A 57671-nucleotide genomic window follows, 5' to 3' on the forward strand; every position below is an offset into this window, starting at 1 on the left:
CCTCCTGTTCCAGACCTGAATTTACTTTGACAAACTAGAACTTACCTTGACAAGTGACCAAAATTTAATTTTTCAAATTTTTCAACTGATTTAAAGTCCACTTAATATTAACGGACAATGGCTGTTTATTCACTTACTTTTATACCTCATAGTATAATCATCTGTATTCGATTTACTCAACCAAGTTAAATAGTCATAATAAAAGAAGCAAAATTTAAGAGTTTTTTCGTCTGGTTACTATTAATAATGAATAACGAAAGAATCGATGTAATACTTATTACACCAATTCTTTCGTTTGCTCAGACTTAGTAACGTGATGTTCCCAAAGCAGAATTGATTTCATTTGCCTTGACATAATAACGTGTTGTACCACTAGCAGCTTTATGAATGCCTAATGTTAATCTTGTATTTGTTGAAGATATATATGAGTAAACTATACCACCACTATCGCCAGGAGCACTTGTGTAATCAGCACTAGTAAGATTTGTAAAGGTTACTCCGCCAACTGTCAGCGAAGCATTTATAGAAAGTACTTTCCCTGAAGTTTGTCCAGTAGAAGCTCCTATCTTATTAATTACCGTGCCAACACCCGGTTCACTTATCGTAGTGGATAGAGTGTTACTGGTTCCATCAAGTGTATTTGTTGGAGTGTAACTAGAATCTGTAATCTCGGCGAATGATGCATCAACTGTACCAGATTCTTGATAGGCCGTAACTGTTGCAAAAACAGTGCCACTTTTTTCTATGTCATCATTTAAAGAAGCAAGATGACCAGCAGTAACAATTCCAGCTACACCTCCCAGCTTAGCCCTATATCCCATGGATCCCCCACTGCTACCCGAGGTTATACTAGAACCAGGATTAACATTAATTTCGTCTTGGATTTCACCAGCTGACTTTCTAAATTCTATCGCAGAAGAATCTAGAACCTGCTTTTTAAACATATCTATTTGTTCTTGACTATATTCGTCAAGATATACAACTACACTGTTTTGATCATCAAGTAAAGCATAGGAATTAAAATTCGCAGAAATTGGACTGTCTGCTTCCTTAAGCTTATAAGTATTTAAAGTATCCATAATGCTAGTTAACTTGCTATACGAATGCTTGCAGGGTTTAAGAAGAAACTCATCAGTTCCAATTCTTTTTTTTAAGTTTTGACTGATACTGGCAGTATTACTTGTTACATTGATAACCAATTTCCCCTCATCGTTAATGTAAGCCCCACCATAATATTCAGGAAAGTTAGTTGCTTTAAGTATTCCAGTTGCATTGAATGACTGGACGAGCTTCTGATAATATTCGCTTGCTCTGCTTTGATTTATTAAGAAAGCCGTATCAAACTGCTCCATACCTTTTAGTTCTTCAATAGTATATCCTGTTTCATTATCGATATCTATAGCTTGTCCTTGTGTCGAAATGCCAGCTTGATTTGTTGCTATGCCACTCGACTCAGCAGCAAAGCCTACAGATGTCGATGAAAGTATCATTATAATGCTAAGTAATAATGGAATTAATTTTCTTGCCTTCATAATCTTCCTCCCAACTATTTTTTCGATTTGTTAATAATTCGAGTTAAATACTTTATCAATATTCTCGGTCGTTAATGAACCTCTTGTTTAATTAGAAAAGCAGTTTTTACACTCTAAGACTCACAACAATTAAATCACCAATGGAATTACCTCCTCTTTTCTAATTTTTATTGTAGTCCCCTAAGAACTATCAATATTTATGTTATAAATTAATGACATTGTATTTTATTACAATATCATTAAACCATAATTTTCACAATATGTCAACAAATATTTACATTAATGTAAATATTTGTTGACATAGTTTAAATACTTTTATAATATTTCTTATAAAATGATAAGATGGTCAGCATCCCCATAGAGGGCGGTGTGTCCAGAAGAATGTATTTCAGAAATGACGCCGTATTACCTCCCGTCTGACGATAGATTCCCTTTTCAGGGTTAAAAAATAGGACTATACCGGCGAAACCCTTTGTTTTCGGGCTTCCTTGGTATAGTCCTATTATATCGTCATCATAATAACGCAGCATCCGTATACTAATCCTTGATAGTTTTGAAAAATCACCTATTTTCAGCATTTTTATATCCTCACATATATGTGTTTTTTGAGCTCATATTTATTTTAGAGTATACCATAATGTGAGAGTCAATAGGTAATTTAATTGAATTAGATTTGGGACGATTTTACTTTAACAATCCGATAATTGACTTAAAACGCGGTTCCTCCCTTAAGAAATCCACTTCTTCATCACTCTCCAGCCCTCTTTTTATCATCTTTTTTACTTCACCCATGTTAGATGATACCTTCATTTTCATATGCTTATACAAATCTGATCTTGCAGCTTTCTCAATGGAATCTATTTCCCACACCAACTTTTCCATTGCCTCCAAACTTCGCTCTTTATCTTGCATAGATATGCCATTCTCCCACTTATTTACCGCAGGCGCTGTTACTCCAAGATAATTAGCCACTTGTTCCTGAGTAAGATTTGCTGCTTTCCTATATTTACGGATTACTTCATTTATTCTCATGTTTCGCATCTCCAATCTGCTAAAATAGCTAAGGTCCTTGCTAAATATAGAATAGCAAAGACCTTCATTTTCAACAAGTGAACTATTATCATGTTTTATTCATAATAATTAACCAATGGTTATATTTTGTTTAAATCCACCGGATTTATAACAATTTCATTCTGACATCTTCCTTAAACGGTTTCCTGGAGGGATTACCTTCCACTCTCCATATTTGTTTGCGTTTTAAGTCATAAACAACAGACCATACCGTATCTGCATTCTTCTTACGATCATACTGACATATAAAACCATACTTTCCGGACAATATTGATTTTGCATATTCAACAGAATATAATTCTTGTTTTCCCTTTAATGCATTATAAACTGTTTTATATCGGTCATGAGAACGCCAATCGTCAATGGTGGTATTTCTATACTGCTGCATCTGCTCCGAATTGAAATTATTCGTGGCTGCCACAAACCTCTCACCGGCCTCCGGTTTGATAACTACTATATCTTCTGGATTGCATTCAACAACTGCAAGTTCTCCGTATTTATCTGCAATGGTTATGGTTTGGGCTGAAGCAATGGGTAATTGGTACAGCTTCGCAATTGCTTCGTCTGTTGTCCTGCACTTTTCCAAAAGATATCTTACCAACATGCCTGAATTAAACCCCGGCTTTCTTATCTTGGGGTATATAAAAGTAAGCCCCACGGCCAGTCCATGTTCGTTCACACCATCTTCCATCTGTACAAATGCAGTAGTATTCCCATTAAAAGAATAACTGTCTTTCAGGTTATAAATACAGTTCATATATAGTTTCTCTAAATCAACTAAAAAGTCACTGTTTCTGGCAAATAAGATCTCCTTATCCGTCTTAAATGCAAAGCATGTACATTTATTGTCAAACTCAAAACAGTACATGCTGAATAGCAATGCTTGAAGCGTCTCCACAGGCACTTCATTTCCATCCGCAATCCCTTGAATTTCTTCCAGTAATTCCGGAAAATATTTTTTATATTCCTTTTCACATTCCTTTGCAAAGAAATATCTATCTTCTGTTAATTCGAAGGTAGGACAATTATCAAGTTTTTTCCCAAACTTTAATAATGTGTTTCCCCACTTATATCCTGCTTCATAATGTGTCCCTTTAAATTTTCTGTGATACATAAAATCACCCTCCTAAATCATATTAAGAGGTAGCGCTATCTCTATAAACTATGGTAATTGAATAAAAATTTTAAGTCAAGAACTATATTATTCTTACCAAATTTTCTAATAAAGAAGGCTAAAGTTGTCCTAAACATTGTCCTTTTGATTTATTTGAGTTTTCCAATAGCGGGAGCCATCTGCCTCCCGGCATAGCAAACCGTTGTCCACTAATTCCCGCCGTAAAACAAAGTAGTCCCCAAAGGTATGCCATTCATTACAGATGTTATTAACCTCTTTTTCCGTATAGGTGCAATTTGTCTCAAATTTCTCTGATAAATACTCCAGTACAGCAAAGCGTGTCTTATTATTTTTGGGTAATTGAATTATTCTATTTGAATCATCAAGAAATCTCTTTATATTAATTTTATGTTCCATTTTAGTATCCCCATCTTATATATTACTGTTTTGGTTTTCTATCCACATTTCCAACAAAGCATCAATGTCATCTGAAAACTCCCGCTCTGTTTGTGTTTCTCCCTTTTTTAATTCTTCCAGCACAGCAAAAGAAAATGTTTTTGAGCCATACTGATTCCATTCTGGATTCATACTCATTTCCGGACACATATTTGTTTCAATCATAAATTCAAAACGCCTTTTAGCGCTTTCCATATCCTTAGTTGATTTGATCCACGTACGACCAGTTGCATCACATTTAATACTATATACTCCGCCAATTACTACTCTATTTTTATACTGTTCTTTTAATTCTTTTCTCGAAAGCTTTTCCATAAATACTTACCTTCTTTCTAACAATACATATGCTTTGATTATATTGAGCAAATAAGCAAAAAAGCAATCACTTATAAAGCTTTTATTTATAAAACCCAAAGCCCATGTTTATTACAATAAAAGTACAAATTACCGCCGTACTTTTGTTTAAGCCTGCTCCCATTTATTTTGGGGAATCGCACTGCCGCTGTTTGTTCTGGATAGAGTTTAGTAAGCAAAATGCAGTCGCTTGTAACGTATGCAATAAAGGAAATATAATGGACTTTATTCATTTCGTGGGTAAACGTGATGTAATATTCACCTTCCAGATCGTCAATCTTTACCATATGCTTATCATCAGCCAATTGGGGAACAAGGGGGAGTAATTTCCGCCCGCAGCAAGAAATAACAGCATTACCCATGCCTGTAATTACACTTTTGCAATTCGGGCATACATAAAACTTAATTCGCTTCATATTACCGGATTCCATACTATTTGGCTCCAAATCTCCAGCCAAAAGTCTTTCGATATTAACATCAAATATATTAGAAAGTTCTCCCAGCAGCGATATATCAGGGCACCCTAAACCTCGTTCCCATTTTGAAATTGTTTTATCACTTAAATTCATCATATCCGCAATCTGCTTTTGCGTCATTTGTTTTTCTTTACGAAGGCGGTATAACAATGCCCCGACTTTTTTATTATCCAATTGTCTTACCTCCTATATTGCATAATAATTGATAGTATTAGAATATACAATAAACGCTCCGTAGAGTCAAAAGAATCTTATCTCCATATACAAAAGATTATATCAGATGTAAGCAATTTAATTACTACATTATAATTCCACAATGGATAAATATGCTTTTGACGTATTTATACTATCATGGGACAATAATTTTATAGATAATATGGAAGGTGCGGTACATTCAACTGTATTAATTAATAATCCATTAGCAGAAAAAGTGACAGGCATGTTAACACAGTTATTAAGTGGCAGGTGATAATAGATGATATTGTGATCGTTTAGATCAATTCCGATTGTTATATTTTTCTTTATATTGCAAACATCCAATATATTAATGGTACAGAAAACTTGATAGTATTTATTTGGCATAAGAATAATTTCCCCACTGGTCGAATCACCATGTGAAATATTATTTCCCCTGCTAAAATCGCATATCCAAGGATATGCCCGATGCATCCTCCAGGTATAGTCACAGTCGGCTCCTATAAAAGAAGCTAATCCCTTATTAGAAGCAATGCCCGGTGGTCCCTGAGGTCCTTTATCTCCTTTGTCTCCTTTATCTCCTGTAGCCCCTTTCGGTCCTGTTGCTCCTGTTTCTCCTTTGTGCCCCATCGGTCCCCTTGCACCAACAGCCCCTGTGGCTCCCGTGGGTCCCGTCGCTCCTGTAGTTCCTTTTGGGCCCATCGGTCCCTTTGCTCCTGTAGCCCCTTTGGGCCCTGGCGGTCCTTTTGGCCCCGGCGGCCCCGTTGGTCCGGCAGGTCCGGTGGGTCCTAAATCTCGTTCCATAATTTCTAAAACACTTTCCATTTTTCCTTTTAGAAATATTTGATTTTGCATCAGCATATTAAGAAGAGATTCCACGCTTTTATTAATACTAAGAACATCTTCTACTGTAGCACCGTCCCCCGTATTGCACTTTAATTCATTTATTATATATTGTATCTTTTCACCTTCTGCATTCATAATATGGCTAAGGCCCAATTCTTCCATTGCAATAGAGGCTAATATCATATTTAATGCTTTTTCCCGTGTTATTTCAGGACTGATAGGCGGGAAGGTTGGCATTGACATAATTAATCCTCCTTCCTTAACTTATTTTTTTCTTCAAAATACTTTTTATTCAGTAATGCCTGCGCAGACTGAGGTTTTATTTCTAAGGCCTTATTATTATAATATTCTGCCTTTTCATAATCACCTAGTTTATCGTAACACACAGCACATTCAATAAAGGGAGTGTAATCCCAACAATCGTGCTGTACAAACCCCAATATATCATCACTTTTTTGTAAGGTTAAAATAAACTCAAACCAAAACAAAGATCGTTTGTAGTCCTCCATATCCTGATAATAATAACCGATCAGACAGCATGTTTCCGCCCTGGGTAAATCATAGATAAAGCTGCGAAATAAAGTTTCCAATGCCTTTATTCTATTTTCAACTTCAATATAGCATTTTGCCAGCTCCTGACAAGCTGCTATATTATCTTCTTTCCATCCCTTATTTCCTTCTAAAAATATCTCAAAATGAGTTATTGCATCCTCATATCTATCGAGTCCCTTTAATTCCCTGGCATAATAGTAATGTCCTCTTGTTGTTAAAGGGATGTTATTATGGATTTGTGCTTCATAAATCTTTATATTGCGTAAATTGTCTCTCTCTTTATGAATCTTCCCATGAGTTATAGAAATATCACAGTGCTTAATGTTACCGAATATCTCCAGATATTCATGTACTGGTTCTTTCCATGTATAATTATTCTTTCTTTTTGTTAATCTCTCTCTGTAAAAAGAAAAGGTTGAATTGCCTCTAATATCTAATCCTGTATTGTACTTCATCATTACTACATCCACATATGTATCTAGTGTATGCTTTAAATCCATGAATTTCTGAAGATCTTCTACTAAAATCACATCATCTGCATCCACCCACATAATATAATCCATAGTTGCAAAACTGTAAGCATAGTTACGGGCAGCAGAAAAGTCATCGATCCAATCAAAATCAAAAACTTTATTTGTATAATCCAAACAAATTTCCTTGGTTCGGTCTGTGGAGCCGGTATCTACAATAATAATCTCATCTACAATACTGGCAAATAAATTTAGGCACCGCCCAATTGTCTGTTCTTCATTTTTAACAATCATACATAAACTTATTGTTACCACTTGCAATCCCTCCAAAGTATTACAATACCTTTTACAGTTCAAAATTTTATTTGCTACATCATATGAAAATAAAAAAGAAAAGTGAACAAAATCTTTGATTTTTTGACAAAATTACATATTTTCTATCAATATAGTAACTTTGAATTTCTTCATACATAAAATAAAGTACAATGAATGAAAGGAAAGTCTGATTTATGAATAGTGTTAGCCTATGCATGATTGTTAAAAATGAAGAAAAAAACATAAAAAACTGCTTAGAAAGCATCTCACCCTATGTGGATGAAATTATTATTATAGACACCGGCTCTACGGATAATACAAAGAAGATCTGCGAAGCATTTCCCGTGCAATTATATGACTATCCATGGAGCGAAGATTTTAGCGATGCCCGTAATTTTAGCATCAGTAAAGCAGCTTGTGATTGGATATTTTGGATGGATGCGGATGAAATCCTGATTAATAAGCCAGAGAAAAGATTATCCGAAATGGTGGAAAGTGATGCAAAGCTATATTCAATAAAAATGGTTCATTACGATAATTCAATTGATTCTCCCGATTACAATTATCATACTTCATATAATTACAGGTTGTTCAAAAATGATAAGAGCTTCCGTTTCGTAGGGAAGATACATGAACAATTAATGCCTGATAATCTGGAAGTGTTGGAGGAGGTTCCGATTTTAGAGATTGTTGAGCTTCACCATATTGGTTATTTAATTGAATACACAGAAGAAAAGATAATACGGAACTTATCCATACTTGCTAAAGAAAAAGAGGCTTCTCCCACAGATCCTTGGATTCATTACCATATTGCAGTGGAATTATACCGGTTAAATAAAATTGATATGGCTTTGCAATTTATTGATTTATCTATCATTTACTTTTTGCAGTCACTTTTAAAACCACCTGCTTTAATTTATAAACTAAAATACAGTATATTATGCACATTTTGTCGAGAAAGCGCATATAAAGGTATAGAAAAAGCAATTGAACTATACCCTGACTATGTAGATTTACACTTTTACAGAGGTTTGTTGTTATATCAGGAAGAAAAATACGAAGATGCTGCCAAAGCATTTTCTTATTGTATTCTATTAGGTGAGTACAACCCTAAGTATTTAATAACCTCCGGAGCAGGAACTTACAATGCTTTCTATTACCTCGGAGAATGTTATACCAAAATGAACAATACCAAGCTTGCTAAAATTTCATTCAATCAAGCTCTACTTTACAATCCGAATTTCGAAAAGGCACTCACGAAACTAAAAGCATTATCGTAAAAATATTTATGAATGAAAGGGGATATTTATGTCTCAACCTAATTTTCCAAATATAAGCCCACCGCTAGATCGTGAATCTGTAATTAATCAGATCCTTGCTTCTATTGCAATGGAGGAGCTTGGATTAAGCCATATTATTAATGCGGAAGGTGAAAAATTACAATATATCCTCGGTACTTTACCTGGTCTTAGCGGGCCTCCTGCAACCATTGAAGACATTTTAAATGCAAATGAGAATGTACGTTCCATGTTAGAGACGATTTCTCATAATCAGCTTTTTTATAAAAATAAAATGCAGGCTGCATTAGCATCTTCTGAGATGCAGGGCCCCACAGGTGCTACTGGTCCTACCGGTGCTGCGGGCCCTGCCGGAGGTCCCACCGGTCCTGCCGGTGCTATCGGTCCTGCCGGTCCTACTGGTCCGACTGGTGCCACTGGCTCTACCGGCCCTGCTGGTGCTACTGGCCCTACGGGTGCTGACGGTCCTGCTGGTGCTGTGGGTCCTGCCGGCTCTACTGGTCCTACCGGTGCTACTGGTGCTACTGGCGCTACTGGTGCTACTGGCGCTACGGGTGCTACCGGTTCCGTCGGGCCTACCGGTGCTGCCGGAGCTGTAGGTGCTGTTGGTCCCACCGGTGCTACGGGTGCCACGGGTGCTACGGGTGCTACCGGCGCCACGGGTGCTACTGGTCCTACCGGCCCTACCGGCTTAAATGCAACGGATACCTCCGGCTTTGCTGCCAATACCCAGGGTACTACAATTGCCGTACTGCCTGGCGGAACTTTAGTATCTCTACCAGACAATCAGGTATTATCTCCTGACATCACAGTGGATGGCACAGATACAATATTTACTTTAGTAACTCCGGGCAGATATCGTATCTCTTATCAAGTTAACTTAACAGCCGGTTTGGCACTTGGCAGCAGAATTCTGCTAAATGGAACTCCATTAATACAATCAACTATTATACCACTTTTGACTCTTTCCAGCTTTTCTAACGAAATCATAGTGGACGTAACGGCAAATAGTACTGTTTCCTTACAATTATATGGTATTACTGGTGGTGCTGTACTACTAGGTAATGCCAGTGGTGCCAGCCTAATGTTAGTAAGATTAAGCTAAGGGAGGGATAAAATATGTCACTACCTAATTTTCCAGTTATCAGCCCTCCTATAACCAGAGGAGATGCTATTAACCAAATCCTGTCTTCTATCGCTTACGAAGAACTGGGAATGAGCCATGTTATAAACGCAGAAGGTGAAAAATTACAATTTGTATTAGGTACCATACCCGGCTTAACCGGCGGCAATGCCACCATTGAAGATGTACTGAATGCAAATACAAGTGTTGAAAATTTGTTAAACAGCAGCCTAGAAAATCAAATGATATTAAATGCTAAAATGGCTCAAGCTTTGAATGCTCCGGTAATTCTCGGTTCTACCGGTCCTACTGGTGCTACGGGCCCTACCGGTTCATTTACCGGTGCTACCGGTCCTACGGGCCCTACCGGTTCAATCGGCCCTGCCGGCCCTACCGGATCAGTTGGCTCTGCCGGTTTAGTCGGCCCTGCCGGTGCTATCGGTTCGGCTGGTCTTACCGGCTCTACCGGCGCTACTGGTGCTACTGGTTCTACCGGTCCTGCCGGTGCAATTGGTGCTGTGGGCGCTATAGGTGCCTTAGGTGCTACTGGTCCCACTGGTCCTACGGGCTCTTCCGGTACAACTGGCTCTACTGGCCCTGCTGGTGGTATCGGTCCTGCTGGTGCTGTGGGTGCCGTGGGCACTATCGGCCCTGCCGGTCCTACTGGTACATCCGGACCTAGTTTAACCCAGACTCATGCCTTTGCCGCCAATACCACTGGTTCTGCATTAACAATTGCAATTGGAGGTACTGCAATTCCTTTACCAAGTAACCAGGTATTTTCACCAGATATTACAGTAAATGCAGGAAATACTATTTTTACTGTTAATACTTTTGGCAGATACCGAATCTCCTATCAGATTAATACTACCCTTTCACTTCTTTTAGGATCAAGACTGATTATTAATGGTGCAACTTATACACCTTCCGTTATCACACCAATCATCAGTACTTCATACTTTAAGAATGAAATTGAAATTGACCTTGCTGTTGGCTCTACTATTACCCTCCAAATGTATCCTCCACTGCTTGCAGGCTTAGCCACCTTACTCTCCGGCGGTGCAGGAGCAACCTTAACAATCATAAGATTAAGCTAATATTATAGAATCCTTATTCAAAGAAGAATAGGCTGTTGCAGAATGGAATCAAGATATCAGATATAGAAATTGGGTTAATATTATACTCTATATCTGTAAGAAAATATTCTATTTTGCAGCAGCCTATTCTTCTGTCTCTGTAAAGATAGTTCTGAAACTCTCTTTGTCCTATTTCGGGGGTGGTAATGAATTTATATTAAATCCGTGAAAATTATCGCAATGCATGATATGATTGTCATAATTAAGAATAGTATTCAATTTCCAGAATGTATTATATTACATTCAAAATGAAAATAACGCATCATTTTAATTATCTTGTTTATCTAAGAGGTTGGAAGGAGAAATAATGATGATCTACCGTCGATATAAAGAATTAAATCTCGATACTGCAATACTTGGCTTAGGGTGCAGCGAAAACAATAGCAACTATTTCTGCACACCTAAAGATGCAAATATAATTGGCTGGACCGGCGTGGATGGCATCCACTTCTGCTTCATTCACAGCTTTGGTGAGATGGTGTTCACAGTCAGCCCTATGAGCACCTTTGGAAATTATGTGCATCCAGTGGCAAGAGATTTTACGGACTTCCTGCGGCTCCTGCTGGCTTGCGGTGATGTTAGTGCCCTGGAACAGGTACACCGTTGGAACGAGGCTCAGTTTGATACCTTTTTACAAGACAATCCACCTACCGCCGAACAGCGGGCTGTACTGGATGCCATTCAGGAGAAGTTGTCTCTTACGCCTATGGATCAACCTTTTGCTTATATCAAAGATCTGCAGGGCAAGTTTGACTATAGTGGCATTGAATACACGAAAGATTGCTCTGAGTGGATGCCTGCTAAGCCAAAGATACCGGAATGGAAGGTTTGGTTTGGAAGCTTTTGGGATTATCATGACCAGATAGAAGCCGGCAGGGAGATCTCTCTTAATAGGCAGTTTGTCTGGTACGATGAGGTCTGGTATATTCCGGCGATTTACATTTGTAGTGAAGGCTTGGTTGTGGATTTTTGTGTGCAGATTCCAGCTGAAGACATCCGCTCCTTTATGGATAAGTGGAATCTCTCCATTGAGAACGATGGAACTGGATTTACCGATGAACAACAGATACAGATTGATGAGGAAAATCCACTGGTTATCAATATAAATCCTGAAGTTATTTTAAATGGAACTGTCCTTTCAGCCTCCCATGGCTGCTGGGTGTCCTGGAATCCTTGCTTCCCAGAGGGTAACAGCCCCGAGGCCAAGAGTGTGGTCCAGCATTATAGTCTTGGCCCTGCTTATGGTTGGGCTATCCAGCGCGCTGCTTTTTCTTGGGTGAATAAACATAAAACTCAAGTAACTACCCTCAGCGTAACTCTAACGCAGGAACCTGTCGCTATGCCTGGACCTCACTTCCGCGTATCAGCACCCGGTGAGCACATTGCGCTTGCACACCCAATTACCGGCGCACAACATACTCTGACCGTGGTGGAATATGAGCGGCAAGAAATGTCCCATAAGTATTTTGCCAATCAAAATCAGGAGTTTCCCATACATTATATTATTATGGGCTATACCCTTTCACCGGATTTACCTGATAGCGTATTCACCGTCACAGATTGCCTTCATTCTGACCAGCCCCGGCAGAAGAATACTAATCCCAATGAGGCGCTGGAAACCGGTGGTATCTTCTGTGACGGAATCATTGGCGGCGCAGATGGTCCAACTGCCATTTTTATTGGTACCAGCAATCAAGGCAAGCTCCATACAGCTTGTTCTGCACTGCACTTTGAGCCGGCAGACGATGTGGAGTGGCGCACTTTATTCCACGAAAAGACCCGTGAGAATATTACGTTGAAATTAATGTAAGCTTTGCGATCCGCTATATACAGTGTTTCGGTTTCTGGGATAATCTTAATTCTTAACTTTCCGGAAGTACTTTATTGATACTATATTGAGAATTTATTACCAGCCACATTTGATCAAAGTAATTCATAATATTCCAGATTCCGGCACCTTGAATTCCGTATTTCGGTATAAACTTTATTAATGAATCAATGGTTCTTGCGTCACTAAACCATACGATGTGTCTAACTTGTGTTCCTCCAGAAGTAGAATAATACTCATAGTATGGGGCCTGAGATTGTTCTTCAAACTTTATAGTAGACCCTGTTAGTAAGGCTAATTCAATAGCTGCATCAGTAGTTAGGGCATACGCCCTTGTAACACCTAATATATACGGGCCTCGCCAATCATATCCAATAATGGAGATTCCACTATATATCTTTTCCGGTGGTATCATGGTAATCGCATCCTCAAGGAGCCGCTCTGTCAAATGGGCAGGTGTTGTTGCAGAGGGAGGGCCTAAGGAAGAACCCCAGCCATAGGATAGGATTTGAATATAATCCGCCTGCTGGCCTATAACGGTGTAATCCAGATTTTCAAATGATATTTCATTTGAAGTTATTATAATTCTTGGAGATATTGTAACAAACAATATAAATCCCTCTGCTTTTAAACGGGAGGATAATTTAGTAATAAAATTATCATAAGCCGGTCTATTTCGCTGATTTAAATGCACTACCGATAAATTTAACCCATAATACTCTTTCTCTTTTAAGATGCCCAAAATAGCATTAATTTGAAGCTCTGAAGTTTCTTCATCATACAGGATGCTATTTACAACTTCGATATTACTTCTTCCCTGATAGGTTAATGTAGATAAAGACATAAGAGGAGCCACACCATATTCTTTCGCAATTTGGATAACCTCCGTTTCATCACTGCCTACAATTTCGCCGCCTCTAATAGTCCTGTAGTTAAATATGGTTAAATATGTTAAAAAAGGCAGTGTTTTTCTAAGTATATTCCTATCTACGAAAGGATAGGCATATGCATTTATGGAGATATTACCCTGGGTTTCATAGCGAATAATAATTGTCTCACCCTGATAAATAACATTTCTGTCTGAAAGAAAAGGATTATTCCTAAGCAACTGCATTGTGGTCACACCAAACGCCCTGGCTATACCTTCCAAGGTGTCTCCCTCCTGAGCGATGTAGGCCTCCTCTGGATATGCTATCACAATGGTTTGGCCAACAACTAGATTCTCAGGATTTACTACCCCATTCTCTTCTATCAATCTTACTACAGATACATTGTAATCTGCCGCTATATCATAAATCGTCTCGCCGGGTTGTACAACATGTATAATCATGAATTCCTCGATTTACTAATTTGTTTTAATTATATGATTTTATTTATAAATTATTATAATTTTCAAGTCTTTAATTTTTCCTGACATTCAAATATATCCAATTTTTAAGTAATATTTCTATTGACGAATATAAGGATATGTGATATATTTGTAACGTGATAAATATATCACTATAAAGGAGTTGGTCGTAATGAAGGAAATAAAACTTTCTCAGAAAAGCTATAAGTATTTCGGTTTTTTAGGTTTTTTTGGTTTTAGTGGTTTTAGATATTTCTCAAGCCATGATATCAGTAACTTATTTATGTTTTGTTTCTTCTCGTATTTTAGTTATTTTATCATGGGTAAACTAGCAGAAGAAATGCCGGATGAACGTTTCATCGAAAATTCGGCAAAAGCCCGTTCAAAAGCCTTAACAATTTCTCTATTAACTTTGTTTGTTATTGGTTTTAGCGTGTCGCATTCCTTTATGTCAAGGGAAGCTATTGTACTTATCAGTGCAATCGGTTGGGCAGTAACTATTCTGATCTATGCTTTTTTATTCTGTTATTATGAAAGACATTAAGGAGTTTTGATATGCCTACATTTATTTGTAATCTAAAAGAATACCGGCAGGCAGCCGGATTATCTCAGGAAAAATTAGCTGAACTAGTCCATGTTCGCAGAGAAACAATTATTCGGGTAGAAGCTGGAAAGTACAATCCTTCATTGAAGTTGGCAGTTGATATTTCAAGAGCTGTTAATGCACCAATAGAAAAGATATTTATTTTTGATTAGCAAAAGCCTGATAATTCATAATTCCGAATTGACATCTGATAAAGTACCAAATGAATTAAAGTCAAGACCACCAGCTTTGTCGGTAGCTTTGTCGGTTGTTTATTTTTGTTCATACAATGAAAATAACAGGCTGTCAACAGTTACAGCCTGTTATCGTAAATCAAATTTCTTATACCTATCTCGATTCTAAAACCTGTGAAAATTCCTTATAAAAAGCTTAATGGCTTTGGATCGGATTTCTTAGTAAAGCTTTAATGAGAATTCGTATTACTCTCCGCTTAAACTTCTAAAAGACTCATAAATATTTACAGTTCCATAACCCCATTCCCTATTAGGATAATTTATAGTAGGTTTCCTTTCCACCCCACGGATTAAGTACTTTTTAATCTGATAAGTATCTATGGCCCGATTATGACCATTTATGATTCCCCATTCAAGCAGCATAGCGGTAACTCCTGTAAGCAATGCAGCCGCAGTACTAGTCCCTGAAGTCAATCCATATCTTCCGTTAAGCAAAGGTGAGAAAACCTCTACGCCTGGTGCAGCAAAATCCGGATTAATTATATTATACCGGGTGTATCCTCTGCTGGCATCAATATAAAGACTTTGGTTTTTAGGATTGTATGCCGTAACTGTAATAGCATAAAAGCTATTTCCCGGCTCTGTTATAGTGGTATTGGGATCCGGAGACAGGAAAAAAGTTTTTTCTGAGATAAATCCCCGAACAGGCAGCCATATATGAAATCCTGAATTGATTTTTGTTCCATAAACTCTGAATTTCCATATACCTGGAGTAGGGTCTCTAAAGCGGAATAGAATCAGTTCATCACCGGACCAAGCTTCTACCACCACGTAATCAATATAAATAGTAGTGAATTCAAAAATAAAACGTATGTTTCTGAATTCACCTAATTTCGCTGGAATACGTGGAATATATTCTCCATAGGGAGAAATAATGTCAATGGAATAGGTACCCGGAGTATTCCCCCATAATTCCATGGAGAAATTCCCCTGATCTTCTCCTACATTTAACTCCACCTGAGTATAGCCAATTGCACTATCAATTTCCCCGAAAAAATGACTTCTGGCACTGCCCTCATTTCCTGCGGCAACAACAATTGAAATGCCAATTTGTCTTGAATAGGACGATATCAGATCATTTAAGGGCCCTAATCCCTCATGACTGCCCTGATTGGTCCCCAGTCCGATACATATAGCAATGGGGCGATTCATCTTTCTGGCTGTATTAACCAAATATGCCAATCCAAACATAATATCGCTTTCGGAATAACAAATTGCATCCTCAGATACTCCAAAATAATCTCTCAATTCCATTTTTGCATGTTTTAATTTTACAATAACATATTCTGATAATGGAACTACCCCAGAAAATTCTGCCGGCTCATCCGGAGTTCCACCAGCAAGCCCAGCTAAGGTCGTTCCATGGCCTAAATCATCAGTACTTGGTACGATATCCAATGGTGTCTCGCTTTCCAGGGCAAGATTAATCTGCTCTCTAGTATATTCCGTACCATAATAAAAGATATCAGGAGAAGCCTGCATATTCTCTATTGTCTGATCCCATATGGATACAATTCTGGTGGTTCCATCCTCATATCGGAACAAAGGACTCTGATAATCTATTCCTGTATCAACAAAGCCTAACAGCACTCCCTCCCCCTTCATGGATAAATAAGGTACCCCCTGAAGCCTTGTTACCCCCATCTCCTCAAGACTGGATAAATCCAGCAGGGAATGCAATTTGGGTAATACCGAATAGGCAATGGAACCGATCAGTCTTTCTGGTATACGGGGGTTAGGAACATAGATTACAGCGTATCTATCGTTGACATAATTAATTGTTTCACCTGCATATCTTGAAAATTCTTCCGGGCTAATAGCATATTCCACAATGGCATCCGCATAATCTTCACTAATTATTTTTCTTCTTTCTTCCTCAGTCATTCTTAAATAACTCCCAAATATAATTTAAGATTTGTTTTAATATATGAACTGAGAGTAAAACTTATCTGCTTTATTTGTACTTTATTATCTATATGTTACTTTTATTAAAAGAGAGTTTATCAATAATGAGGCCATGTGAATATAACAAATCCATTCGTTAAACCTCATTCATCTGATAAACTCTCTTATATGTTGTTTATTACACTTAGTCTATTTCACTTAGCTTATTTCACTTAGCTTATTTCCTTAGCCTATTCCACCGTTGATGCTTCTGCATCACTGACTCCATCTCCGGCGGTCGTTTCTCTGCTTTCCGCTGCTGCCATCTCTTCTTGCTCCAGGCTATTTAATTTATTCCTTATGTCATTCTTTTCTTCATCGTCAAACATAGATTTATGTTTTTTATGTTTTTCATTTACATGGAGCATGGCTGCCGCTTTTGCCGCCTGATAAAGTTCCGGACTAAATTCCATAAGCTTCTTCTCATCCTTTGCAGGGACCTTGTCTCCTTTGGCTATTCTCCTGGCAATTTCCATAAGCTTTGCCATGTCTCTAAATCCATCTTTCGCATCGTTACTTGCTTCTAGCTGTTCCCGATATGACTCCATTAATGCTTCCAGATTATTCTCATCAGCCAGGAAAGGATTATCATTTTCCTCTTGTCCCTGTAGCAATCCTATTCCTTCTGTAGAAATAATCAGGCTATCTATTCCTGCGGAACTACCGGCCTTTTTACCCTGCCTGGAATTATTTCCAACTTGATTTTTCTCAGCACTTGATGCATACCTATTTGCGGCAAAAAGGGAACTCTGTTTATTCTTGATTTCACTTGCATTTATGCTTAACATATTCTATACCTCCTGTTTCGAACATTCTATTACCAAGGCAACAGGCGTTCTTAACTTTCTCATATAATCTTAGCTTTTGATATCCAGGTTCTGTCCAACCTGTTTTTCTTTCTCTGTTTGGACATTGTCACTCATACCTGCATATAAAACATCATTTATCTTCTGAATCAATTCCGCAATAGATGAGGCGGTTACTGTTACCGCATCTTCTGCTTTATTGCCTGTATCTGTTTTGCTGTTATTCTCTGCTCTTTTCTTTTCTGCCCGTTTTTCCTTAGCTGCTTTCTCTGACTGTTTCTTTTCCTCCGCCTTTTTTGCGGAATTCTTCTCAATCCGTTTTTTCTGTGCTGCCAATGATTTATCAACTACCGCAAAGAAAGAAGCTGTGCCATTATCATTTACCTGCATGCCATAAGTCTTCACGCTTTCTGCATGGCTGCCCAGGCTTGTCTTTAATTGTGATAACTGGGCTGCCGCACCGCTAATAATACCTTCATACTGTTTTCTGTAACTCTCATCCGAAGCCATTTTCTCAATTTTTTCTGTGTCAATTAGTACTACCATACGATTTGCCTTTGCATATTTTCCTGCATTGGCCTTTGCTTCTTCTTTCTTATCCATGCTAACAAGGATAAAATCCATATTGGAATATTTCTTTTTCAACTGCTCGTAGTACTTTTGTGCCTTTTCGCTAAGTTCTGGTGAACCTATCGTATTACCATAATTCGCTTTCGATGTTTTCTGCACCGTCTCAGCCAATGTATAGCTTGATGTTGCTATATTGTCTGTTTGAGATATTGTGTTCATAATGTTATCCTCCTTGAATCCTTATCGTAAGTCCTTTTACGATGTTTTTATCTTATAAAAATAGGTAATTGGTACTATATGGTATATCGGCTCAACTTCTTGCAATCTTTATAATATGTAACAAAATACCTGTTATGGTATTGGTAACGGAATAAATAGCAAAAAAGGGCCTTTGCTCCATAGATGATCACTGATTACTCATCTATTTTGCAAAAGCCCTGTAATATTTCTTATTTAAAATTCTATGCCAAAAATTCTTTCAAAATATCCTCAATTAATTTATCTTCCAACTGGTCCGGACTTTTTCTTCTCTTGCTGCTGCTCACTCTGTTTTGCGTTTTATTCTGATATAGTTTTCCGGATTTACTACTTTCTTTCTTATCATCGGTGGAGAATAATTCATTGATACTTTCCTTTGAATTTACTTCTTTCGATTCTGCTATGCTATCTTTGGAAGCAGTTTTTGCTTCCTTAATATTATCCGTAGGTTCTTTTACATACAGGATAGGAGCTTCCTTTTCACTGCTGCCTTTCTCATTAAGCATTCCTAACTCTTCTTCCTGATTCTGTTTCTTAACTGTATTTTCTGCTTCTCGTCGTTCCTGGATTTCTCTCATCAAGTTTTCTTTTCTTTCTTGAGCAATGGTCTTTTGCTCCGTACCATGGTTTTTCTTATCTTCTTTCGCAATACGTTTTTCTAATAACAAAGCTTTTCGTATTTCTTCCTGTCTGATTTTTTCTTCTCTTCTTCTTTCTTCCGCTTTTCTTAATTCTTCCCTTTTTTGTTCCATTTCCGCACGTTCTTCAGCGCGTTTGTGTTCCAAAGCTAATTTTGTTTCTTCTTTTTTCATTTCTTTTATACGCTGCTCTTCCAAGCGTCTTGCTATTGCTTCTTCCTTTTTATCCTTCTTAGCCTGCTCCTTATCTAACTTTAATTGTAGCTTTCTTTCCTTTCCCTCTTCTTTTCTACGCTTTTTTTCTAATATTACCGCCTCTCTGATTTGGGCAGCTTCCATACGCGCCAGTTCTTTTCTTTCCTTTTTGGAAGTTCGATTCTCTTTGTTAGCAAAGGACTTACTCACACTCTCGGTTTTTTCCACCATAATAAAGGAAGAATCAGCAACCGCCATAATTGGCTTCATAGCTACCGGATCTCTATCCTCTTTTTCCAAATACTCTTTTTTATATTGTTCCACCATTTCCGGAGACAGAGCTTGTTGTTCCAAACGAACCTTTAAGAAATTCTCCAGATAATCTTTCATATTTAACCGAATCAGCTCTTTTTTACCGGATAAATTTAGGATACCTTCTAAAACTATCAACAATCCACTTGTAATAATACCCACAGAGAACACACTCAAAATTTGAGTTTTTCCACATTCATAAATAAGGCCTAGAATCGAGCTAACAGAGCCAATAAGGAGACATAGCATCAGAACTTGTCCACCAATATTTTCCCATGTTGATAACAAAACTCCACAGAATTTGTGGTGATATACGTACTTATCCACAAAGATATCCACATTATTCACACCTATCTTCAATTTGTAGAAAGTTTCAAACTTTAACTTCATTAATTGGGTCAGTTTATTTTTCGCTGACCCCATATTTTCTGAGGCTCTAACCAGTCCGGAATATATCAGGCTTAATACAAGTTTAAGCAATATTCCAAATCCAAACAGCCCACACATTATGTAAATAATAATATTGTTATCAAATAGTTCTTTCACCACAAAAATATCCCCTTTCTTCCCATAAGCTATAGTTATTATAACGAATAACTATTTCTTTGAAAAGAGAAAGGGGACAACAATCGGTTGACAGCCATAGACATGTAATCGCATAATTAAGTAATATTCCACTTTTAGAAATAAAATAAATCCCATTTCTTAGCATAAGAATTCTCATTCTGTCACTTTCTGTCTATGAAAAATTTAATTGATTAATTCACCAATACATATACTATTAAATTTATAAATGAATTTTATTAAAAAATTGGTTCAAAATGTTTCTATATTTCTGCTATAAGTCCTGTCATTAAATTTACGGTATGACGGATTGCCTGTGCTTCAAATTCATAATAATCCATATTAGCACTATCATCGGCCTTATCTGATATGGCGCGAACAATTAAAAATGGAATATGATTCAGATAAGCCGTTTGAGCGATAGCCGCCCCTTCCATTTCAGTACAGAATCCCTGGAACTGGCTCGCAATCCAGTTCTTCTTATTTTTATCATCAATAAACTGGTCACCACTTACTACTCTTCCAAGATACACCTTAATATCCGTATTTACATTTTCACATATCCTTTTAGCAAGTTGAATCAACCCTTTATCCCCAGGGAATGTAGAAGTCTCCATTCTTGGAATAACCCCGTACTCATGTCCAAATCCAGTCACATCCATATCATGCTGAAGAGCATCCGTAGATAACACAATATCCCCAATATTAATTTCTGCTTTCAAAGATCCTGCAATACCAGTATTAATTACCGCTTCAATCTGAAATTCATCAATTAATATCTGTGTACAAATTGCTGCATTAACTTTACCTATTCCGGAACGCACCACCACAATTTTCTTACCCTGAATAGATCCAGAATAAAAATCCATACAAGCCTTAGTCTTTACCTGAACCCCTGACATTTTATCTTTAAGCTGCTTTACTTCTTCGTCCATTGCACCTATAATTCCGATTTTTTTCATCCTATTAACTCCTAACTTCATATTCTTTTGTTTATCTTTCTGTATTATAAAAGATATTATTCTTTTGTACAACCGTTTTTCTACATTGAAATCAGTATTAACGAACTGACGCTTTGCCTAATATAGGTTATCCAGACCATAGAGAGTAGGGGATATTGTATATTGCTTGTTCCATAGAGGAATTCGATGGTTCTAATACGATAGTAATCGCTTAAAGCAATTTAAAAATTAAGAACTCCTCGGTTTTGCCCCGTAAATAATAGGTGCAAAACCGAGGAGTTCTTAATTTTTAAATATTGGCGCGATTTCTATCATATAAGAACCATTAGCGAATTTCTCTCCTATTGCATGCCGCATCTGCTTGCATATTTGGCGGTGCCGCCTAAAGCTTCGCAACTTCTTCTGTGACTCTTCTTACAACCTCAGCTATAATTTCTTCTTTGGTTTTGTTTGTCATAGTTGCTTGTTCCTTCGGGGCTATTACAGTTCCTCCGCACCCACAGCCAGTATCTTGTGAAGGGGCGCCTGGACTTACTAATGGTGTAACCCCTGACAGATGGGTTTGAGGTTGAGACTGAGGCTGAATTTGTGAAATTCCCATTACCTGCTCTGTCTGTAAAGGTTCAGAAGATAAAACATCCTGGGTATTGGTTGTTCTTGTTGAACAGTTTGGAATACCCCCTGTGTTAATTCCTAATTTCTTTCTGGTATTTATTAATTCATTAACCTGATCGCAGGATAGTTCGTTTTGTTTTCCAATTATTTGTCCGGTATACATTAATACCGTTGCATAATATTCAATAGATTCCAAACGGAAAAATGCTTCAAAAACATCCCTTCCCCAGCTCAATGCTCCATGATTTGCCAGTAATACACCATTGTGCGTCTTACAAAATGGTGCAATGGAATCGGGAACTTCTTGAGTACCCGGTGTAGCATAATGAGCGATTGGAACGGAGCCTAATTGTACAATAGCCTCGGGAAGTATTGGTCTGTCCAGACTAATACCTGCAATTGCAAAGGAAGTTGCAACCGGCGGATGTGCATGAGTGACTGCCATTACCTCAGGATTTTCTTCATAGACTCTAAGATGCATTTTTACTTCTGAAGAGGGTTTGCGATTACCAGCTAATATCTCACCGTTAAAATCCATCTTCACCAGCATGTCCATTGTCATAAATCCTTTTGATACTCCAGTAGGTGTAGTCCATATGATGTTAGGACCAACCTTGCAACTAATATTGCCATCGTTGGCTGCGACAAACCCTTTCATATACATTCTCTTACCAATTTCAAGAATTGCTTTTTTAGCTTCAAAATCGGAAGGATATCTTTTCCCTTGGATTGTCATCATTTCATAGTCACCTTCTTCCTCCTTTTTATGTAAATGTTGTTTTGTAATGTGGTTTTGTCAGACTTGATTGTGCTGCCGTATTACTGATTTTATCTGAACTTTAATTAAAAATTTTGTTTGATTGCATTTAAATTTTACTATTTTTATGTGGTTTTGTCAATATTTTATTTCTATTTATTTTGTTTTGTTTTGTTTTTTATATTATTTACCAAATTTTTCGCAAATTTTCTTTACAAACTTGAAAGATTATGTGATAATAATCTCTGAAAACAACAATATCAAAAATGAGTTTGGAGGGTTTAAATAATGCTTGCAGTAACACGAAAAGCAAAAATCAAAGACATTATTCTGGAAAAGAAAAGTGTCATCGTATCAGAATTAGCAAAAGATTTTTCTGTTACAGAAGAAACAATAAGAAGGGATCTAAAAACTTTAGAGGATGAAGGTTTTCTCATTCGTACTTATGGCGGTGCATTTATTCAAGATGGCGTACAAAATGAAGTAGAGCTGTCCTTACGGGAAACTGCGTATACAGACAGCAAACAGTTAATCGCTAAAAAATGTGCCGAAATCATTCACAATGGAGATTCCATATTTTTAGACGCATCCACTACTGCACTTTTCATTGCAAAATCCATTCGCGAAATGCGCTTAACTGTATTAACGAATTCCCTAAAAGTAATTAACCTGCTTACGGATTCTCCAAACATTCGGCTGATTTCCATTGGAGGCTTGTTTAATTCCAATAATATGTCCTTTATTGGTCGAAGCGCGTTATCTTCCCTGGAAAGTTATTATGTAGACAAAACCTTTATGTCATGCCGCTCGTTGTCTCAAACTCATGGCGTAACAGATTCCAACGAAGCTATGTCCGAAATCAGACAAAAGCTATTAAAAAGAAGTAACAAAATTTACGTTGTGGCAGATTATTCTAAGTTCGATAAAACCTCTTTCATCAGTATTTGCGGATTTGAGGATATTGACGGCGTGATTACGGATAAACAATTGGATCAAGGCTGGACTAATTTCTTAGCCGAGAATAATGTTATATATTATCCATGCAAATAAGGACTTTTTTAGTTAGAATGGGCTGTTGCAAAACTTGCAACAGCCCTTCTTCCTGTATATAAAGGGAGCATCCTATACTGATCCTATATAATATTTACTTCGATTATTTAGTCTCTTTGGCTGCTTTAGCCGCTTCCTTTTTTGCAAATATTTCTTTTAATGATTCTGTGTAAGGCGCTCTAGCAATACCATATTCCGTAACAATTCCCGCTATTAAATCATTATCTGTAACATCAAATGCAGGGTTGAATACCTTAACTCCCTCCGGAGCCATACGTTTCTTATACCACATTTCAGTTATTTCTTCAGCAGGTCTTTGCTCAATATGGATATCTGCTCCTGTCTTAGTATTTAAATCAATGGTAGAAGTAGGTGCACAGATATAAACAGGAACGTTGTATCTCTTTGCAACCGTTGCAACTACAGAGGTACCAATCTTGTTGGCAGTATCACCATTGGCAGCAACACGGTCACAGCCTACAAATACTGCATTTACCCACCCATTTTTCATTACTGTTGCAGACATATTATCGCAGATTAAAGTAACATCAAGACCGGATTCATGTAATTCATAAGCAGTTAATCTTGCTCCTTGAAGTAAAGGTCTTGTTTCATCAGCAAAAATCTTAAAGTTATATCCTCGTTCCTGGCCAAGATACATTAGGGCTGTTGCAGTACCATATTTTGCTGTTGCCAGTTGTCCTGCATTACAGTGAGTCAATAACCCATCTCCCGGCTTAACAAGACTTAGTCCGTATTCACCGATTTGCTTGCATACCCAGATATCTTCTTCTTTAATTTCAACTGCTTCTTTATGAAGTAGTTCTTTGATCTCTGCTACGGATTTATCTTTATTGGCTTTTACTACATCGTCCATACGGTCTAATGCCCAGAATAAATTAACTGCTGTAGGACGGGCAGATGCCAGATATTCTTTTGCCTTTGAAAATTGCTGATAGAATTCATCATAAGTTTCTGCTTTTATTTCTTTGGCTGCTAAATAGATACCAATTGCGGCAGCTACACCAATAGCAGGTGCCCCTCTGACTTTCAGTAGATAAATTGCATCCCAGATATCTTCTTGTTTTGTTAATTCCAGTATTTCTGTGTTATATGGAAGTTGCGTTTGGTCGATGATGACTAAGGCACTTTTTCCATCATCAAGGGCTACGGTTTCATAGTCCATAATTGACTTTTTGTTGCTCATATTGTTCTTCCTTTCTGTGTAAGTTGCTTGGATATTCTAGTTGATTTTTGCCACAGCTTTTTCAATTGCTTTTCTATAATCAGCACCGCATTTGAAACTTGTACGGTTCATGATGTAGTCTTTTGCTAATGTAATAACAATTCTTTCTGCTAGCACCGTGCCAAAATACCATTCTAAGAAGCCTTCTGTTTTAGCCATAATATCTGTAATATTTTCTTTAAATACTGCTTTGAATTTTGCAATGAATTTATCCACAATTTCTTCAATGGTGTCTAATACCCATCCAGAAAAATCCGCTTTTTTCACTTCATCTTGGATGGTTGCATCACCATGGCACCAAGCAAAGAACATGTTCGCTATTACGTTACCAGCATCATAACCCATGGACCCGTAAAATGCAAACTCCGGATCGAATACATAAGTATAATTTTGATTGATAAAAATAGAACCGGTATGCAGGTCATTTGAGTTATGTTGTTTTTGTGGAATCTAACCATATTCTTATGGCTTTTCTTCCTAAACAACTATATAATAACACTAACACACAAAATTTACAACATTTTTATGAAAAAATTATTTTATTTGATGTTATTAATTTATTTTTATATATAAAGCACAAAATTTCGATATAAAAGGAGGGTATATCATACTAATTTTGTTCTATTTGCATCTTAAAGTTCAACTATATATCAATGTTTTTCTTTGTAAATGCTTAATTCAAATTGTTTTATGTTGTTTTTAAACCTTGTTTTTTGTGATTTTTGTTTATTTATATATAAAAGTTCTTTACTTTACTTTTGGGGATTCGATTTCAAATAGAGACGGAATCTCCAAAGATTATAGAGAATATCATTGCGATTTCATACAATTGTGGTTATAATAAAGAGGTGTATTGATATAGTAAGTTATTGTAAAATTCAAAATACAGTATATGATACATAGAAAGGGATTTTTTATGATTTACAAAACTTCCGGTGTTTGTTGCTCCGAAATATCATTTGAAATTGAAGAAAATGTTATAAAGAATGTAAACTTTAAAGGTGGATGCTCAGGAAATGCTGCTGGAATCTCAAAACTGGTAGTCGGCATGCCCGTAGATGATGTGATTTCCCGTTTGGAAGGTATCCAATGTGGTTATAAATCCACATCATGTCCCGACCAATTATCCAAAGCCTTAAAGGAATGGAGGAGATAGGTAATGAAACGCATAGTCTTAACCGGCGGTGGAACAGCAGGACATGTTACTCCTAATATTGCTCTTTTACCTGCACTTACAAAAGAAGGCTTTGATGTACATTACATTGGCTCTTATGATGGAATAGAGAGAAAACTTATTGAAGATCTTGGGATTCCTTATTACGGAATATCCTCCGGTAAATTGAGACGATATTTTGACCCAAAGAATTTCAGCGATCCTTTTAAAGTGATAAAAGGAATGTTTGAAGCTAATTCATTACTAAAGAAGTTAAAACCCGATGTGGTTTTTTCCAAAGGCGGATTCGTTACCGTTCCTGTAGTTTTAGCAGCTAAAAGAAGAGGTATACCGGCTATTATTCACGAGTCCGACATGACTCCCGGCCTGGCTAATAAACTCTGCATTCCTTCCGCAAAAAAGGTATGTGCCAATTTTCCTGAAACCGTAAAATACCTTCCAGAGGGAAAAGCCATATTGACCGGAACCCCTATCAGACAGGAACTGTTCTCAGGAAACAAGCTGGCAGGTCTGGACTTTTGCGGTTTTACAGCGAATAAGCCGGTAATCCTGGTTATCGGTGGCAGTACCGGTTCTGTTGTGGTAAATGAAGCTGTCCGGGGAGTTCTTCCGACTTTACTTAAGCAATACCAGGTCATTCATTTATGCGGAAAGGACAAGGCAGATCCCAAGTTCAATAACCTGCCCGGATACATCCAGTTTGAATATATTAAGAAGGAATTAAGTGATTTGTTAGATGCCGCAGATATTGTTATCTCCAGAGCGGGCGCCAATGCAATCTGCGAGCTGCTGGCTTTAAGAAAACCACACATTCTAATACCTTTATCTGCAGCTTCCAGCAGGGGTGACCAGATTCTCAATGCAGAATCCTTTGAGCGCCAAGGTTTTAGTTATGTTGTAAAAGAGGAAGCCTTAACTTCAGATTCTCTATTAGAGGCAGTGCATAGTGTATATAACAACCGAACGGCTTATATAGATGCAATGAGTAAAAGTAATTTAAATAATTCCATTGATACTATTATGAAGATTATTAAAGATACAGCCCTATAGAAAACAGATGGCGTATCCATATTTCATCACCGGTAAACGGGATAAAGTATGGATACGCCTTTTCTTTAGATTCCAGCCACATTGATAATAACCGTCTGATCAGCAATAGCTGCTAATTCATAACAGCCGTCAAATCGCAGTTTGAAACTATAATCTTTTGCGGATTGCATCTGCCAGAGCTGCTGCTTCTCCCTCACCGTATTTTCCCGGGTTCCAGGTTATATTTACCTGATCGTCCTTATATCTGGGAATTAGATGAATATGGAGATGGAAGACGGTTTGTCCTGCTGCTTCGCCATTGTTTTGTAATATATTCATTCCGTCACATTTTAATTCTTCTTTCATGGCTTTAGCAACTTTAGATACAACTACTAAAGCTTTAGAAGCAAGTTCGGCATCCAATTCAAAAATATTAGGCACATGTTTTTTTACTAATAAAATAGCATGTCCTTTGGAAGCCGGAGAAATATCCATAATAATACAAAAATCTTCATCCTCGTATAATGTTGTCGACGGAATTTCTTTCCCAATTATCTTACAAAATATACAATTATCATTCATTTTTCTTCCTCCCTTACTTGTCGAATTTGGTTTTATTATATTTCTAATGCTAGTATTTTATTTTTTTCTAAGTTTTAATTTGACTTGGTTGTCGTTTCTTGTATATGAGTTTTTATTGTATAAAATCTTATATTCTGCTAAGATTACCCCAGGAGGTGAAAATAATGTACACTAAGGAAGAAGAATTACAATTGCAAGAATTAATAAAATCAAATGAAGAATTTGCTTATTTCTTAAATAAATCTAATGAAAACGGCAAATTATTAATTTCCCACTTTTCCCATGAATTAAGAAATCCTTTAACCTTAATTAAAAGTACCGTTCAATTAATTGAATCTAATCACCCTGAGGCAAAGGACTTTAAATACTGGACCCAGTTAAATGAAGATATTAACGAATTAGAAGTTTTACTAACAGATCTTAGCTTTTATAATAATAGCGAAAAGATCTCTATTGAAAAGCAGGATTTACTTCTATTACTTAATTCAGTATTAAGTGCCTTTTATCCTCAAGCGGAACAACGTGGCATCCATTTATCATTAGCTATTGAAGATAATGATAAGCCTTACTTTACCCAATTTTCTTACGATAGAATTAAGATGAAACAGGTCTTTACCAATTTAATTCGTAATGCTTTTGATGCAACCAAGGCAGGAAATTATATTCACATTGAATGCAAGGCTTATACTCCCACACATATTACCATAGCCGTTCATAATAATGGACAGATGATACCTGAAGATGAAATATCTACTATCTTTAAGCCTTTTGTTACATATAAAGCCGGAGGAACAGGGCTTGGATTAGCAATTTCATCAAGAATCATCAGGGCCCATGAAGGCACAATGAAAGTATCCTCTACCGAGGAAAAGACAAGTTTTCTCATTACATTACCTTTGTAGGTGACTATGCTTATAAACAAACCTTATTATATATGCTTACTCCATCGTCTATATAGTATCCCTATATTTTGATGATGGGTAAGCGCTTTTTTATTTTTAAAATGATTTAAAGCGAAATACCTGATCAAATGTACGTAAGATTTTAAAATTTCCTTTGGCAGTTAATTCTCCGGACATAAATGCTCTTTGAAATGTCATTCTTCCCGTTGTTAACTTATTCATAACTTCGTAAGAGGTTTTTGCAACAACTTCTGCATCTTCCTTTTCTCCATAGAAGCATTTTAAATCGTCACCATTTACTTCAATTACTAAAGTTTTATTCAAATCTGTAATAGTGATGGCATAACTTGCGATAAATTCATTACTAGGATAAAAGCTATTTTGAAAGTTCTTTATAAATTCCTGATTGCCACCTTCCTCTTGACCGCCTAACATACCTTTGAATAATTGTGTTAATTCTTCAATGTCTTCTTTTTGTTTCTTAACATAAGCATCATCAGAGACATATATGGATAATTGTTCACTTTCCTGAGGTGTTAAATCCAATGCATTGGTCTTTAACAAATTCTTTTTTATAGCTGAGTTACTGGTAGGCAATGTTTTTGCTTTTTTATTTATCACTTTGTAAAAGTTTTCCGCTTTTTTCTCAATAATTTGTGCATATGACAGGTTTGTTTCAAAATCCACATGATCTTCCACATAGGCGGAGATGCCTTCATATGGGATTCCTCCAAGAATCTCCCAAGACTTAATCAAAGTTAACTCTGCTTCTCTTTCTCCATAGGCATTGGCTGTGACCACCGGCATCATGTACAGCTTACTTAGATGCTCCTTATCTCCATAAAGCCAGCAGGCATCTAAAAATTGCTGCATAAATCCGCCAATACCCAGCCATTCCACTGTGGTTGCCAAAATAACTCCATCGGCTTCTTTTAATGTCTTCGGCAGCATAGTGATACCATTCTTCTCTTCATATAGATTATATCGGACTACTTTAACACGAAGTTCATTTAATACTTCTGTGATCTTATTGATTACATAAATTGTCGGATCTTCTATAAAACCTCTTCCGCCATAATATATGTTTATCTGCATCCTCTCATCCCCTTTCAAGGTCTCTCTTTTGTATTCTATAAAGTACAGCAGCCAATGCAGCTCCTGACAGTAAGCCTCCAATATGGGCTGCATTATCAATGCCCTGGCTGGTTAGTCCTCCATAAAGACTTAATAAGACAAATACCACCATCTGCCTTGTACTAATATCTTTGATTCTTCCTTTATTTATTAAAACAATAAAGGCCATTGCGCCTACTACCCCGAAGATAGCTCCGGAAGCACCTGCCGATACTACATAATTATTTTTTAACATATTATACCCTAAGGAAGCTATACCTGCAAGAAGTCCGGAAGCAAAATAAATACACAGATACTTTACTTTTCCTACAATCCGCTCTAACTTATCTCCAATAAAGAATAAAACAAGCATATTGTTGACTAAATGATCAAAGCCAAAATGCAGGAACATATAAGTAAAGAATCGATAATATTCATGAGAAACTTCCATAGCAGGCCAATACAAAGCACCTTTATCCAGCATATAGTATATGTCATTGGTGGAACCCCGTATCTCCATAATAAGAAATACCAATGCATTAATCAAAATAAGTAGATTGGTGATGGTAAATACGTGACCTTTAGTTCTTTTTTTCCTGGTTCTTTCCTGATTGTAGCGGTATTGATTATAGCCTTCATCGTTTACGCCACTGTCTCTTTCGGTATCCTGATAGTCGTTTTCATTGTTTCCGGCTGCTCCGTAACTTCCGCTGGCTCTATAATTGCTATTAGCTCCGTAATTTCCTCCAGCGCTATAACTTCCAGTATCGGCAACAGTTCTATAACCTGGGGTTTCATTTTTAATTTTATATAAAATATCATCAAGCTCTCTTTGCAGTCCTAAGAAATCATCTCGATGATTTTCATAAATAATTAATCTTTTGTTTCTATTATCTAAGTACCAGATATTATTATCCATCCCGGACATCTCACGGGCCTTTTCCATGTTATCGGTATAGATTATGGTCAGAAAATGCAGTATCTGACCCATATTATTATAATTAGTATAAATCTGACTTTGGATATTACGGAATTGTTCTTTCGCAAACTCTTGTCCCGTTAAAGCTTCATATACCGTTAAAAGATATATTTCCTGCTCCATATTTCTAAAATAAACGCAGATATTCTCCACATTTACCTTAATCTTTTTAAACCCTTTTTCCATCATGCAAGAATTCAACATATCTAAAATCATAATTTATATTCCTTTATTATTCTGTGTTTTTACGATATATAAAAACATATACTTTACTATATCGACAATATTGGTTTCATTTATAAATACTATTTATAAATAGTTCCTATTTTATTTTGCCTGGTCAAAAGATCGTTTCACTGCCTCTTTCCAACCAGATATTAATTCTTGTCGCTCTTTCTTCTCCATGTTAGAGGTAAAAGTTCTGGATAATGCCCAGTTCTCTTTGATTTCTTTCTTATCTTTCCAGAAACCGGTTGCCAGTCCTGCTAAATAGGATGCCCCTAAAGCAGTGGTCTCTATACAATCCGGCCGCATAACAGTTGTATCCAGAATATCAGCTTGAAATTGCATTAAAAAGTTGTTAGCGCAAGCTCCTCCATCTACCTTCAGATGTTTAATAGCTAAAGATGCATCCTGTTCCATAGCCTTGATTACGTCATAAACTTCATAAGCAATGGATTCCAAGACAGCACGGACAATGTGGTTCTTATTGGCACCTCTTGTAATACCTATTATGGTACCCCTTGCATATTGATCCCAATAAGGCGCCCCTAGGCCGGAAAAAGCAGGAACTACATATACACCGTTGCTATTCTCTACTTTCATGGCACATTCTTCTGACTCTGCTGCAGTTTTAATAATTTGTAATTCATCTCTTAACCACTGTATGGCTGCGCCTGCAACAAATACGCTTCCTTCTAAAGCATATTGTACTTTGTCATTGTCACTGGCAGCGATAGTAGTTAATAAGCCATGGTTAGATTGAATCGCCTCTTCTCCGGTATTCATTAACAAGAAGCAGCCAGTTCCATATGTATTCTTGCATTCCCCTGATTCAAAGCAGCCTTGCCCAAATAATGCCGCCTGTTGGTCTCCTGCCACTCCCGCAATGGGGATTTCATCGCTAAATATACCGGGTGTTGTTAATCCATATACATAACTGGAAGGTTTTACTTCCGGTAACATTGACCTTGGGATATCTAATCTGGTAAGTATTTCTTCATCCCACTCCAAAGTGTGAATATTATATAACATGGTTCTGGAGGCATTAGTATAATCGGTAGCATGTATCTCACCTCTTGTAAGATTCCAGATCAACCAGGTGTCAACGGTACCAAATAGCAGATTTCCAGCTTCTGCATCTGCCCTTGCTCCCTCTACGTTATCTAATATCCATTTTATCTTGGTGCCTGAAAAATACGCATCTGGAATCAAACCGGTTTTACTTTGAATTACTTTATCAAAACCAGAGCCTTTCAGCTCCATAATCATATCAGATGTTCTTCTGCATTGCCAGACAATAGCGTTATAGACAGGTTGCCCGGTATGCTTATTCCATACAACAGTAGTTTCCCTCTGATTGGTGATTCCGATACCTGCAATCTCTTCTCCACATGCTCCTATTTTACTAATTGCTTCTGCTGCAACACCAATCTGAGTGGACCATATCTCCATAGGATTGTGTTCCACCCAGCCAGACTCCGGATAAATCTGTGTGAACTCTTTCTGAGCCATACTGCAGATCTGGCCCTTCTTATCAAATAAAATGCACCGGGAACTAGTAGTTCCCTGATCCAATGCCATTACATACTTTTTCATATACATCCTCCTCTTTCTGCATACCCCATATATGCCATTAATAAGCTGAATTGTAGTCTGAAAATTTTATCTTTTCACGTAATTCTTTGAAATCATTATACTATTTGTTTTTTATTATTACAAGCATTGCGGTACAGGGCTTTTATTTGCTTTACGGTATGCAGCTTTTTATTTGCTTGCGGTATACGGCTTTTATTTGCTGCGGGATGTGACTTTTATTTGCTTTTATTTGCTACTATTTGGAGTTTATTTACGCTAAAAAGAATTGATTTTTTGTTAGAATTATATAAACTGTTAAATTCAACATTTTTATATATTAATTCTTACATACCGAAAAATTTTGAACTTATTTATGTTAATATATCATTGTCGGAACTTCACATAAGTAATACTATGGCAGTATATTTGAAAGTTTAAAATTTCAGTATACGCTAAGAATATCAAGAAATTGATAACTTAAAACCTTAGTATTAAATTTGTGGAAATAATAAAATTGTATCTACCTATAATACTAAAAAAAGGCATTCAGGGTAACCTGGATGCCTTTTTTTAACATGGAATCTAATTAAAAATCAACAGATTTACTTGCTGCTTTTATTGTAACAGCAGGACATTTCCCAAATAATTAAATTTATAATTATATTGGGATTTAACTTTTTGCTTCTAAGCTATTTTTAATTTTACCTGCTATAAGCATTAAACTTAGAGCTAAAAGTGATATAGATACGGGCAATGCAATACGTTTAGAACCAATACCTAATAGTAGTGCTATTAAGATTACTTCAATTAGTAATACATATAAGGATCTTTTTCTGTATACAGCCTTCTCCACTTTATCCAATGGCTTGTTACGGTCTTCAACCGGTGATAAACTGAACACTGTAATACAGCTAATTATTGTGATAATGATAATGTTTTGGCTTGTCCCAGGTATATATCTATTTGCATATATTACAGCTATTGTTAAGAACATTGAAAATATATAACATCTTAACTGAGTTTTAGTGTGATAACCCCCTGCATATACACGTAGCGGCGAATATGCGATGGTAAAAATCACAACCGCCCATACATTTTTAAAAATATATCCTAATACAATTGTCGTCAAGATATTAATAATAATAAAAAGACCTTGACGTAAGCCATATTTATATAATTCTTTATCTTCTTCCTTAATATTATCATTAACACTAATAACCTTATCGAATATATCCATTACTAGAATTTACGGAGTTTTTCCGCTCCCTTTGGTAATTCTGGCTGATGTGCAAATAACATACAAGATGCATTCACATTTAATACCGTAACCAGTAATGCCAGGTTTGCTACAACACCACAAGTTTTAAAAATTAGTTTTTTCATTATATAAATCCCCTTTCATAATTTAAAAATTTTTAATAAGTTATATGTAGTTTATTTTATCATAAAAAAGTGTTCTATGAGATAGATTGTAGAAATTAATATATGTTTTTGTAGAAATTAAATTTTTTTTCAATTTTTTGCCTAAATGGTTGCCTAAATCAGGTTTGCCTAAATCATAATATTATTTAACTAATATATAAGAATATATCCACTGTAAAATTGTTGTTGGTGTGATTTATTTCCATAGTTCCATTATATTTTTTTATTGCTTTTTCTATATTCTTTAAACCAATTCCATGATTTTCTTTGTCTTTATGCGTGGAAATAATTTGATCATCTTTATAAAAAACCGTTCCGTCAAATGTATTATTTACATGAATATACAAAGTGTTTTTCCTGTAATTTAAGCGTATATTTATTTTTTTATCATTACTTAATTTTGAAACAGCCTCAAATGCATTATCCAGAAGGTTTCCAATAATTATTGCTATATCAAAAGACTCAATATTAATTTTTTGTGGAATTTTTGCTTCTACAATAACTTCAATGCCTTTCGATTTCGCATTTTGTAATTTGTAATTTAAGATACTATCAAAATCAAAATTTCCCGATCTTGCCAACTCCTGTTCGTCATATGAGGAATTAAGGATATTCTGTATGTAATTTATAGCTTTTTCTGCATCGTCTTTATATATATAACTTTCTATTATAGACAAATGATTTTTAATGTCATGACGCACAGACTTCATATTTTTATATGAATTATCGATTATTTCAAATTGTTTATGATAATAATTATTTTGCTGCTTTAATAAGGCCTTCTCAATTTTATCTTCATATACACTATTTAGTACATCATACAGATAGAACGCCACGATATTTATAATAAGTAAAATAGATATACTTATGACTATTCTATAATTAGATAAATTATTGCTTTCTAAAATTAAAAAGGTAACATACAAAGTACCGAAAGGAATTATGAATAAAGAAAGCCAATAACCATTAGGTACATCGATACCTTTTTTTATATTTTTATAGTTTTGTATAATCAAAACTATAATATAAGAAAATAATTTAATACACATTATTCCCGCTATAGATGAATATTGGGAATCCACACTAAAAATGGATAAATCTATATAACCTGTTAATACTACCATAACCAGTTCAACAGTCATTAAAATAACATACATATATATGGTAGAAATAATCCTTCTTTTAAAATTTGCCTTATAATTAAAGGTCAATAAGAAAAATGACGTTATATTAGTTATAAAAGTAATTATTGGTATATGAATTACAAGATGCACATAACTACTTACTAAAAAATACACTATGTAAGAAGGAATTTCAAATATCCTCTTTTCTTTTGTTCTTTCAAAGAAAATACTAATGAATTTAAAGACTGTATAGGTACCCAAAACATTTGAAATTAAAAATACATAGTCATAATTATTCATAACTGAAAGTTTCCCTTTCCAATTCTAATAATCTATCTCTAACTTTCTTCCTGTTATTTTGACTAATCGGCAATACAATGTTATTTAAAAGCGTTAATTGATGATATTCTATTTTAAATACATAATTGTAATTTACTAAATAAGACTTATGTATATTTATAAAATATGGTAACTTCTCCGCTATTTCTTCTAGAGATCCATAAAAGGTATCAATTTCATTTGCAGTAATTATATTTACTTTACGATTTTTGCTTTCAAAATAAATAATATCTTTAAACGGTACCTTAAAGCTTGTCTGCCCTTTTTTATAAAGGAAAAGCTTTTTATTTCCATTTATTATTTTCATTGCATATTTTAAAGGCACAGCAATTTTCTCATAAGTCAAAGGTTTTATTATAAAATCCAATGGCCTTATTTTAAATAGCTGCATAGCATAATTTTCTTTCCCTGATATGTATATAATTTGTGTAATTTCATTTAACATTTGTTCACGTATTATTTTGCCGACCTCAATACCATTTAATAGTTTCAATTCTATGTCTAAGAATATAATATCAAAGAAAACACCTTCATTTAAACACTGGCACAATTCTTCTCCGGACAAAAATGATTCAACATCCATTTCTTCCATAATCGTCGTCTCATAAATGTGTAATAAATCTTCCAGCTGATCGCAAATAAACCCATCATCATCACAAATTGCTATTCTTATCACAAAAATCACCCCATCATCATTTTGTCATTCGTTATACTGACACTATCTACCGGTTAATTATAACATAGCAGGTTATGTTAAGCAAAGCAGTAAAAAGGGTTTTAAATGGTTTTGGTAAATGTAAATAATTACTTAAATTGGTCACGAATAAGGTTATTAATATCATCACTTGCTTCATAAAGAACTTTATCCACTATAATCTGATCAGATAACATTGCAATACTTTTAAAACTGCCATCTGAATAATTAAATCGATAAAGTGAATGGCCGAACTTTATACGTGCTGGATCCGTTTCTCTCTCTTTTATTTCAGTTAAGCTAAGTTCGGACAAAGCTTGACATATGACTTGTAATTTATCTTTATCTTGGATACTTAATCTTCTAGGTGTATCCTCTATCTCCACAAGATTTTTAAAATATTCATTTGTAAATACATTGTTCGCCTCTCCGGTAACATGAACTATATTATTTCTTTTGTTCACATGATAATACAATCCGCCACCTGCTAATAGCAATAAAAGAACAGATAAAATAACTATCCCCATTCTTTTAGCTGTATATTTTATAATCATAAATATTACCTTCAATCTTATTTTTACTAACTTGCTAAAAACTAACAATATAATTTAGTATATTGCAGTTTCCCAAATGTAAGCATCTCCATTTATAGTATAATTTGGCCAATCATAATCTAGCACCTTATAATAAACATTTGGATCATAAAATAGCACAGCCTCATTTGCAAAGTTATAAAGATATCCCATAGCAACAAGTGTATGCACTTTTAATGTAGTTTTAAAAGAAGCAACAGGCATTTAATGTAATAATTGGTCTCGTTTAATATTTACATTTGTTGTTAGGTCAGTTAATACTTTTGCTTTGTCCAATTCACCTTCCTCATACTTTTACAAGATTAATGAACAAAGAAGAGCGATGCCCCCTTTTACTAAACACTTAAAATAATTACTTAAATTGGTCACGAATAAGGTTATTAATATCATCACTTGCTTCATAGAGAACCTTATCATCTACTGTAATCTTATTTGCCAATAAAGAAATTATTCTATAACTACCATCTGAATAATAAAATCGATAATATGAATTGCCGACTTTTACACGTGTTGGATCCGTTTCTCTCTCTTTTACTTCAGTTAAGCTCAGCTCGGATAAAGCTTGACATATCACTTGTAACTTATCCTTTTCTTTGATACCTAATCTTTTGTATATGCTCTCTATCCCTACAAGATTTTTAAAATATCCATTTGTAAATACATTGTTCGCCTCTCCGCTAACATGAATGAAATTAGTATTTCTATTAATATGATAATACAATCCACCGCCCGCTAACAGTAATAAAAGAAAAGATAAGCTAACTATTCCGCTTCTTTTACCCATATATTTTCCAATCATGACTACAACCTCCCATTCGATTTATCTAATTTATCGATAAACTGAATAAACCATAAGCTTATAAAACTAAGAGATAAACACATTTAAGAGAAGGATTACTTCTCTTCACTTATATTTATTATTACTATTGTATAGTAACACAAATTTACGTTAAGTGCAGAAGGTTGTAGAAATATGTATATGTTATTGTAGATTTTTAAACCTCTTCATATAATTTATAACAATTGAGGTATTATAATTGAGCATAAAATGACGCTATATATTCTATAATTTTCCTTAAAAGACATATCACATAACTACTTTCCGCAAACGATACATCGTTCTATTAACTTATGGCATTATAAAGTGGTGAAGAATTTCACTCTAACTTATTCTGCCTTCCAATAAAATTTATTTTGCACAATAAGTATCTCATCATCGAAAGATAGCTTATATAATTTATGAGCTGTTAACCGCATGCCATTTAAAAACGTTCCATTTGTTGAATCTAAATCTATCAAATAAATATCTTCCTTTTCTTTTATAAATTTTACATGTCTGCGACTTACAGCCGGATTTTGTATTCTATAATTTACGCCTGTGGCAAGTTTTCCTATAATGAAAGGAAATACCTTTATAGGTATTACAGTATTATTAGCATCATCACAGGACTCCAGATAATATTCTGTTTTGGGCGATAGTTCTGCCAGAATCTTAGTTTTCTCAGAATCACTTCCTTCTTCCTTCCATAAAATAGTAGTGCTTTCCTGCTCTCCATCAAAGTCATCTTTGCTGCCTTCTTTATTTTCTTTTCCTATCCGGAATTCACTTTCTGACATTATGTTTGAATATGTTTGGTCATTAAATTTCATCTGGATTGCTATATCACTTTTAGGTTGTATTTCCGATTGCATTTCTATATCTATATTTGATTGTTTGTCCAAATATAGCTCACTACGGTTTTTTACTTCCATCACTTCTTCCAGATTCGGTTCTATATATTCTACCGTGGTAACCATTTTAGTAATTTGATTATTTTTATTAAATAGTTTACTAAAAATATAAATTTCCCCTGAACATATTATAAGTAAGCAACCAATGAGTTTCACACTGTCTATCTGAGTGCCAAAGGTATTATATAACAGCTTGAGGCGAAGTATAACCACCAGTAGTATAATACCAAGCAGAACCGCCCCTATAGCCATTACATAAGTTTTCTTTTCATAAACCAGTATCTCTTTATCGCTTTCAACTTCTTCTATAAAAGGATAATCATTTCCTTGTTTATTGCTTTTTCCCTCTTGGGCATATTGGGTATTTCCTGTTTCTTGGATTTTCTTTTCTGTATTAAACCAACTGTTTTTATTTAGTAGTTTCCCTATGTGTCTCCATTTACTTCCCAACAAGGTGGAAAGTATATATTTATTATCCGTACTATTCTTTCTATCTGACATCTTTCTGAAATCTTTATTTGTATTAACATCTTTGTTTACTTTTGCGTTTTTATTTTCTTTGGTTTTTTTATTTGATCTTGAATCTTTACCTGCTTTCGTCTCCTTATTTAATTTCGAATCATTCTGAGATTTTACATTTCCATTTACACTTATATCTTTATAATTGTTTGAATCTCTACAGTTTCCTGAATTATTCGCATATTCTCTTGTACCATGAACACTGGATGTATTATCATCATTTATATTATGCTTATCTGTATTTTCACTATGTTTAATATCTGACTTCACATTTTGAAGAGGCAGTTTCTTTTCAATTTCTTTCATTAGCCTTTCATATGTACAACTTTCTTCACGACTTTCTTTATATAATCCATATGTTAATACCACGGCATTTTCATCTTTATAATCTATCTTATTCATAAGATATTCCATAAGTTTGCTAAACTGAATCAACATGTTTGTTTTGTATCCCTCAAGATAACACATAGAAACCGTGTCCAGACTGTCTCCAACAAAAATATACTCCGGATCTATGATAAAGTCATTTTCTGAAAGCAAATATTCTCCACTTCCGTTAATGGTTTTTAAAATTCCTCCAATCAGCTTTTTTATATCTTCATATTGCAGAGATTTGTTTTCATACGCCGTTGTTAATGATTTTTTGTCTGTGATATCATAATAGAACAAATCCATCTGGTCGATGAACTTTAACTCAACTTTTAGCAAGCCTTCGATGGAGTTGTTCAGCAAGATTTTTGTCCTATATCCACATGGGCAATCTTTTATTCCTTTTAATATTAAGTAATTGTTATGAATATCTCTTATATATTCTGCCTGTAACATAATCTCCACCTCATCTTACATTTTACTATTTAATTGAACCAATTAATTTCTGCAAGTTTTGCAATATATCATCTATGAATTTTACTTTATCCGCTACTCCGGAAAAAACATCTAGAACTCGTATAAACTCCTCCGTATTATGTATTTCCATTGTATTATTATCGCTAAATGTTAATCCAGAATTGGTAAAGAGCTGCTTTACCTCTATAAATGGGATATCCATATGTCCATTCACCGATATACGAATCCTATTAAAAGTGACCGATACAGCAACCGAATCAACCTTTGCTATAAACAATCCTCTATTTAATTCCTCTGCAAGGTATGTATTTATATTATTTTCCTTTTCCACAAAATCACTAAAATAGGGATATAAAAAGAAACGGCTTTGATAATGATCATAATCAATGAGGCCGGTTTTTAAATCAGCTTCATACTGAATCAACTCCCGTCCTTTTGTAGAAATATCATTAATAACAGATTGTATTTTCACTTTATCATGTAAATAAAATCCCAAATACAATAATCCTGCTATAATAAATAGAATCATAGGGAGGATTAAGGCAGCTTCAACCGTATAGCTGCCTTTTACCGTTGATTTATCCAAACAGCAGCACCCCCATGTAACCAAGGAGCAGAAATGGTACAAAAGGAATCGTCTTCTTTCTCCCTGCTAATTTAAATGTTAGCAAAACAATGGAAAATATAGCAGACCCAAGCAAGCTAATTACAAGGAGCATGGCATTTCGTGAAAAGCCAAGGCATAATCCCGTAATGCAAACAATCAGGCCATCTCCGGTACCAATTTGACCTTTCGTGATAAAACTGATACATAGCAAAATAAGTCCTAAGCTTATTCCCCCAAAATAATATAAGAAACTAAATTCTCCACTCCATAACATATCAATTAAAAGCATCGCAAGTCCAGCTAGTATTAGATAAATATTAATCTTTTTCTTTTTTATATCCTGTATACTGCACAAAAGCAACCATAGGAATAAAATGATATAAATAATGTGTAACTTCATAAACCCTCTTTTCTAAGTCCCCTGCTGCTTACCACATCTTTTACAAGGACTTCTGTCTCCCACTTCTGATTTTGGAATGGCCTTTATAGTTCTTTTTAATCCGCTGCAGCCTAAGCTTTTATGATAGTGGTCACCATAGTCTGTAATATATCTTTGATGATTTTCCGATTCTATCTCATATTCATCACAGATTTCACACTCTTTATATTTTCCTCCGGTATTATTTCTTAATTCCTTGATATCCCCTATACGAACTTCTTTAATAGACAGCTTTAAATGGCTGCATTCTTTGTTTAAATGATATACACTGCCGTGTTCCGTAATATAAACAATTTCAGAATCATCGGTATTTTCTTCCCCATCACCTTTTAATGCAGCCTTAGTACCGCTCCATCCCCTAAGCCTTACCCGCTGCACTATTGGCATACCATCTACTTCAATAAAAAGAAGGGGCAGCTTTACTTTATAGACCAGTATAATATCAATGGTATCCCCTTCTTCCATAAAGCTGGATAAATAAGTGTGAATTCCGGAGTACCCTCCTTGGATACAGGATTGATTGATATCTTCTACATCAATATAGTCTTTTAATTTTATCTTGTAAAAGGCACTATCAATTGCTTTGGCTATAATGCCTTCCACACTATTCTCTATATTAGTCCATTTTTCATCTGTGATTTCTTTCTCATTATACCTTTCCGGCACATTACTCACATTGATATTCTGGTTTTGTGGAATATTCTCTTCTAATGGAGTTGTACCGTCCTTGCTTTTATAATTATGTATATAATCATATATGTAGGCATACTTGGCAGCAAAATATCCCGTCTCTGTAATACCATTTTGAAGATTCTCCTGTAACCAAAGTATTTGAAGAAAATATACAATTGCTAATACTGCATAAATAAAAATTGGCAATACCAATGCCGCTTCTACTGTTAGCAGCCCTTTTAATTCTTTATTCTTTTCTTTATAGATAATCTTTTATCACTTCGCTTCTAATTTAAATAATTTAATTCGTAAATAATTTGTCTCGTAAATAATTTCTCCTTTTAATAATTTGCCCTTTAAATAATTTGTTCTTAATAATTTGTCCTTTTAATAATTTATTCTTTAATAATTTGCTCTTTTAATAATTTGTTCTTTAATAATTTGTTCTTTAATAATTTGTTCTTTAATAATTTGTTCTTTAAAGATTATTGAGTTATTGTTTAATTTACAGTGCTATCTACTCTATAGAATGAATTGGGATATCCGTTCTTGTAACAGAATGGTTGCTTGGATAAATGCTTTCTTGGAGAGAGAAATTGTTTTTACTTTATATTTTTTTAGAACCTGTAAGATAAGAACGGATATCCCAATCCATTCTATAAAGAAACTAAAGACCTGTTATTGTAAGGATTCTCTACTTTAAATAGCTTTCTTTTTAGTAGGAATATTCTTTGGTTATTTTAAAAGAATATGAACTTTCTCCTGCATCAATCAGATCTCTTACAAAAGGTAGGGCAATGAATTTTTCTTCCATTTTGAATTCTCCATTGATACGAAAGCCATATAAACAATGTTGCATAAGAAAGGTGTCTTCATAACGAATTTGAAGGTTTTCCTGAATCAAGTCCATGGCTCTAAAACTTTTATTCCTTTGACTTTCCACAAATAGAAAAATTCTCAAATAATCTTTATAATTAAGAGCAAGGAAGCTATTACTTTCTTTTATACTTTCTGTTTTACTCTTTATAAATGTTTTATTGGTTAATATTATTTCATGGAGTTCCACAAGAATATCATTCTTACTCTTAAGAAGCGGTATTTCTTTACCTCCTAATAAGGCGGCTACATCCACCAAAGATTCTACAAAAGACCAAATAAATAGAATTGATGTTTTTACAATGGTAACAAGAGCCGGAAGCCCTGTAAATCCAACAAAGGCTGCTGCCAACAATCTGGCATCCCCATTTCTTTTTGTATCACTCATAAGAGAAATTACATTCATTATAGTTCGGATGAGTAATATTCTCGTTATGATTGCTTTCAGATTATCAATATCTTTCTTCTTTCCCATAATGATATATTCTAGTTCATAGTCCAAAGAAGTAAGAGCTTCTTTTAACTCCTTTTCATCATAATGCTGAAAATGTTCAAAAAGGTATTCCTGAAATAAAATCAACTCACCAATTCCTTCTGCTATGTCCTCTGCACCCATGGCCTTATCTAGGCTATCATAAGTTCCGGTTATAGAATCTGTTCCGCTCTCCAAATTTATATTGCTATATTTCTTTGATATATCATCAGGATCCTTGCTTTCCTCTACTTTTAATATAGTAGAAGGTAAGTCTGTATTGTCTATTTCCTTTACCGATAACCCCTCCATATCTTCCACAACCAATTCCATTATTCCATTTTCAACCAGATCTCTGATGCTTTTAAAAAATCCTTCACTTTCTTCCGGTTCTTTCAAATCGGTATAATCAAAGACTAAATAATCGTATTTATACTGCATCACTGCTGTTTTCATATTTTGAAAGGAATACTTTGTTTGTAAAAGTTCTTCTTCCGTAGGTGAAATGTTAGAAACTAAAAAGCCCTTTGCATTTCCAATTACCCTCTGATTTGTAATAAGGGTATTTTTCATTCCTTCAAAGTTATATCCTTCCAAGTCTTTTTTTTCAGGATTACTTTTATATCTCTCCATTACTTGAAAGTCTTCCAGCAAGCTTTTATAAAAATCCTCACTCAGCTGTTCCTTACTTGACTCCAACACCATTTCGTATGTATTAATTTCACCGGTTATCGCTGCTTGCTTCTTAATTAAATCCTCTGTTACCGGAATAGCTTTTTCAATGGCTTTTAAAGTTCCATTCATTAGCTTCTCTAACCTGCCTGTCTTTTCAGAAGCTGCTTTTAGTAAGGATTGTTCTATCTGGATATAATTTTGTAAAGCTTCATAGGCATTCTGAAGTTCCTGTTGGTGCTGTAATAACTCTTCTTCATCTGTAAAGACACTTTGATCAATTAAACTTAAATATTTATAGGTTATTCTTGCTTCATCTATTAATTTTAGGTTATCTGAAAGAGTATCCAAATCTGAAATAATCTCATTAATAATGGATATGGGATTGGTATAGTGATTTTGTAAGGGATGAAAGACAATGGGATTATAAATTCCCGCATTTACAGAATTTACAGGCAATATAAATAGTTTTTTCACAAAGTTATCCTGAACTTTAATGCCATTTTTACCGGTTTCAAGGCCCTTTTCACTAATGGTAATACCATCAATTAATTTCATTAGACCGGTAATATCTTTATCAATTTTATAGATACTTTCTTCCGCCTTAAACTTCTCATTTAAAACGGTCTGCGCATGTTCTGTTTCCTCTATTAAGGAAAGCTTGTTCAAAAATTTTTCCGACACATTCCCCAGCTCCTTATACTTTATGTAAGAAATAGCCTGGGAAGTAAAGAGATTTCCATTGTAATCTAACAGGGTATTAATATTATCGATTTCCAGATTAGTTGTTTTAATATCTAATATATTCACATTTTCCACCGGAATATAGGTATCCATATAATATAAATCCTTATTGGGTTCAAAAGTGTATTCCATAGAGTTTTGTATTTTTGTTTCTATAGAATCCAACTGCAAAGATTCTCCTCCATAACGGCCTTCTAATCCAAATACATGATACTCCTGGAACAGCGGTGAATAATATTCCGCCAGAATAGAATCCATTGCCAGAGCTAAAGCCCTATTCGCATACACTTTTCCCACACTGACCCTGGCCGACTCAATAGTTGTCATAATCACTGCAATAACCAGCAGTAACACAAGACTTAAGAACACGGTTATGGAACCTTTTTGATTTGCTTCCATCTATTACTCCAACGGTCCGGTTATGTTCTCTGTTTTGCCGGTTATGCTATTAAAGATATTTTTTACAAGTGACTCGATACTATCTCTGAAAATAATAACTAAACCAATTAGAACTACAATAATCAAGATAATTTCCACAACACCAATTCCATCTTCTTCTTTTATAAATTCTTTTATACAATTTTTTATTTTGTCCATAATAACCTCGATTCTTTGCATTCTTGTGCTTAATAATACAATCAACATGAAACTTTCAATTTCTTATTCTTACCAATTAAAAAATTGAATCCATTTGAAGATACTTTTTCTTCACAATCTTTGACATAATTACTCCCACATGTGATATCATAATTAATTCTCAATGCACCCAGCTATATTCCAAAGGACAACATTGCAGGTACCATGATAATGGCTAATACAATTAATAGCATGAAGGCCATTGGGATTAGAAGTTTGGTAGCGGCCTCCTCTCCCATTCTTTTTGCTAATTCTTTTCTTTCTTCAAAAGCTTCTGCTGCCTCCAGTTCCAATTGATTCAGCAATTCCCCTGAGCCTTTCTTTACGTTTTGAGCAATTAAAGAACCAAATCTTAGATAGGGAAGTAATTTCACTCTTCTTCCAAATCTCTCGTAAGCAATTACTTCCGAAGTACCAATCATTAATTCACCTGCCGTTATATTGATCTCTTCGTAAGCAAATCGTTTTTTTGTTGTTTTCTCTTTATAATCTTTTGCAATCTTAATCCATGCATTTGACAAAGACATTCCGGCACCCACCAAAAGTGTGAATTTATTAATAATCTCCGGGTAATCCATTAACATTTCCTTATTCCTTTTATCTACCAGGCTAATTAAATTCCGGTCCATTATGATAAATATCAAAACTCCTGCAAAGGTTCCAAATATGAAAAGCATAGTTGCTGTATGGTCTTCTTTTTCTGCCCAGGTAATTTTTTGCTTATCCATAGCATCAGGAAGGGTGAAAATATTTTCTTCCTTTGAATTATTATCTTCTTCTCTAAGGACTTCTTGCAGCCTTATTCTTGCAAACTCTTCTTTTGTATATTCCTTAGGGAGCACTTTAAAGAACATAGTATATAATTCTTTTCTCTCCTTGTAGGAAAGTGTGGCAGTTACCTCTACCAATTCACTTTTTAATAGGCCTTCATTATACACGGTTCCGTCCTTATCAATAAGCTTTGAATTACTCGTCTCCCAGGATACCCGGATTCTTGTTTCCGGTATTCGTGTAATGAAATTTAAATCTGTTTTGATTTCACCTCCACTCCTATTGCTTCCCAAAGCCTTTTGATCAATATATTGCTTTCCATAGGCAAACTTATTCTCCAGTTCCTGTGGATCATATTCCGCTTCCTTAACCTCTAATGTTAATTCTTCTTCCAGAACAGCCTCATTATCTTCTGATACTAATACATCAAGCGTAATGGATTTGCTGCCTTCATTGGCCTCCGGTCTTTTTATATAATTTCCGTTAAAAATTATACTTTCTTCTTTTATCTTGTACCCTAAAAAAAATAAATCAGCAAGAAAAAGAATGATAATTGTTAATACGACTTTTTTACAGATATATATTCTTTTTACCTGATCTAAGGGTTCTCCTATATTAAGGGCTTTTAGAGAATCATCAATGTATACCGACTTGTTTAATAATCTTTTCAGAGGTGTTTTATCACATAGATATAGCCCTATAGGATATAGCCTTTTTAACGGATGTATTTTATTATCTAATTCCTGAATGGATTCTATATCATATCTTTTAGTCTTAATCCATAAGGTAAGGAATAGAAATAAAAAAATAATATTGATTGCCACCACATCCTTTCACCTCCTTCCAAGCCAAATTCATATTAGCTTTGATTCTTATACTTAAGTTCCTTTTCATATCCTGTCTATTGGTATGCTATTATTTCATTGATGCTTCTAAACTAAGTCTTCATTAAATTTCTATATTCATAATTCTATGTGCAAGCTTATATACAATGAAATATAGTATTAATACGATTGTCATAAAAACAACACCAAAGATATTGCCATAAATGGCTTCCAAAAAACCAGGTGAAAATATCTTCAGATATAATATAATGCAAAATGGAATCAGACACATAATAGAGGTTTCATATTTCTTTCCGGTTATCATAGTTAGAATCTCCCGTTTCACTTCCACCTTGTCTCCAATGGTTTTACAGGTTCTTCGAATAATCTTTACAATATCCCCTCCTGTTCTTTTAGCAGTAACGAATACTTCTGCAAAATTAGAGATGTCTTCCATGTGGCTTCGATTAGAAAAATCCATTAGAACATCTTCAACCGTCATGTTCATTTTAAGCTGCCTTACCATTCCCTCAAATTCCTGCACAATGTATGCATCTTCCGGATACATAAGCTTAAGGTCCATAACCGCCTGATGAAATGCATTTTCTACAGAATATCCTGCGTTTAAAGCCGCAGAAACACTGGAAAGCCCATCTTTAAATTGTAGATTCAGCAGCCATTTTCTCTCTTCTATTTTTTTCTTTTTCTTATTCTGAACAAAGATAAATCCATAGCTGCTAAGAAGAATTGCTCCTATGATATTAGAATAAAATAATAGACCAATACAGAAACCTATAGCCCCGCCTTGCAGGAAAAACTTAAGCCACTCTTTTTTTGAGTAAACATATACATTGTAATCTTCTATCACAATATCCCCGCTTTACTTAACTTTGATAAATTAATTAGTTCATTATTGGTTTTTTGTAAACTTCCGATTACTTTTCCATTCTCATCCTCACCTATTTCTTTAAAAACATATAATTTATTTACTTCGATTTCTCCGTCTATACAATCCAATACTTCTGCAATTTCCAACACCCGCCTGCTCTTATCCCGCAGCCTTCCCAGATGTACGATTATGTCAATCGCAGACGCTATCTGCTTCCTTACTGCCATTAAAGGAATATCTGCTCCCATAAGAACCAGTGTTTCCAAACGGTTTAGCATATCTACGGTAGAGTTAGCATGTCCTGTAGACAAAGATCCATCATGTCCGCTGTTCATGGCTTGCAGCATATCGATGGCAGCTGCATCTCTGACTTCTCCCACGACTATTCTGTCCGGGCGCATTCGAAGGGATGATTTAATAAGTTCCCGGATGGTTACTGCATTTTTACCCTCAACATTTCCATTTCGAACCTCCAGTTTCACTAAGTTGGGAATATTCTTAATCTGGAGTTCTGCGGAGTCTTCAATGGTTATTACTCTCTCTTCCTTAGGGATAAAGTTAGAAAGTACATTTAAAAAAGTTGTTTTACCGGATCCGGTACCCCCACTAATGAATATATTGTAACCGGCGACTACAAGCTTTTCTAAGAAGTTAGCAGCTTCTTCTGTTATAGATTCCATATTAATTAACTTTCTTATGGTAATTGGATTCTCCGGAAACTTACGAATGGTAACCACTGGTCCCTCCATTGCAACAGGGGGAAGTACAATATTAACCCGGGAACCGTCAGAAAGCCTTGCGTCTACTATGGGGCTTGCTTCATTAATGATTCTGTTGGACTTTGAAACGATTTGCTGAATCACATCTTCTAATTTTCTTTCTGATTCAAATTGCCCATCCCATGGTCTTATGGAGCCATTTTGCTCAATAAAGATATTATGAGCTCCGTTAATCATGATCTCCGTTATAGAGGAATCTTCTATTAACTCTTGCAAAATATCCAGCCTCCGTATGGAATTAAAAATCTCTTTTCTAAGCCGTCTTTTATCCTGCATACTAATATAATTTTCCCGGCTGCCGGACAATAATATCTCATCAATTACCTCTAATATCTCATCATCCTGTAGTTCCTTTGATAAATCTATTTTTGATATAACCATGTCTTGTAATTTTTGTTTTAAACCATTCATTCCATCCTCCTAGTAATACTTTACATATTCCATTACAATGTCCCTATATTCTTCACTATATAAATCACTTGGGGTAACATATTCTAATCGGTTTTCCGTATCTTTTGATATGGCTACCTCTGTTATCTGCGTTAATACATCTTCATAACCTGCCAGCTGCAATTGGCTTCTAAAATTCCGGTATTTTTCTTCCTCCAGTTTTTGAACTCCTATTAATAAAAGCAATTCATTGGAGCTGCGGAATAATTCTAAAGTGGATTGAAAAAAGCATCCTACATCAAAAATAATTACTTCATATTCAGAAGACTCCTTTAATGTTTTGAGCCAATAAAATATGTCATCGGGAACCAATTCATAAATATCCGGACCAAAAGATACACCCTGTATACAATCCAGATTATTTATTTTTGTTATAATTCCATTCATTTTTGATATCAGATTGGGATTGCTTTGTTTTAGATAATAGATAAATTCCGATAAACCTTTCTCGAAATTGCTTCCACTAATTTCGGTCCAAGCCGAAAACAGATCCAGATTAACATACAAAGTCTTTCTTGTTTTTGCATATTCACTGGCTAAAAAATAAGAGAAAACCTGTCTTTCATTTTCTTTTCCTACTGAAAACACACTAATAATATTCAAACTCCCATTGTCTGAAAGAAAAGCTCTCATTAAAGTATCTTCCAATGGAAAATAAGAAAATAACTCTTCCATAACCTTCTGCGCTGATTGAAATTTGTAAATTACATGGCAACTTTCTTGTTCTCTTGCAAAATTACCTTCCGATAAAATACAAATATTTTTAATGTTTTGGTGCAGAACTTCATCCATAGTAACTTCCTCATTAAGCAGTAAAACATTTAATTTATTATGATCTAAATACTCCAACAAACTCCTTGCATTGGTAAATATCCTCACTTGTGTAATGGTTTTTTGTTTGCGCTTTATATAATCCATTAGCTGATTTGCATAATCTGTATCCGGATCAAAGATTCCTAAGATATAACTCAATAAAATCCTCCTTTCTTAATGTGGTGAAGAATTATGTTTATTTTTATTTTCTTTCATTTCCTTATCTTGGTAATAACCACTTTTTATAGATTTGAACCAAGTAATATATAAATTAAAAATATACATTTAAACGCTTAAAATCATTATTATTTGAATAATAAATGCGCCTAATATAGCTATAGAAAAATGAATGGTGCCTCCATAGCCTTCTTTTTTGTTATCATAATAAGGAATCACCCATTGTTTCTTCCCTTTCTCATTCAGACAATTTACATTACTTCCATATGTTTGAATATATTCTGCAAGAAACCGCAGCCGATAAATCACTTGTTTCGATTTAGCAAGATGAATAACAGACATTACCCCTCCAAGAAGAAAGGCAATGATAATGGTTTGAAAGACAAAAGATGCCCCGTAAAAACTCCCAACTACTGAAAATAATTTAATATCCCCTGCTCCCAGCACTTTAAATAAAAATAGAATAAACAATAATAAAATCGGCAGAAAACTACCAGATAGACTGAATATTATACCCTTTCTTCCTAACTCATATATTTGAAAAGCAAAACCGATAGGTATACCAATGATGATAAGCAGATTACTGATTTTATAGGACTTTAAGTCTCTATAAACTCCAAAAAGAATTAAGAAGATAAGGCAAGCTGCTTTAATATGAATACGCTTCACCTCTCAGAGAAAAGATTTTTTTAATGTTTCTATTAATTACATGTTTCTATTTTATACCAGATAGTGTGGATTTGCAATATTCTTTGGTGATTTTTTGTAAATTCATTACATTTAACAAACATTTATAAATAATGTTATGCATTTATACTTAAAGATCTTACTTAAAATAATAGAGTAAATGGTAATATAATTTACGTAAAGCGCCTTAATATTGAGCGTTTGCGCCGGAAAGCGCCAAAGCTATACACTAATAATTTAGCACATAGCCCTTCATGTTATAAAATTTCTTAGTAAACCCAACGATTATCCTCAACAAAAACCGCGCAATGGTACTGTGATCTGGTGCTTTCCTGCCAGCCAGCAGCCACATGAAGTTGATATCCCGTTTACAAGCGGTTTCAATTTTCCTTGAGGAATAAATCTTTTGGGAGTAAGCATAGGTCAATATCTTGAACATGGTCTTTGGGTCCACTGCCGGATTTCTGCCTTTGGCAGAGTAAGCCTGATACAGCAATGTGTAATCTAAATCCTCCAATTCATGGCTCAGCAGACGGACAGAATCATCTTCAGGAATTAAACCTTCCAAACTTAATGGCAAAACCAGTTGATAAGTTTGCCCAAGTTCGGTATAATCTTTAGTAGTATATTTGGTTAATCGCATAATTAATTATACCATGAATTACGGACTTTTCGGAGTCCGTTTTTCTGTTTTTAAGCATGAAAAGGGAGCTATTGCGCCAATAGATTATTATCTATTTTGGCAACAGCCCCTTTCATGTTATAAAGTCTCTAGTAAGTCCAATGGTTATCCTCAACAACAACCTTACCATTATCATCTAAACCTTGTATGGTTTTTCCTGAAGCACTTTCTTCATCAATTTTAGTAAAAAACAAACAATTATCTTTGCCAAGAGTGCATTCGTACGTTTTCCCTCCAGGATCTGTAATTATAATTTTTCTTACATTAAGATCAGGGCTACAAACTCCATAGATAAAAATTGTATCATTCCTATATACAGTATCTACATAGATTCCATTATTATTTAAAAAAAGACTCAGAACAGAATTTCCAGTAATAGCTAAGAATGACTTCCTCCAAGTGGAATCATCACGGGGTTCTAATTCCATAACCATAACCCCTTGATCTGTTAGAGTGCAAAAGATACTTCTGTTATTATACTCTTCTTCAATTACTTCTATCAATGAAGCATTATTTGCCTTTAATTCTTCTTCAAATACATATTCTTTTGAATATTCATTTTTAATGTTCTTTGGATTAGCTGACATATAAGTAATCACGAGGTATGTGATGAGTACAAAGGAAATCACAATAATTAAAATGTTCGATATTTTCTTTAACATTCATTTTTCTCACTCTTTTAATTTATAGGAAAATCATTTACATAATGATATCTACTATCAGATTCATAATATCTAAAAGTTCTTATTCCTGATCCAAGTTCTTTCATTGTTCTTTCTATCGTAATTCCAAAACTACCTGAATCAATTTTGAAACCTGGTAGAGGAAAGTTTAATGAAGGACTAATGCTCGCAGTATATGTAGGATATGCCACAGCTACAGCTACTTTAATTGTCTGCATGTTATATGAATCACTCTGAGTAGATGTTTCAATTAGACCACTTATAGCCTGTAAATATTCACCGGAATAAAGGGTTCCGGGTTTTGTATCTGCAACATATCTATTATCATCATAAAGATTAGTCGTTGGTGTAAAATAATCTGTTCTACTGTATGAACCATTAGTATAAGCATATCTCGCAGAGCAATCTGATATGTAGTTATTTTTAGATGATAAATAATATGAACTGGCATCAGCCATTGTCCAAGCAACAGCTATCTGCAATGATGATAATGATGCTGATAAAGGATCTTTACTCCATTTACCTTCATAAGCAATTCTGGTTTTTCGCTTATCAATGTCACTACCAGCTAAACCAAATCTAAGATTAAACACAACATTACTAGCATATGTATTTATAAACGTATTTAAATCTTCTTGTTCTCCGCTATAATTTTTAACAATTTCAATTTCTTTATCTCTCATACCTTTTTGCCTTAGTTCATTTATAGGCTTTTGCGATAAATTTCTTAAATCATCATTTAGTTGATTACGACCTTCTTGGGATTGACACATTATTTGCAAGGCTTCTTTTTCAGTTATAATTATTTCTTGTGTATTTTCGCAATTATCTAAGAAGTTGGAGATTTCTTCTGGTGTAACAAGTTGTTCCTTATTTTCTGCTTTAACAGGTACTTTCATATTAATTGTTAAAATCAATACAACAAATAAAGATAAAGTTCTACTAAAATTTTTTTTCATTTGCAACGTCTCCTTCACAATAATTTTTTATGTATAACAGCTTCCTTACTCGAGTTTAGCGCTAGAAACTGTTAATACCATTAAAATAGAAAATCTATATTATAAGCTATTATTCTATTCTTATGTAAACATATATATCATCTTTCTGATATAAATATTCTTTTTTATCTACTATTTATTTTATCTGTTCTAGTATATTTTCCTAACAATTATACTATAGCACAAAAATGTATTTGTGCGAGACCATGTTGAATTTGCTATATATTATTGTTGAAACTTAAAGTTTTTAACAATATAAGAATATGAAAAATTAAAAAAGGATATAATTAATACTCATTTCTCTTATAATAAAACATATAAATTATACAAGACAGCATTATATAAATTATAATTGCAACAGAAGAATATGCTTTATTTAGGTATAAATCATTTCCCATTCTATATGAAATAATAGAGAATCCAGTAGTAATTGGGTGCCAGTTTACTAACTTGCCATTTGAAATAAATACCCCTACTATTCCTACCATCATAGAAAATAAAGTTCCCCATATATATTTTCCTTTTGATTTTGAAAAAAAGAGGATTATTGGTAGCACACCTATATATATGCATACTTGCATAATAACAAGGGATGTAATTGCCTCGATAATTGAGTTTATATTTATATCAGAACATTGTAAGAAAAATCCGGTACAAATTAGTATAATACTGTTCAGCAAAGCAAGAATTAATGAATATATAAATATTGTAATCATTTTTGCCTCAATTACCTTGCTCCATTTAATTGGTACCACTATAATATTCTTTTGTGTATCCTCTATATGTTCTTTATTAATGATATATCCACCAATCAATGTAAGTGTAAACGGCAGTATTATTGTTACATTGTTCCAGATATTCATATCTAATAAAGCAGGAAAAAGAATTTTCCCCTGACTCATTGCAGTTAGCTGAATGATAGATATAATATGAGATAATACGATACTTATAATTCCTATACTAAGGATTTTTAATCTTTTTAACTTTTTTAATTCGCTTCTAATAATTTGCAACATATCTCACCTTCTAAATTTTCTGTTTTATATATATCAACATACTGGAAAACACTGAAACCATGGCTGTTACTGCCAGTACAATTACTCCAGTATTTGTAGGATAATATAACATGTCTAACCCTTCTTGGAAAATAGGTGCGTAATTCACAATTTGTAATGGTAAAGTAACTCTATATGCAATTAAAAACGGCAAATGTAGATTAAGAAATTGCCACATTGTCACCTGCCATAATAGTAAAAAGTTAATAATAATAAAACTATTAACAAATATCAGGGATAACAAATACTTTTTTCTAAAAATTACTATTAATAATAATACAGGCAAAGAAGCACTTATGGAGGCGATTGCTGTTACAATTAAAGCCATAAATGTCTTTCCAACATAGCCAGGATCCTTTAAAAACATTCCCCCTATTAATGTATACAGCCATGTGACAATATTAAATATAATTATTAAAATAAAGGCCGTCGCTAACTTTATTATGTATATCTTCCACTTATCAATTGTGGTTACCAGAATATTTTTCATTGTATCATTTTGCTCTTCAATTTGAAAAAGTAATAGTAAAATCAATGAAAATAGACAAGGTGCTATCAGGAAGTTACCAAATAAAATATTGAAGCCTACTAAACTTCTATATGGCAGCTGGTCTCTTATACATATTAGTGTCCATAATATAGGCATAACTAGACCAAGAATACAAATTATCCTTATGATTCTTTGCCTCTTAAGCTTTTTTAACTCATCAAGATATAATCTAAGCAATTCCGGTTCCCCCTGTCACTCTAATAAAATAGTCTTCCAGGCTTTCTTCATCAACATAAATTCTTTCCACTTCAATATTATTGATAACTAGTGTTTTATTAAGCTCAGGTATCGATAGTTGTTCCTCATAAATTCTTATTTCATTTTTTCCTACCACTTCAAATCTGTCTATATTATACTCTTTTTCTACTATTTCCTTTGTAGCATCTATATTAGAAATCATAAGTTGAATGAAATTCCTACGTTTTTTCTGTAATTCTTCTCTACTTCCTTCATCTAGCAATTTTCCCTGATCAATTATACCAATGTCATCAGCAAGCATTTCTATTTCCGGAAGTATATGACTGGATATTAATATAGTTTTTTCACTTTTATCACATAGATTTCTAATAAAGGTTCTTACTTCTGCAATACCAATAGGATCCAGTCCATTTGTGGGCTCGTCAAGAATTAACAAATCTGGAGAATGCATAATAGATAATGCAATCGCAAGTCTCTGTTTCATTCCCATAGAGTATTGTGAAAATAATTTTTTATCATGATAAGGTAATCCTACAAATTCCAACGCGTTTTTAATTATGGTTTTATCTTTTATCTTACGTAGCGTAGCAAATATTTCTAAATTCTCTGATCCGGTTAAGTTTGAATAAAATCCCGGAGATTCAATTAGGCTCCCAACTTTCGGAAGTATCTCTTTTTTATGTAATCTAATATCTTTTCCCCATAAATATGCGTGTCCAGAAGTTGGGGGTAATAAATCTAAGAGCATTCTCATCGTAGTTGTTTTGCCCGCTCCATTCCTTCCCAACAGTCCATATATCTTTCCTTTCTGTACATGTAAATTTAAACTATCTACGCTTCTTTGATTACCATATAATTTAGTTAAATTTTTAGTCTCGATTATTAATTCTTGCATTTTTGACCTTCTTTCATTTCAATAAAGCTTATATTGTAATATTTTCCTTTTCCTAGTCCTATGTATGAAAAGAACCAAGATTGGCTCTCTTTTTCTATGCAATTATATTATATTAAATAATAACATAAAGAATGTATTTATACGGGGCGACGTTGAGATTAATATATGTTTTTGTTGAAACTTAAAGATTTTTTAGAATGTACTAAAGCTTTCAGTTAAGCTCAGTTCGGAAAAAGCTTGACATATCACTTGTAACTTATCCTTTTCTTTGATACTTAATCTTCTGAATATGTCCTCAACCTCTACAATGTTTTTAAAAAACTCATTTGTAAACACATTATTTTCCTCTCCGGTAACATTAATTATATTACTTTTTTGTTTATATGATAATACAATCCAGTTCCAGCTAATAGCAATAAAAGAAAAAGTAAAATAACTATTCCTATTTTTTTATCTGTATATTTTCTTATCATAAATATAACCTTCAATCCTATTCTTTCTAACTTGGTAGCCAAAATAAACACTATAATTTAGTATATTGTGTTTTCCAAGTATAGTAGCTGTCATGTCACTACAACCGCCCTTAATACCATCCCAATACTACAAATTCCGGTTTACCTGTGCTTACCTCTGCTTTTCTAAAATTACTATATACTCACTGAAGTATATTTATAATCAACTCTAAATCCCTATTCGATAAACAGCTTTTTTGATTCGTATCTTTTCTAACCAATATCAATCCACTATAATTTTCTAAAATCTGATACATTATTACTTTATCATTTCTATTATCAAAATAAAATTGACAAATTACGTAATCATCTTTTGTTAGATAATACTTCTCCCAATCAGTATTGTGAATAATTCTACGTATACTTAGGATATCATTTCTTTTAGTAACATTCTTATAAAAAACGTACTCTTTTTTTGTTATATCATAATGTTCCACAACAACATTATGCTTTTCTGAAAAGACTAAATTTTTTAATAGAAAAATAGTTAATAAACAAACAATAATTATTAATATAAATTTCATATTTATCTTACTTGTCATACATATCCCTCATTCTGCAGTATTTAAAATACACCGTTCATGGTAACTTCCTCTACATAGTTTGATTGACAAATCTAAACTAATCTAATGTTAGAGGTTTAAACTATAGAAAAGAAATAGTGAATCTTTCATATATATGTTTCACTATCTCTTATTTTTGTACTTCTCCTTTTTTAACCGATTTTTTTTGTTTCCACTCTTCTTGACCAATAATTTTGTGGAAATACGTTATGTTACAATTGTTTACATTAATACTAACAAAATATATTTCTATATTTTCCTGTATTTTATCATATTTAATTTTTTTGTAAATAAAATTTCTAAGATATTACTAAAATGTTTTATTAAGGAATAATTCGAAAGTGGCCGATACATTCTTATAACCCTAACAATCGCAGAAGGATCATCTTAAGGGCAAAGGCAAAAAATGCCCTTCAAACAAGTTACTGCCTTGAAGGCTGTTCCAAAATGCAATCATTGCACCTATATATTCAAATTTGCACATACTTAATTTCATAATTCGCCGGTTTAATAAATGCAATCTGTTGATTCTTTTCAATGAACCGATAGTTTTCTTCGCTTTCATATCCAGAATCAGCGGTAACATTTTTATATTTGAAGGCAAGATGTTCTTCCATGTCTTTTAAGAATGGGATGAGTGTTGTTGTATCCGTTGGCTGTGGTCCAATAGAAAGCCAGGTGATGTATTCCGAATCGACTCCATGCTGAAGATTATACGCAGGTTTTAATTGACCGTTCCGCATGGCATCTAACTGCCCTTTTCCAGACAAAGGTATATTTATTGGCATTTGCTTCGATTTTTGTCCCATCAATAAAAATGGTTTCACCATACACTTCCCCCAGTTCATAGAGAAAGTCATTGACCTCAGCCATGATTCTTTTGGAGTTTGGAGCAAAATGAAGAGTCCTGAATCTTGCAATTGTCGCATGGTCGGGAGCTGGTGAGTCTTCTAGAAGATACGTAAAATTGATATCCCTGTGGCAGGCTGTTTCAATGTCACGGGAAGAATAAAGTTTGTTCATGTAAGCATAGATCATAATCTTCAGCATCTGTCTTGGCGTTGCTGTATTTTTCCGAATCCGGAAATAAGTCTTGAATAAATCTGAAATATCCATCTCCTCTACGAATTGACTTAGCAGACGCACCGAATCCTTATCTGGGATTATATAGTCGATATTTAATGGCAGTTTCAGTTGATAAAAGCACTGAGCTAGAGTATAACCCTTTTGTAAGATTTTATTTATTCGCATAAATATATTTTACACCTTTTGCCAGACTTTGAAAAGTCTGGCAATTGTGTTTTTGGCATGAAAA

General features: G+C 34.5%; 53 protein-coding genes and 4 pseudogenes. 10 read left to right on the forward strand and 47 right to left on the reverse strand.

Annotated elements, in window-relative coordinates; genetic code table 11:
* Positions 1–305 precede the first annotated feature (305 nt).
* From RT261_RS15745 to RT261_RS15785, 9 genes and pseudogenes are all read right to left on the reverse strand, one after another.
* Positions 306–1532, reverse strand: a complete 1227-nt coding sequence (locus tag RT261_RS15745) for a S1 family peptidase (protein WP_313133894.1) — start codon at positions 1530–1532, stop codon at positions 306–308.
* A gap of 494 nt (positions 1533–2026) precedes the next feature.
* Positions 2027–2110 (reverse strand): annotated as a pseudogene (locus RT261_RS21180) (MerR family DNA-binding transcriptional regulator); the annotation flags it as partial.
* A gap of 325 nt (positions 2111–2435) precedes the next feature.
* Positions 2436–2564: pseudogene (locus RT261_RS21035) on the reverse strand (helix-turn-helix domain-containing protein); the annotation flags it as partial.
* Between the two features lie 145 nt (positions 2565–2709).
* Complete coding sequence (locus tag RT261_RS15760; protein ID WP_313133898.1) at positions 2710–3717, reverse strand: C45 family peptidase; 1008 nt, start codon at positions 3715–3717, stop codon at positions 2710–2712.
* 129 nt (positions 3718–3846) lie between these two features.
* Positions 3847–4134: a DUF2087 domain-containing protein gene (locus tag RT261_RS15765; protein ID WP_313133899.1), complete on the reverse strand. Its 288-nt coding sequence runs from the start codon at positions 4132–4134 to the stop codon at positions 3847–3849.
* Positions 4135–4149: 15 nt separating this feature from the next.
* Positions 4150–4488 carry a GIY-YIG nuclease family protein gene (locus RT261_RS15770; RefSeq protein ID WP_313133900.1) on the reverse strand — a complete coding sequence of 113 codons (339 nt, stop codon included), beginning with the start codon at positions 4486–4488 and terminating at the stop codon, positions 4150–4152.
* A gap of 86 nt (positions 4489–4574) precedes the next feature.
* The gene (locus tag RT261_RS15775) at positions 4575–5177 is read right to left on the reverse strand and encodes a helix-turn-helix domain-containing protein (RefSeq protein ID WP_313133902.1); all 603 of its coding nucleotides are present in this window, start codon (positions 5175–5177) and stop codon (positions 4575–4577) included.
* A 129-nt stretch (positions 5178–5306) separates the two neighbouring features.
* Complete coding sequence (locus RT261_RS15780) at positions 5307–6287, reverse strand: hypothetical protein (RefSeq protein ID WP_313133903.1); 981 nt, start codon at positions 6285–6287, stop codon at positions 5307–5309.
* A 2-nt stretch (positions 6288–6289) separates the two neighbouring features.
* The gene (locus RT261_RS15785) at positions 6290–7381 is read right to left on the reverse strand and encodes a glycosyltransferase (protein WP_313133904.1); all 1092 of its coding nucleotides are present in this window, start codon (positions 7379–7381) and stop codon (positions 6290–6292) included.
* A 215-nt stretch (positions 7382–7596) separates the two neighbouring features.
* Here RT261_RS15785 and RT261_RS15790 point away from each other — a divergent pair, with 215 nt between their 5' ends.
* From RT261_RS15790 to RT261_RS15805, 4 genes are all read left to right on the forward strand, one after another.
* On the forward strand, positions 7597–8661 hold the full coding sequence (locus RT261_RS15790; RefSeq protein ID WP_313133905.1) for a glycosyltransferase: 1065 nt from the start codon (positions 7597–7599) through the stop codon (positions 8659–8661).
* 28 nt (positions 8662–8689) lie between these two features.
* Positions 8690–9784: a BclA C-terminal domain-containing protein gene (locus RT261_RS15795; RefSeq protein ID WP_313133907.1), complete on the forward strand. Its 1095-nt coding sequence runs from the start codon at positions 8690–8692 to the stop codon at positions 9782–9784.
* Positions 9785–9798: 14 nt separating this feature from the next.
* Positions 9799–10899: a BclA C-terminal domain-containing protein gene (locus tag RT261_RS15800; RefSeq protein ID WP_313133908.1), complete on the forward strand. Its 1101-nt coding sequence runs from the start codon at positions 9799–9801 to the stop codon at positions 10897–10899.
* A gap of 346 nt (positions 10900–11245) precedes the next feature.
* The gene (locus RT261_RS15805) at positions 11246–12748 is read left to right on the forward strand and encodes a hypothetical protein (protein ID WP_313133910.1); all 1503 of its coding nucleotides are present in this window, start codon (positions 11246–11248) and stop codon (positions 12746–12748) included.
* 52 nt (positions 12749–12800) lie between these two features.
* Here the strand turns inward: RT261_RS15805 and RT261_RS15810 are convergent, their stop codons facing one another.
* Positions 12801–14096 carry a LysM peptidoglycan-binding domain-containing protein gene (locus RT261_RS15810; RefSeq protein WP_313133911.1) on the reverse strand — a complete coding sequence of 432 codons (1296 nt, stop codon included), beginning with the start codon at positions 14094–14096 and terminating at the stop codon, positions 12801–12803.
* A 190-nt stretch (positions 14097–14286) separates the two neighbouring features.
* On the opposite strand from RT261_RS15810, the gene RT261_RS15815 reads away from it, so the two are divergent.
* Entirely contained in the window at positions 14287–14658 is a 372-nt protein-coding gene (locus RT261_RS15815) for a DUF3796 domain-containing protein (protein ID WP_313133913.1), read from the forward strand.
* Positions 14659–14669: 11 nt separating this feature from the next.
* The gene (locus RT261_RS15820; protein WP_313133914.1) at positions 14670–14870 is read left to right on the forward strand and encodes a helix-turn-helix transcriptional regulator; all 201 of its coding nucleotides are present in this window, start codon (positions 14670–14672) and stop codon (positions 14868–14870) included.
* A 267-nt stretch (positions 14871–15137) separates the two neighbouring features.
* On the opposite strand, the gene RT261_RS15825 is transcribed toward RT261_RS15820, so the two are convergent.
* The 6 genes from RT261_RS15825 to RT261_RS15850 form a co-directional block, all read right to left on the reverse strand.
* Positions 15138–16835 (reverse strand): S8 family peptidase, encoded by a 1698-nt coding sequence (locus RT261_RS15825; protein ID WP_313133917.1) that lies wholly within the window; start codon positions 16833–16835, stop codon positions 15138–15140.
* Positions 16836–17086: 251 nt separating this feature from the next.
* The gene (locus tag RT261_RS15830; RefSeq protein ID WP_313133918.1) at positions 17087–17683 is read right to left on the reverse strand and encodes a hypothetical protein; all 597 of its coding nucleotides are present in this window, start codon (positions 17681–17683) and stop codon (positions 17087–17089) included.
* A 69-nt stretch (positions 17684–17752) separates the two neighbouring features.
* A complete protein-coding gene (locus RT261_RS15835) occupies positions 17753–18490 on the reverse strand; it encodes a DUF6033 family protein (protein WP_313133919.1) in 738 nt (245 codons plus the stop codon).
* Positions 18491–18732: 242 nt separating this feature from the next.
* Entirely contained in the window at positions 18733–20223 is a 1491-nt protein-coding gene (locus tag RT261_RS15840) for a hypothetical protein (protein WP_313133920.1), read from the reverse strand.
* Positions 20224–20501: 278 nt separating this feature from the next.
* Entirely contained in the window at positions 20502–21200 is a 699-nt protein-coding gene (locus tag RT261_RS15845; RefSeq protein WP_313133921.1) for a 5'-methylthioadenosine/adenosylhomocysteine nucleosidase, read from the reverse strand.
* A 382-nt stretch (positions 21201–21582) separates the two neighbouring features.
* Positions 21583–22554, reverse strand: coding sequence for a class II aldolase/adducin family protein (locus tag RT261_RS15850; protein ID WP_313133923.1), 972 nt, complete (start codon positions 22552–22554; stop codon positions 21583–21585).
* A 306-nt stretch (positions 22555–22860) separates the two neighbouring features.
* Here RT261_RS15850 and RT261_RS15855 point away from each other — a divergent pair, with 306 nt between their 5' ends.
* Positions 22861–23622 (forward strand): DeoR/GlpR family DNA-binding transcription regulator, encoded by a 762-nt coding sequence (locus RT261_RS15855; RefSeq protein ID WP_313133924.1) that lies wholly within the window; start codon positions 22861–22863, stop codon positions 23620–23622.
* Between the two features lie 103 nt (positions 23623–23725).
* On the opposite strand, the gene mtnA is transcribed toward RT261_RS15855, so the two are convergent.
* On the reverse strand, positions 23726–24829 hold the full coding sequence (gene mtnA / locus RT261_RS15860; RefSeq protein ID WP_313133926.1) for an S-methyl-5-thioribose-1-phosphate isomerase: 1104 nt from the start codon (positions 24827–24829) through the stop codon (positions 23726–23728).
* Positions 24830–24865: 36 nt separating this feature from the next.
* Positions 24866–25213, reverse strand: a complete 348-nt coding sequence (locus tag RT261_RS15865) for a hypothetical protein (protein ID WP_313133928.1) — start codon at positions 25211–25213, stop codon at positions 24866–24868.
* A gap of 571 nt (positions 25214–25784) precedes the next feature.
* Here RT261_RS15865 and RT261_RS15870 point away from each other — a divergent pair.
* Both RT261_RS15870 and RT261_RS15875 read left to right on the forward strand, forming a co-directional pair.
* Complete coding sequence (locus RT261_RS15870; RefSeq protein ID WP_313133999.1) at positions 25785–26024, forward strand: TIGR03905 family TSCPD domain-containing protein; 240 nt, start codon at positions 25785–25787, stop codon at positions 26022–26024.
* Between the two features lie 3 nt (positions 26025–26027).
* Entirely contained in the window at positions 26028–27092 is a 1065-nt protein-coding gene (locus RT261_RS15875; protein WP_313133929.1) for an undecaprenyldiphospho-muramoylpentapeptide beta-N-acetylglucosaminyltransferase, read from the forward strand.
* Positions 27093–27239: 147 nt separating this feature from the next.
* On the opposite strand, the gene RT261_RS15880 is transcribed toward RT261_RS15875, so the two are convergent.
* Positions 27240–27653, reverse strand: a complete 414-nt coding sequence (locus RT261_RS15880; protein WP_313133931.1) for an HIT family protein — start codon at positions 27651–27653, stop codon at positions 27240–27242.
* Between the two features lie 164 nt (positions 27654–27817).
* On the opposite strand from RT261_RS15880, the gene RT261_RS15885 reads away from it, so the two are divergent.
* Positions 27818–28555: a sensor histidine kinase gene (locus RT261_RS15885; RefSeq protein WP_313133932.1), complete on the forward strand. Its 738-nt coding sequence runs from the start codon at positions 27818–27820 to the stop codon at positions 28553–28555.
* Positions 28556–28651: 96 nt separating this feature from the next.
* Here RT261_RS15885 and RT261_RS15890 read toward each other — a convergent pair whose 3' ends face one another.
* The 28 genes and pseudogenes from RT261_RS15890 to RT261_RS21040 form a co-directional block, all read right to left on the reverse strand.
* Positions 28652–29650: an SCP2 sterol-binding domain-containing protein gene (locus tag RT261_RS15890; protein ID WP_313133933.1), complete on the reverse strand. Its 999-nt coding sequence runs from the start codon at positions 29648–29650 to the stop codon at positions 28652–28654.
* A 4-nt stretch (positions 29651–29654) separates the two neighbouring features.
* On the reverse strand, positions 29655–30863 hold the full coding sequence (locus tag RT261_RS15895) for a rhomboid family intramembrane serine protease (RefSeq protein WP_313133935.1): 1209 nt from the start codon (positions 30861–30863) through the stop codon (positions 29655–29657).
* Between the two features lie 111 nt (positions 30864–30974).
* Positions 30975–32465: a glycerol kinase GlpK gene (gene glpK / locus RT261_RS15900; protein ID WP_313133936.1), complete on the reverse strand. Its 1491-nt coding sequence runs from the start codon at positions 32463–32465 to the stop codon at positions 30975–30977.
* A 649-nt stretch (positions 32466–33114) separates the two neighbouring features.
* A complete protein-coding gene (locus RT261_RS15905) occupies positions 33115–33681 on the reverse strand; it encodes an accessory gene regulator B family protein (protein ID WP_313133937.1) in 567 nt (188 codons plus the stop codon).
* Between the two features lie 2 nt (positions 33682–33683).
* Positions 33684–33827: a cyclic lactone autoinducer peptide gene (locus tag RT261_RS15910; protein WP_091686977.1), complete on the reverse strand. Its 144-nt coding sequence runs from the start codon at positions 33825–33827 to the stop codon at positions 33684–33686.
* Positions 33828–34012: 185 nt separating this feature from the next.
* Positions 34013–35290, reverse strand: a complete 1278-nt coding sequence (locus RT261_RS15915; protein WP_313133939.1) for a sensor histidine kinase — start codon at positions 35288–35290, stop codon at positions 34013–34015.
* Positions 35283–36005: a LytR/AlgR family response regulator transcription factor gene (locus RT261_RS15920; RefSeq protein WP_313133941.1), complete on the reverse strand. Its 723-nt coding sequence runs from the start codon at positions 36003–36005 to the stop codon at positions 35283–35285. Before RT261_RS15920 ends, RT261_RS15915 begins: the two co-directional genes overlap by 8 nt.
* A 128-nt stretch (positions 36006–36133) precedes the next feature.
* A complete protein-coding gene (locus RT261_RS15925; protein ID WP_313133942.1) occupies positions 36134–36577 on the reverse strand; it encodes a hypothetical protein in 444 nt (147 codons plus the stop codon).
* A 54-nt stretch (positions 36578–36631) separates the two neighbouring features.
* A complete protein-coding gene (locus RT261_RS15930) occupies positions 36632–36820 on the reverse strand; it encodes a hypothetical protein (RefSeq protein WP_313133944.1) in 189 nt (62 codons plus the stop codon).
* A gap of 148 nt (positions 36821–36968) precedes the next feature.
* Positions 36969–37415: a hypothetical protein gene (locus tag RT261_RS15935; RefSeq protein WP_313133946.1), complete on the reverse strand. Its 447-nt coding sequence runs from the start codon at positions 37413–37415 to the stop codon at positions 36969–36971.
* 368 nt (positions 37416–37783) lie between these two features.
* Positions 37784–39691, reverse strand: coding sequence for a DUF6382 domain-containing protein (locus RT261_RS15940; protein WP_313133947.1), 1908 nt, complete (start codon positions 39689–39691; stop codon positions 37784–37786).
* 25 nt (positions 39692–39716) lie between these two features.
* Complete coding sequence (locus tag RT261_RS15945) at positions 39717–40298, reverse strand: TadE family protein (protein WP_313133950.1); 582 nt, start codon at positions 40296–40298, stop codon at positions 39717–39719.
* Complete coding sequence (locus RT261_RS15950; protein ID WP_313133951.1) at positions 40291–40719, reverse strand: prepilin peptidase; 429 nt, start codon at positions 40717–40719, stop codon at positions 40291–40293. The genes RT261_RS15945 and RT261_RS15950 overlap by 8 nt, the downstream gene beginning before the upstream one ends.
* 12 nt (positions 40720–40731) lie before the next feature.
* A complete protein-coding gene (locus tag RT261_RS15955; RefSeq protein WP_313133953.1) occupies positions 40732–41637 on the reverse strand; it encodes a hypothetical protein in 906 nt (301 codons plus the stop codon).
* 508 nt (positions 41638–42145) lie between these two features.
* Complete coding sequence (locus RT261_RS15960; protein WP_313133955.1) at positions 42146–44593, reverse strand: DUF5702 domain-containing protein; 2448 nt, start codon at positions 44591–44593, stop codon at positions 42146–42148.
* Positions 44594–44596: 3 nt separating this feature from the next.
* A complete protein-coding gene (locus RT261_RS15965) occupies positions 44597–44791 on the reverse strand; it encodes a Flp1 family type IVb pilin (protein WP_313133957.1) in 195 nt (64 codons plus the stop codon).
* Positions 44792–44964: 173 nt separating this feature from the next.
* Positions 44965–46428, reverse strand: coding sequence for a hypothetical protein (locus tag RT261_RS15970; protein ID WP_313133958.1), 1464 nt, complete (start codon positions 46426–46428; stop codon positions 44965–44967).
* A 121-nt stretch (positions 46429–46549) separates the two neighbouring features.
* Positions 46550–47293, reverse strand: a complete 744-nt coding sequence (locus RT261_RS15975; RefSeq protein ID WP_313133960.1) for a type II secretion system F family protein — start codon at positions 47291–47293, stop codon at positions 46550–46552.
* The gene (locus tag RT261_RS15980) at positions 47290–48504 is read right to left on the reverse strand and encodes a CpaF family protein (protein ID WP_313133961.1); all 1215 of its coding nucleotides are present in this window, start codon (positions 48502–48504) and stop codon (positions 47290–47292) included. Before RT261_RS15980 ends, RT261_RS15975 begins: the two co-directional genes overlap by 4 nt.
* 9 nt (positions 48505–48513) lie before the next feature.
* A complete protein-coding gene (locus tag RT261_RS15985; protein ID WP_313133963.1) occupies positions 48514–49515 on the reverse strand; it encodes a hypothetical protein in 1002 nt (333 codons plus the stop codon).
* Between the two features lie 126 nt (positions 49516–49641).
* Positions 49642–50202, reverse strand: a complete 561-nt coding sequence (locus RT261_RS15990; RefSeq protein WP_313133965.1) for a prepilin peptidase — start codon at positions 50200–50202, stop codon at positions 49642–49644.
* Positions 50203–50479: 277 nt separating this feature from the next.
* Positions 50480–50863 (reverse strand): annotated as a pseudogene (locus RT261_RS15995) (transposase); the annotation flags it as partial.
* 128 nt (positions 50864–50991) lie between these two features.
* A complete protein-coding gene (locus tag RT261_RS16000; RefSeq protein ID WP_313133968.1) occupies positions 50992–51489 on the reverse strand; it encodes a hypothetical protein in 498 nt (165 codons plus the stop codon).
* A 92-nt stretch (positions 51490–51581) separates the two neighbouring features.
* The gene (locus tag RT261_RS16005; RefSeq protein WP_313133969.1) at positions 51582–52544 is read right to left on the reverse strand and encodes a hypothetical protein; all 963 of its coding nucleotides are present in this window, start codon (positions 52542–52544) and stop codon (positions 51582–51584) included.
* 326 nt (positions 52545–52870) lie between these two features.
* A complete protein-coding gene (locus RT261_RS16010) occupies positions 52871–53599 on the reverse strand; it encodes an ABC transporter permease (RefSeq protein WP_313133971.1) in 729 nt (242 codons plus the stop codon).
* A 10-nt stretch (positions 53600–53609) separates the two neighbouring features.
* Positions 53610–54365 carry an ABC transporter permease gene (locus RT261_RS16015; protein WP_313133973.1) on the reverse strand — a complete coding sequence of 252 codons (756 nt, stop codon included), beginning with the start codon at positions 54363–54365 and terminating at the stop codon, positions 53610–53612.
* On the reverse strand, positions 54358–55281 hold the full coding sequence (locus RT261_RS16020; protein WP_313133975.1) for an ABC transporter ATP-binding protein: 924 nt from the start codon (positions 55279–55281) through the stop codon (positions 54358–54360). The genes RT261_RS16015 and RT261_RS16020 overlap by 8 nt, the downstream gene beginning before the upstream one ends.
* Before the next feature lie 1563 nt (positions 55282–56844).
* Positions 56845–57607, reverse strand: a pseudogene (locus RT261_RS21040) (transposase); the annotation flags it as partial.
* Between the last annotated feature and the right edge of the window lie 64 nt (positions 57608–57671).

It is taken from the genome of Anaerocolumna sp., assembly GCF_032079385.1.
GTDB lineage: Bacteria > Bacillota > Clostridia > Lachnospirales > Lachnospiraceae > Anaerocolumna.

What these genes read in the sequence shown, in the direction of transcription:
- RT261_RS15745 (WP_313133894.1), bottom strand. Translation starts at nt 1,532, where the DNA reads ATGAAGGCAAGAAAATTAATTCCATTATTACTTAGCATTATAATGATA.
- RT261_RS15760 (WP_313133898.1), bottom strand. Translation starts at nt 3,717, where the DNA reads ATGTATCACAGAAAATTTAAAGGGACACATTATGAAGCAGGATATAAG.
- RT261_RS15765 (WP_313133899.1), bottom strand. Translation starts at nt 4,134, where the DNA reads ATGGAACATAAAATTAATATAAAGAGATTTCTTGATGATTCAAATAGA.
- RT261_RS15770 (WP_313133900.1), bottom strand. Translation starts at nt 4,488, where the DNA reads ATGGAAAAGCTTTCGAGAAAAGAATTAAAAGAACAGTATAAAAATAGA.
- RT261_RS15780 (WP_313133903.1), bottom strand. Translation starts at nt 6,287, where the DNA reads ATGTCAATGCCAACCTTCCCGCCTATCAGTCCTGAAATAACACGGGAA.
- RT261_RS15790 (WP_313133905.1), top strand. Translation starts at nt 7,597, where the DNA reads ATGATTGTTAAAAATGAAGAAAAAAACATAAAAAACTGCTTAGAAAGC.
- RT261_RS15795 (WP_313133907.1), top strand. Translation starts at nt 8,690, where the DNA reads ATGTCTCAACCTAATTTTCCAAATATAAGCCCACCGCTAGATCGTGAA.
- RT261_RS15800 (WP_313133908.1), top strand. Translation starts at nt 9,799, where the DNA reads ATGTCACTACCTAATTTTCCAGTTATCAGCCCTCCTATAACCAGAGGA.
- RT261_RS15805 (WP_313133910.1), top strand. Translation starts at nt 11,246, where the DNA reads ATGATGATCTACCGTCGATATAAAGAATTAAATCTCGATACTGCAATA.
- RT261_RS15810 (WP_313133911.1), bottom strand. Translation starts at nt 14,096, where the DNA reads ATGATTATACATGTTGTACAACCCGGCGAGACGATTTATGATATAGCG.
- RT261_RS15815 (WP_313133913.1), top strand. Translation starts at nt 14,287, where the DNA reads ATGAAGGAAATAAAACTTTCTCAGAAAAGCTATAAGTATTTCGGTTTT.
- RT261_RS15820 (WP_313133914.1), top strand. Translation starts at nt 14,670, where the DNA reads ATGCCTACATTTATTTGTAATCTAAAAGAATACCGGCAGGCAGCCGGA.
- RT261_RS15825 (WP_313133917.1), bottom strand. Translation starts at nt 16,835, where the DNA reads ATGACTGAGGAAGAAAGAAGAAAAATAATTAGTGAAGATTATGCGGAT.
- RT261_RS15830 (WP_313133918.1), bottom strand. Translation starts at nt 17,683, where the DNA reads ATGTTAAGCATAAATGCAAGTGAAATCAAGAATAAACAGAGTTCCCTT.
- RT261_RS15835 (WP_313133919.1), bottom strand. Translation starts at nt 18,490, where the DNA reads ATGAACACAATATCTCAAACAGACAATATAGCAACATCAAGCTATACA.
- RT261_RS15845 (WP_313133921.1), bottom strand. Translation starts at nt 21,200, where the DNA reads ATGAAAAAAATCGGAATTATAGGTGCAATGGACGAAGAAGTAAAGCAG.
- RT261_RS15850 (WP_313133923.1), bottom strand. Translation starts at nt 22,554, where the DNA reads ATGATGACAATCCAAGGGAAAAGATATCCTTCCGATTTTGAAGCTAAA.
- RT261_RS15855 (WP_313133924.1), top strand. Translation starts at nt 22,861, where the DNA reads ATGCTTGCAGTAACACGAAAAGCAAAAATCAAAGACATTATTCTGGAA.
- mtnA (WP_313133926.1), bottom strand. Translation starts at nt 24,829, where the DNA reads ATGAGCAACAAAAAGTCAATTATGGACTATGAAACCGTAGCCCTTGAT.
- RT261_RS15865 (WP_313133928.1), bottom strand. Translation starts at nt 25,213, where the DNA reads ATGGGTTATGATGCTGGTAACGTAATAGCGAACATGTTCTTTGCTTGG.
- RT261_RS15870 (WP_313133999.1), top strand. Translation starts at nt 25,785, where the DNA reads ATGATTTACAAAACTTCCGGTGTTTGTTGCTCCGAAATATCATTTGAA.
- RT261_RS15875 (WP_313133929.1), top strand. Translation starts at nt 26,028, where the DNA reads ATGAAACGCATAGTCTTAACCGGCGGTGGAACAGCAGGACATGTTACT.
- RT261_RS15880 (WP_313133931.1), bottom strand. Translation starts at nt 27,653, where the DNA reads ATGAATGATAATTGTATATTTTGTAAGATAATTGGGAAAGAAATTCCG.
- RT261_RS15885 (WP_313133932.1), top strand. Translation starts at nt 27,818, where the DNA reads ATGTACACTAAGGAAGAAGAATTACAATTGCAAGAATTAATAAAATCA.
- RT261_RS15890 (WP_313133933.1), bottom strand. Translation starts at nt 29,650, where the DNA reads ATGCAGATAAACATATATTATGGCGGAAGAGGTTTTATAGAAGATCCG.
- RT261_RS15895 (WP_313133935.1), bottom strand. Translation starts at nt 30,863, where the DNA reads ATGATTTTAGATATGTTGAATTCTTGCATGATGGAAAAAGGGTTTAAA.
- glpK (WP_313133936.1), bottom strand. Translation starts at nt 32,465, where the DNA reads ATGAAAAAGTATGTAATGGCATTGGATCAGGGAACTACTAGTTCCCGG.
- RT261_RS15905 (WP_313133937.1), bottom strand. Translation starts at nt 33,681, where the DNA reads ATGGATATATTCGATAAGGTTATTAGTGTTAATGATAATATTAAGGAA.
- RT261_RS15910 (WP_091686977.1), bottom strand. Translation starts at nt 33,827, where the DNA reads ATGAAAAAACTAATTTTTAAAACTTGTGGTGTTGTAGCAAACCTGGCA.
- RT261_RS15915 (WP_313133939.1), bottom strand. Translation starts at nt 35,290, where the DNA reads ATGAATAATTATGACTATGTATTTTTAATTTCAAATGTTTTGGGTACC.
- RT261_RS15925 (WP_313133942.1), bottom strand. Translation starts at nt 36,577, where the DNA reads ATGATTATAAAATATACAGCTAAAAGAATGGGGATAGTTATTTTATCT.
- RT261_RS15930 (WP_313133944.1), bottom strand. Translation starts at nt 36,820, where the DNA reads ATGCCTGTTGCTTCTTTTAAAACTACATTAAAAGTGCATACACTTGTT.
- RT261_RS15935 (WP_313133946.1), bottom strand. Translation starts at nt 37,415, where the DNA reads ATGATTGGAAAATATATGGGTAAAAGAAGCGGAATAGTTAGCTTATCT.
- RT261_RS15940 (WP_313133947.1), bottom strand. Translation starts at nt 39,691, where the DNA reads ATGTTACAGGCAGAATATATAAGAGATATTCATAACAATTACTTAATA.
- RT261_RS15950 (WP_313133951.1), bottom strand. Translation starts at nt 40,719, where the DNA reads ATGAAGTTACACATTATTTATATCATTTTATTCCTATGGTTGCTTTTG.
- RT261_RS15960 (WP_313133955.1), bottom strand. Translation starts at nt 44,593, where the DNA reads ATGGAAGCAAATCAAAAAGGTTCCATAACCGTGTTCTTAAGTCTTGTG.
- RT261_RS15965 (WP_313133957.1), bottom strand. Translation starts at nt 44,791, where the DNA reads ATGGACAAAATAAAAAATTGTATAAAAGAATTTATAAAAGAAGAAGAT.
- RT261_RS15980 (WP_313133961.1), bottom strand. Translation starts at nt 48,504, where the DNA reads ATGAATGGTTTAAAACAAAAATTACAAGACATGGTTATATCAAAAATA.
- RT261_RS16000 (WP_313133968.1), bottom strand. Translation starts at nt 51,489, where the DNA reads ATGTCAGCTAATCCAAAGAACATTAAAAATGAATATTCAAAAGAATAT.
- RT261_RS16005 (WP_313133969.1), bottom strand. Translation starts at nt 52,544, where the DNA reads ATGAAAAAAAATTTTAGTAGAACTTTATCTTTATTTGTTGTATTGATT.
- RT261_RS16010 (WP_313133971.1), bottom strand. Translation starts at nt 53,599, where the DNA reads ATGTTGCAAATTATTAGAAGCGAATTAAAAAAGTTAAAAAGATTAAAA.
- RT261_RS16020 (WP_313133975.1), bottom strand. Translation starts at nt 55,281, where the DNA reads ATGCAAGAATTAATAATCGAGACTAAAAATTTAACTAAATTATATGGT.